Genomic DNA, 55,941 nt, shown 5'->3' on the forward strand with positions numbered 1-55,941 from the left:
GAGCGCCCGCGCCGCCGGGCTGCGCGGCCCCTCCGCCCGCCAGGCCAGCGCGATCCGCCCGGTCAGCCGCGGCCGGACGATCGGCATCGCGTGCAGGTCGTCCGGCAGGCCGCGGGCGGCGGACTCGGGGAGCATGGCGACACCGAGGCCGTGCGCGGCGATCTGCGCCAGAATGGGCGGTTCGCCGGCCTCGAACGCGACGCGCGGCCGGAGCCCGGCGTCCGCGAACGCCGAGTCCAGGACGGCCCGCAGCCCGGTCCCCTTCGGCAGGCAGATCAGCGCCTCCCCGGCGAGCGCCCGCAGCGTGATCGTGGACCGCCGCGCCAGCGGGTGATCGCGGCTGACGGCGGCGAAGAGGTCCTCCTCGATGACGACCCTGGTCGCGATGCCCGCGGGCGCTTCGGCGCCGAGGCTGAGGAACGCGAGGTCGATGCGCCCGCCGCGAAGCCCGTCGGCTAGGGTGTCGGCATCCTGCTGAATGACGGCGATCTCCACGTTCGGATGGTCCCGGTGGAATTCGGCCAGCATGCCGGGAAGGTCGAGTGCCCTGATCCAGTCGATGGTGCCGATCGTGACGTGCCCGCGCAGCAGCCCCGTCAGCTCGTCCACCGCCAGCCGCGCGCCTTCGACGGCCGCGAGCGCCGCCCGCGCGTAGGGCAGGACGGCGGCGCCGACCTCGGTCAGCCGGACCGTGCGCCCGGACCGGTCGAGCAGCGGTTGGCCCAGCTCCCGTTCCAGTTGCCGGATCTGCGCGCTGACGCCCGGCTGGGCGACGTGCAGCCGGGCCGCGGCCTTGGTGAAGCTCGCCTCTTCGGTCACCGCAACGAAGTACTCCAACTGGCGCAGCTCCATAACCGGACATGCTAATCCCGAGTTCGTCCAGCTCCTCGGCTTCTGCCGAGACGATGCCGGGCGCACCCGGGGCCGGTGCCGTCGGCAACCATTTCTTTTGCTGCTCTTGGGGGCGTTGCTGCTGTTCAGAGGACTGATTCCGGTCTGGGCGGTGAAGACCTCACCTGCGGGAGGTCGGGTGTACGGACTGCGCACATGGTCCATAAGGGTGCGGATGACCGTGATTGCCGGAATGGTCACCGCGGTGATCTGTGTCATCGTGACCGCCCTGATCCTCGCGGAGGTGCGTGACTCCGAGACCGACTCCAGGCGCAGCGAGACGACGGCCGCGGCGCTGCGGGTGGCCTATGAACTCCGGCGCGGTCCGGCCCGGACCGGTTTCGGCACCCCGGACGAGGTGGTCGTCCAGGTCACGGACGAGCACCGGACGGTGATCTCGGGGACGCCGGGCCCGACGCTGAACGGCCCGCCGATCGCCGATTTCCTGCCGTCGGCGAGCCGGGTCTACTCCACGCGGGAGGTGTGCTCGTCCGCGGGCGTGCCGGGCTGCGCGTGGGTGATCGGATTCCGCATCTACCGGCCGGGCGGGGACTGGTTCGTCTACGCCGCGGCCCCGACCGTCTCCTGGTACGTCAACCCCGGCCTGATCATGTTCCTGGTCAGCGTGTCGGTGCTGGCGACTCTGCTGGCGTGCCTGCGCGCCTGGGCGACGGTGGATCAGACCCTCACCCCGGTGGACGCGATCCGCGCCGAACTGGCGGAGATCACCGCGATGCAGTCGGGCCGCCGGGTGACGGTGCCGGAGAGCCGGGACGAGATCAGGTGGCTGGCGGAGGCCGCGAACGCGACCCTCGACCGGCTGGACAGCGCACTGGAGCGGCAGCGCAGCTTCACCTCCGACGCGTCGCACGACCTGCGCAGCCCGATCGCCGCCGCCCGCACGCAACTGGAGGAGGCGCTGCTCTTCCCCGACCAGGTCGACTGGCCGCGGACGGCGCGGGGCGTCCTGCTGAGCCTGGAACGGCTCCAGGCGATCGTGACGGACCTGCTGCAACTGGCCCGTCTGGACGCGGCGGCCTGGGAGGAGGTCGAGACGGTCGACCTCGGCGCCATGGTGACCATCGAGATCGCGAGGACGGAGCGGACGAAGCGGATCGTCCCGCACCTCCAGGAGGGCGTCACGGTCCAGGGGGACCGGCTCCGGCTCCTCCGCCTCTTCACGAACCTGCTGGACAACGCCGAGCGGCACGCTGACGCGCGGGTGGACGTCACGGTCCGCCGCAGCGACGAGCACGCCGTCCTGGAGGTTCTGGACGACGGGGCGGGCATCCCCGAGGAGCACCGTGATCTGGTCTTCCAGCGGTTCGCGCGGCTGGAGGACAGCAAGGCCCGCGATCCGGCCGGCACCGGCCTCGGGCTGCCCATCGCGCAGGAGATCGCCCGGCTGCACGGCGGAACCCTCACGATCGAGGACAGTCCCCGCGGTGCCCGGTTCGTCGTGCGCATACCTCGGAACGTTCCAGAACGTACCGATCCCTCCTCTTAGCCGGCCCTGGGCGGGATGTGGAAAACCCCACGGCATGGGTGCACGCGGGGTCGTGAGGGTGTGGGGCCCGCGCGGGGACGGGCCGGGACGTGTCAGATGACGGACCGTTCGGGCAGGCCGTGCAGGTAGACCCACCCTTCGATGTCCGTTTGCTTGACCCTGCAACTGATGGGCTCGTACTCGGCGGCGTTCACGTAGCCGGGGCTGTGGGCGATGACGGAGTCGTAGACGAAGCGCGACGCGATGACACCGAGGTCGGCGCCCGTCGCGACGAGCCTTTCCTTCAGCGGGGCGGCGTCGAGGAGCCGGGCCGCGGTGATGATCGTCCAGCCGGACACGCCGGGCGGATCGGGCATCACCGGCCCGACGTCGATCGCGACCCGCAACTGGATGCGGACCGGCTCGCCCGACCGGTGGTTGTGGCGGCGCAGCCGCATGCCGAGCGACGCGATCATGGGGTCGATGACGGTGGAGGTCGGCATCCCGGGCGGGACGACGATCAGCGCGCCGTCGCCGCGGTCCTCGAGGTGGCAGGCGTCCCAGGACACCCTCGACTCCTCGAAGGACTCCCGGAGGGCGGCGTACATGGCGTGCCGCACCTCGATCCGGTCGGTGTCGCTGCGGATGCGCGAGCTGAAACCGGCGATGTCGGTGTACACGATGGTGCAGTTCTGGCCCGCCCATGACGGACTGGCGGAACCGGACGCGGTGCCGGCGGTGGGCTGCGCCTGGGACGGGACAGGAACGGCCGTCCGGGGGCGCGCCTGCGGCGCGGACTGCTCGACCGGGGGGCGGGAGTGTTCCACTGTGTGCCGGCCGGGCATGGCGCCCTGGTCCGGCCGCGGCGCGGACAATGCGCACAAGCCGGGCGCGAGGCATCGGGTGATCGTCGCGCACGGGACGATATGGGGATCGGCCACCGCGTACGGGGGATGAGGGGGCCACTGCGGCGGTATAGACGTGTACCCCGTCGCGTAGGGCAGCGGGGGGCCGTACCGGACCGCGTACCCGTGCCGCGCATCGGGAACGGCGTACGGGACGACGTACGGCCGCTGCGGGAGACCGGGCTGCTGCGGGAGACCGGGCTGCTGCGGGAGACCGGGCTGCTCGGTGAGCCGGTCGTACATCTCGCGTTCCATGACGGTGAACACGCGCGGGTAGCGCTCCAGGTAGGCGGCGAACTCCTGCGTGGTCATGCACAGGGCGTGGAGGACGTCCAGGGCGATGACGGTGGCCGAGCGCCGGCGCAGTTCCAGCGCGGCGCGTTCGCCGATGATGTCGCCGGGGCCGCGGTGGGCGATGATCCGTTCGGTGCCGTCCCGCTCGACGCAGACCCGCACCATGCCGGACGTGATCACGAGCGTGCGGTCGGCGAGTTGCCCTTCGGACCACAGCACCGCGCCGGCCGGGTAGACCACCTCCCGGGCGGAGGCGAAGAACGCGACCTGCTCGATGTTCGTGAGGGATCGCCAGAACCGGAGCCGCTCGGTGGCCTCGGTCTGCCGGGCGGATACCGGACGCGCGGCCTGCCGCGGCTCAAGGCCGCGGTTCTCGGCCCCCGGCTCGCCGTACGCCGGTTCGTCGTGCGCCTGTTCGTCATATGCCGGTTCGTCGTACGCCGGCGAGGGGCCGGCGGTGCCCGTCCGGGGGCGGACGATCTGGTCCGGGTCGTGCCGGCGGGCGTGTTCGGCCATCAGCACACCCGCCTTGCGCCCGGCCGCGGGGAGAACGATGGAGTCGTGGTGTTCCTGGGGTGGACGTCAAAGATCGGGGGATGAATCTGCTCTCTTGACATGTCAAGGGCCCCATGCCTCGAAGCGCGACTCCGGGTCCCGTGGGTGGTGCCGGGGGCACCCGGTACCGGCCCACCGTGGCCGAAGTCACATCACCTATAGCCCGTACCGCATGATCGCGGTTAGACTGGGTGAGTCCGCAGAAAACGTTTCGGCAGGTCAGCCCCGATATTTCTGCGTTTCCGCAGGTGTCTGCGCAGGCCCGCCGGGGTGCTTTCGCGCGACTCAGGGAGTCGCTCTCCACTTTCCGCCGGTCGTCTTGGCTGCCAACCGGTGATCGGCGGAAGTGGCGGGCGACTCTGTCATGCCCGCCGCCGGCGTTCGCCGGCGATGCCGAAGTCTCGTGGCGTTATCGACCTCCCCGTTCGGCGCGTGCCCCCGTGTCCCTCGTGTACCGGCGGTGCCCCCGTGGCCCGTTCCTCCGGCGGGGAGAGCCCCGGCCGGGGGACACGCGCGTCCCGTCCAGAACTCTTCACCCTGTGTCAAGACCGTCGATGCCCGGATGTGGCATCAAGTCCCGTGGCAAGTCGGCGTCTGCTAGTCTGCTATGTAGCACATTACAACATAGTTCACCGGCATGCAGCAGCCTGAAAGCTTCTGCCGCGACTTTTGGGCGATATGACGGGGTCTGGCATGGGGGACGAAGATCTCATGGCCGAGACATGTAGCACAGTGGATGCAAGTGGGATGCCGCCTCTTTTTGTGCCATGTAGCATCCAGGCTGGTGGCATTAGCTACTTAGAGTGACGATCACTACTTAAAGCGAGCGAAACGATGACCAGTGACCAGGGACCGATAGTCCAAAGCGCGCTGCTGCGTACCGAACTCGTCCGCCTGCGCAAGGAGAAGAGGCTGACGCAGGAGCAGGTGGCGCGGCAGCTCGAATGGTCCCCGTCGAAGCTCATCAGGGTGGAGGGCGGCAAGAACGCCATCACCCGGACCGACCTGCAGGCTCTGCTCGCCGTGTACGACGTCACCTCGGAGGGACGCCAGGAGCGGTTGCAGGCGCTGGCTCGCGGCGCGCGGGAACCGGCCTGGTGGAACGCCTACCGCGGAGAGCTGGACCCGAGCTTCCTGAACTACGTGGGCTACTGCGCGGGCGCGGCCTTCATCCGGCAGTTCCACGGGACGGTCGTGCCGGGGCTGATCCAGACCCCCGAGTACGCCGAGGCGCTCAGCACCGGCAAGGTCTCCGAGCAGGCGAGAGCCCTCGCGGTGAAACTGCGCATCCAGCGGCAGCAGGAACTCGCCAAGCGGGAGAATCCGCCGCGGCAGCACTACATCATCGACGAGGCCGTCATCCGCCGCCACGTCGGCATCTCCATCGATCCCGGGATCATGCCGGCCCAGCTCAACTACATCGCCGACGCCGCCGAGCGCGACGACGTGCTGACGGTCAGGGTCGTCCCGTTCAAAGCGGGAGCGCACGTCGGGCTGGACGGGCCGTTCAGCGTCCTGGAATTCGACGGCGACCTCGACGACGTCCTGTATCTGGAGGGACGGTCGGGCGCCAGCGTGATGATCACCGGGGAGGACGACCGGATCGCCGAGTACCGCGACGCCTTCGAAATCCTGCTGGAGCAGGCGCTGCCGGCCGACCAGTCGATCGAGCTGATGCGCCAGGCCGCCGAAGACCTCATGGCTTGACTCTGAGACCCCGACTCGACTCCACCGGAGGTGACGGCCGCATCGAGCATCCCCAAGGCGAGTAGCCGCCATAGCGCACAAAGTGATCTTGTGTTCCCTTGTAGGCGGAATAACTGGAACCGTTTACACTCGTGATCGGGAAATTTTCCACAAGGTCGTGCTTTGTCGTGCCCTGCTTGGTGCTCGCCCGCCGGGTGTTCCCGCCCGATCGGTCCGGCGAGGCGGCACCTGCCGGCAATGGACGGAGGGTTGCTGGATGGTGGACCTGTCGACTAGGAGAGCCGTGCTGAACTGGCGCAAGAGCAGTGCGAGCCAGGCCGCCAACGAGTGTGTGGAGGTGGCGGCGTCCGGCCCGTCGGTGCTGGTCCGTGATTCCCACGACCACGCCGCCGGAGTCATCGCCCTGGCTTCCACGCAGTGGAGGGGCCTCCTGAATGCCATTCGAAACGGAGAGTTGGACCGGCGCTGAGTCACCCGACTCATTTCCCCGCTCCCACATGAATTGTCGTATATCGCGACTTCCTGATGGCTTTACTGGCGAGCTTTGACAGGACGGCGGGCGGCCCGGCTCGTATTCGGGGCACCCTGAGCGGACCCTGAGCGGACCCTGAACCGTCCCTGATCGCCCTGTTCCGGTGAAGGACCGGCCCCTAGCTTGATCGTCAGTGACCCGCCGAGGCGGGCCGATCTCCCCTCTGACGTCCCTTCACCGGAGGACACATGCTGCGCAGACACCGGGCCGCCGCCTGGGGCACGGCCGCCGTGACGGGCCTCGCGCTCGTCGTGGCGTCCATCCCCGCACGGGCGGGCGGGGCCGAGGCCGCACCCGCCACGTCCACGATCGGCTGGAGGGCGTGCGGGCCCGACGGCGGAGCCGAATGCGCGACCCTGCGGCTGCCGGTCGACTGGTCGCACCCGGGCGGGCCGACGTTCGGGCTGGCGATCGCGCGCCGCAAGGCCCTCGACCCGGCCGCCCGCATCGGCACCCTCGTGTTCGGCCCCGGCGGACCGGGCGACTCCGGCGTGGACCGTGTCACCCGACTCGAAGGCGGCATCGACCGGTTCAGCGACGAACTCCGCAAACGCTTCGACATCGTCAGCTTCGACCCGCGCGGGGTGGGCGCCAGCCAGCCGGTCACCTGCTCCGCCGCCCTCCTCGGCGCCCGCCCGTCCCCGATGATCAAGAGCTCGGAGCAGTTCGCCGCGGCCCTCGCCCACAACGCGCGCCTCCGCGCCGACTGCCGGGCCCGCACCGGACCGCTCTACGACCACGCCGACACGCTCAGCACCGTCCGCGACGTGGACGCCCTCCGCGCCGCGCTCGGCGAGTCGAAACTGACCTTCCATGGCAGCTCGTACGGGACGCTCCTGGGCGAGATGTACGCCGAGACGTTCCCGGAGCACGTCCGCGCGATGGTCCTGGAGAGCGTCGTCGACCACAGCGTCCGCAGCACCCGCCGGTTCCTGGTATCCGAACTGGCCGCGGCACAGGACTCCTTCGGCCAGTTCGTCGCCTGGTGCAAGCGCACGGAGAGCTGCGCCCTGCACGGCAAGGACGTCCGCGCCGTCTGGCGGGACCTGCGCGCCCGCGCGGCACGTGGCGAACTGTCCGACCCCACGGCCCCCGGGCGGCCGCTTCCGGAATTCCACCTGGTGCTGATGGCCTACAAGAAGTTCTACGGCCCCGACTGGGCGGAGCTGGCTTCGATCCTGGCCACGCTGAACGAGAGCAAGCCTCCCAAGGGAACGCCGCAGCCCGCGAAGACGCCCGCTGAGGCCACCGCCACGGACAACTTCACCGCGCAGTTCTGCTCGGACTGGAGCCTGCCCGTCCGCGACTACAAGCACTACGCCAAGCTGATGCGGCACACGGCCAAGGTCGCGCCCGACATGACGTACGCGCGTCCCGCCATGGCGGTTTCCACGTGCCTCGGCTGGCCGCAGCCCGTCCGCAACCCGCAGCATCGCCTCCGCGTCCACGGCAGCGCGCCCATCCTGCTGTCGAACGCCGTTCACGACCCGGCGACCCCGTACTCGTGGGCCCAGAACGTGGCCCGCCAGCTCGGCCGGACGGCGACACTCCTCACCTACGAGGGCGCCGGCCACGGCACCTACAACCGGGGTCCCTGCACGCGGGACACGATCGACCGCTACCTGATCTCCCTGCGACTCCCCGACCGGGCCACCACCTGCCCCGCGACCTGACCCCGCCGGCGGAGCCGAGGCCGCACCCGGACGGGACGCATGGTCAGTAGAGGAAGGGGATCTCTATGCCCTCGGCGCCGGTCAGGGCGGTGCCGGGGGAGCGGCCCAGGAGCCAGGCCAGCAGGGACGTTGCGGGGCCGGTGACGACGAGGTCGCCGTTGCCGTGCTCTTGGCCCGTGTCGGTGGCGTACAGGCGGAGGTTCGGGGCGTCGTCGCGGCGGGCGAAGGAGGCGGTGACGCTCACCAGCAGCCGGGCGGTGAAGCCGGCGGGCCAGTCGCCGGGCGTGAAACCGGCGTCCAGGTCGACATGGTGGATGAGCACCTCGGTGAGGCGTGCGTCGGCGGCTCGGGCGGCGGGGTGGCGGGCGCCCGTGGTCCATTGGACGGTGCGCTCCCACGCCTCGTCCGGCATGAGGGTGAATGCCTCGGCGAACCTGTCGGCGCTTTCCCGGACGTCCGCCAGGAGGGCGTCCGCCGGGCGGCCCGCGCCTTCCGCTATTTCGGCGGCGCGGGCCTCCAGGCCGGGGTACTCGTAGGACTCGACGCCGGTACGCGCCCAGGTGAGCAGGCGGGTGCCGCCGTCGGCGTTGCGGGCGAGGTGGGTGAGGACGTGGCCGCGCGTCCAGCCGGGGAGCAGGGACGGCGCGCGGACGCCGTCGTCATCGAGGCGGGCCGCGCTGGCCAGGAGGGCTTCGGTCGCGGCGGTGATCTCGGCGAGGGCGATCACGCGGTGATGTCCTCGGGGAGGAGGGTCGCGAGCTGTTCCGTCGTGAGTTCCGCGCCTTCTTCGGCGAGGCGTTCGGTGCGGCGCGCGTGCGCGGTGACGGCGGCCCTGAACAGCTTGTCGACCTCGCGTCCGTTGCCGTTCCGGAAGCGGTCGGCGCCGGCTTCGAAGTGCTCCGCCAGCGCCGCCCGGGTCGGGTCCGGGACGAGGTAGTCCGCCGCCTCCGCCTTGCCGAGGAAGATCGAGACGAGACCGTCCACGGCATAGGGACGGAAGGTCAGCGTCCGGGCGAAACGCGAGGCGAGGCCCGGATTGGCGGAGAGGAAACCGTCCATCTCGGCGGTGTATCCGGCCGCGATCACGATGACCTCGTCGCGGTGGTCCTCCATCAGCTTGACGAGGGTGTCGATGGCCTCCTGCCCGAAGTCGTGGCCCGTCCCCGCCGGCCGCGACAGCGTGTACGCCTCGTCGATGAACAGCACGCCGCCGCGTGCGCGGTCGAACACGTCCGCCGTCTTCCGCGCGGTGTGCCCGACGTACTGGCCGACCAGGTCGACGCGTGCCGCCTCGACGACCTGGCCCTGCGCGAGGACGCCGAGGGCCGCGAGCAGCTCCCCGTACAGCCGGGCCACGGTCGTCTTGCCCGTCCCCGGCGGCCCGGCGAAGACCAGGTGCCCGGTGAACGGCTCCGCCTCCAGCCCGGCCGCCCGGCGGCGCCGCGCCGACGCCAGCAGGTCCAGCAGGTCGCCGATCTCCCGTTTCACCTCGTCCAGCCCGGTCATCGCGGCGAGCCGGGCGAGGACGCCGGCCGCCTGGCCCGCGTCCCGTGCCTCGCCGAACCGCGCGGCGAGGCCGGTGCCGACGTCGAGATCCTCGGGCAGCAGCAGGCTCAGCTCGTCCCCGGACGGCAGGTCCGGCAGGTCGGCGAGGCGCTGCGCCTGCCGCTCCACCGCCGCCTCGAACACCCGGCGCGCCGCCCGGCCGTTGCCGAACCCCGTGTCCCGTTTGACGGACGCGAAGTGGGCGAGGACGGCGTCCCGCGCGTCGGCCGAGAAGCGGTACCCGTTCTTTTCGGCCTGCGACTCGGTGATCTGGAGCAGTTCGGCGGGGCTGTAGTGCTCGAAGTCGACCGTCCGGGAGAAACGGGACGACAGGCCCGGATTCACGGCCAGGAACTCGCGCATCTCCGCCGGGTACCCGGCCGCGATCACCACGACCTCGTCGCGGTGGTCGTCCATCAGCTTGACGAGGGTGTCGATCGCCTCCAGACCGAAATTGTGACCGGTGTCGGCCATGCGCGAGAGGGTGTACGCCTCGTCGACGAACAGCACGCCGCCGCGTGCGCGGTCGAACGCCTCCGTCGTCTTCAGCGCCGTCCCGCCGATGACCCGCGCCACCAGATCCGCCCGCGTCACCTCGATGACCTGGCCTTTCTCGACAACGCCGAGGGCGGCGAGAATCCGGCCGTAGAGCCGCGCGACGGTCGTCTTGCCGGTGCCGGGCGGGCCCGCGAAGATCATGTGGCGGCCGATCACCGGACCCGGCGGCAGCCCGGCGAGGCGGCGCCGTTCGGCGACCTTCTGCAGGTTCGTCAGCTTGCGGATCTCCTGCTTCACCGCGGCCAGGCCGATCATCGCGTCGAGTTCGGCGAGCAGGCCGTCGGCGGTGGCGCCGTCCGGCTCGGGCGCCCGCGGCGCCGCCGGGGACGCCTCCGCGGTGGCCTCCGCTGTGCTCTCTGCGGGGTCCTCTTCCTCGTAGCCCAGTTTGTCCGGCGCGGCGTTGCGTTCGCTCGTCACCCCGTCCATGTGGACGCGTGCCGTCGTCGAGGTGCACAGGCCCGGCCCGCCGGTCTCCACCACCGTGCAGTCGCGCAGGGTGAGGTCGGAACCGGGGTCCGCGCCCGCGCCGATGATCTTGCTGCCGGTGATGGTGGTGCCCTCGACCGTCCCGTGACCGCCGGCGCCCACGGCGATGCCGCCCTGCTCGGCGCGCTCCACCCGCCCCCGGACGACCGTGACGCGGCCCCGCTCGCCGACGGCGACGCCGTGCTCACCCGCGTCCAGGAGTGCGCAGTCCTCGAAGGTGCCGGTGCCGTCCTCGTCGGCGACGATCCCGTGGCGGTGCGGCGACTCCACCCGGAGCCGCCGGCCGGTCAGCCGCCCGCCGGCCGTGACCCACGCCGCATCGACCCCGGCGTCCTTGACCAGGCAGTCCTCGGCCAGCGCGGACGCGTTGTCCCGGACGACCAGCGAGCACTGCCGGGAGCCGTGCAGCGCCGTGTTCCGGACGGCGGCGTCCGCCCGGTCGTCCACCAGGATCGCGGCCGCCGCGGGGTCGCTGATCGTGCACTGCTCGATCAGCGGTTTCGAGCCCTCCGTCACCCAGATCCCGTGGCCGCCCGCGCCGTCCACCCGGCATGATCGGACGGTCACCGAGCTGCCCATGCGCAGCGCCACCGCGTTGCCGACGGTCCCGGCGACATCGGTGGACTCCATGATCCCGGACGCGCCGGAGTAGACGACCCCGGCGTCGCGGACCCGGCAGCCGCGCAGCGCCAGCCGGCCGCCCCGCCACACCCGGACGGCCGCCGTCTCCGACCGGGCGACGAACTCGCACTGCTCGGCGAGGACACTGCCCTCCATGACGTCCAGCGCGAGGCCCTCGGCGCTCCAGTTCCGGACGATGAGGCCCTGCAGCGTGACGTTCCCGGTCAGCTCGACCGTCGCGTCCGCCGCGCCGTCCAGGGTGACCGAACCCGGCCCGCCCGCCGCCGTCAGGACGACATCGCCCGGGGTGCGGAATCCGGTGTTCGGGTACTGCCCCGGCTCGATGACGATCTGCCGCCCGGCCGGACCGAACGGCGGCAGCGGCGCCCGCAGCGCGTCCAGTACCGTCCGATACGCCCGGGGGGAGGTCTGTGACACGACCAGACGCAGCAACGGGCCTCCTCACGAATCATGGTCATGGTGCCATGAGGCGGGGGCGGTGTTGATGATCAGCGGACGCCGCGCGGCCGGAACTGGACGCTGATCCTGGCGCCGGTCACGCGGACGCTCTTCGGGATGGCGTGATCCCACGTCCGCTGGCAGCTTCCGCCCATCACGATGAGGTCGCCATGGCCCAGGTCGTGGCGGATGATCCGCCCGCCGCCGCGTGGCCGGAGCGTCAGGCTCCGCGGGGTGCCGACCGACAGGATCGCCACCATCGTGTCGTGCGTGGCGCCGCGGCCGAGCCTGTCGCCGTGCCAGGCCACGCTGTCGCGTCCGTCCCGGTACAGGCAGAGGCCGGCGGTGCGGAACGGCTCGCCGAGTTCGGCGGCGTAGTGGGCGTCGAGCGCCGCCTTCGCCTCGTCCAGGACGGGGTCGGGGAGCGGTGCGCCCTCGTCGTAGAACGCCAGCAGGCGGGGGACGTCCACGACCCTCTCGTACATGCGGCGCCTCTCGGCCCGCCACGGCACGGACGTGAGCAGCCGCTCGAACAGCGCGTCCGCCCCCGGGATCCAGCCGGGGAGAACGTCCACCCAGGCGCCGTGGGCCAGCCGCGTCCGCCGCGCCGAACTCAGCGGACGCGGGCCGCTCTCGTCCGCGCGGTCCAGCAGCGACCCTTGGAACATGCCCCCACTGTACCCCTTCTGATCAAACGTATGTTCGATCGGGATCGGGGTGCGAATGGACCGTGGACGGGTCAGCGGCGACCGTCCGGAGCGGGGAGAACCGGGTGTCCAGGAGCCTCCGCGCGCCCGCCGCCATGACCCATGTGTTGACCGTCGTCCCGCGACGAACGCGACGACCGCCGCCGATGTGTTCACCCTGCCACCGCCCGCTTGATCGACATCTGCGGGCGACGCTATTGCGGCCTCCGCAGAGAGTGCCTCCCGCCGGAGAGGGGGATGCCTGGTCCCGGCGGGGGATCAGTAGTCGTTCAGCAGGTCCTTGAGGAAGGCGGTGGTGCGGGCGGGGCGGGCGGCGCGGATGACGAGCGTGTCCATGATCTTCTGGTAGCGGGCGGACTCCTGCCCCTCGGGGTAGCGGGCGCCGGTCAGGTGCTCCAGGTAGACCACGTCCTCCAGGTCGTGCGCGGCGAACCGGACGATCGTGATCGGCCCGCCGAGCGCCAGATGCCCGCCCGCGGCGAACGGCAGGACCTGCAGCCGCACGTTGGGCATCTCCTCCGACACCGTGATCAGGTGCTCGATCTGGGCGCGCATCGTGTCCCGCCCGCCGATCGGCCTGCGCAGCGCCGCCTCGTCGATCACCGCCCACAGCGTGGCCCGCCCGACCTGCCGGTGCAGGATCCGCTGCCTGGTCATCCGGACGGTGAGCCGCCGTTCGAGCCCGTCGTAGGCCGCGTCGTGGTGTTCGAGCCCGATCACGACCCGCGCGTAGTCGCGGGTCTGTAACAGGCCCGGGATGTACTGCACCTCATAGGTGCGGATCGTCGTCGCCGACTGCTCAAGCCCGAGATACTGCTCGAACCAACTGGGGATCGCGTCCCCGTAGCTCTGCCACCAGCCGGGTTTCTTCGCCGCCCGGACGAGTTCGAGGAAGCTCTCGCGTTCGTCCTCGTCGTGGACGCCGTAGAGGTCGAGCAGGTCGAGGACGTCGCGGACCTTGAACCCGTGCCGCCCGAGCTCCAGCCGGCTCATCTTGGACGCCGACGCGCGGATCGCCTCCCCCGCCTCCGCCTGCCCGATGCCGTTGTCCTCGCGCATCCGCCGTAGCCGCGCCCCGATCTGCATGCGCAACGCGGTCGGCCCCGCCTGCCGATTGACCAGCACAAGATCTCCAGCGTCCCGTACGTCCCGTACGCCCCGACAACCATCGGAGGGTCTCACGAACAATGATAGATGTGCAGGAAATTTACCGACATAGATATGTAACCGAGTCCCCGATTAGGGACCGTTCCATTCGGGGGTGTCACCGCTCCGGAACCAGCAGATCCAGATCGGCCCGCGTCACCCGGGCCCGCTCGGCGACGCGGTCCCGGTCGGTGCCGGCCTGGCCCACGATCTCGATCGCCCGGGTCAGCATCGTGGGCTGTTCCAGGGGCTTGCCCGGCCCGGGTTCGTGCCGTCGCCAGCCCCGCGAGCTCATCGCGCTCATCGCGTTCCGGTACGCGGTCTCCTGCATGATTCCGAGCGTGCGGGCCCGATAGAGCAGCGCCGCCATACTGACGCCCCACGTCGCCTTGAGCCGGGCCAGGTGGTCCCAGTCGGCGGTGCCGGGCAATTCACCGGCGATATCATGCTCCGGCATGAGGAATTCCGCCGCGAACCGATGCGCCTGGTCTTCGACGACCTTTTCGCCCGGCTCGGCGTCGGCGTGCATCACCAAATGTCCCAGCTCATGGGCCGCGTCGAACCGGTTACGCCAGTAATCGCCCTTGGCCGGGTTGAAGAAGACCATCGGCCTCGGGTGGACGCCCACGCTGAACGCGTCGACCCTTTCCGCGGCCTGCGGCAGTACGAGGACGATCACGCCGTGCTTTTCGAGCAGCCGGACGACATGCGGCACCGGGCCGGGCCGATCCAGCAGCGCCTTCCGGGTGAGCAGGGCCGCCTCCACGGGGCCGGGGCCGGCGATCTCGTCCGGCGACACCGGGTACTCGGGCAGGTCCACCTCGGGGAAGTCGACGAGGGCTTCGAGCGCGGCGACGACGTCGGTGGCGATGCGCCCGTAGGCGAGCGCCTGGTCCCGCTCGATCTGGCTGGTCGACCTGAGCGACCGGAAATGGGCCCCGTCCATCGAAACGGCGCTACGCCCGCCCTGGAAGAACTCGACCGGCACCCCCAGCGCGATGGCGAGCCGCTTCAGCACGGGCTCCTCGGGGATCTGGACGCCCGCCTCGTACCGTCCGATCGCTTTCGGCGTCGTCCCCACGGCGTCCGCGAGCTGGTTCTTCCGCAACCCCCTGAGCCGCCGGGCCAGCGTCAGCCGCTCGCAGTCGAACAGCACCCGAGCCACCCTTTGCTAGGCCGATTTCGTCTCCCCGCGGAGCCGCATCGGGACGTCTTCGTGGTCGTCCCACAGCGGCATCGTCCGCTCGACGAGCTTACGCCGTGGATCGGGCCCGATGGCGTCATCGACGGGCTTCACCCAGTGCCAGGCCGCCCCGCCGTCAGCGTTCCACCTGGGTCGCCCCAGGAAGAGTTCCATCTCCAGAGGTTCGTCGGTGGCGCTGTGCGCGAGAACCAAGGTCACGACGCCGGGCGTGTCGCGCGCCTCAAGGCCCAGCGGCAGCGCCAGCTGCGGGTCTTCCCGGTAGCTCTGCCGCGCCACGGCCTGCTTGGTGGGGCTGGCGCGATCCCACCGGATGCCCCGGACGTTCCCGAACTCGTGCCGCTTGAGCAGGACGCGGTACGGGCCGTACCGCCACCCGGGCGACCCGTTCAGATCGTCCCGGACGACCTGCTTCGGCAGATCCCTGCGGAAAACGCGGTCGAGGTGGCTTTCCAGGAGCTCGAACGCGCCGACGCCGTACGTCCGCTCCTTGAACCCCGCCGCGCGGCTCAGGCCCCCGAACAGGGCAAGCGTTGCCTCACGGTGAGCCTCCCGCGCCCCATGCAGGAACCCCACCGCCAAGAGTTCGTCCCAAGCAACACGGTCCTCAGCCACGCGTCCACTGTAGGCAGACCCACCGACATTACGAGCCGGGTCATCTCTCGACGCCGAAGAGCCGGATATCCCGCAGCCGCGGCTCCGGCCCGGCCCGGCCTTCCCGTACCCACAGGGCATGGACGGTCAGCAGCACCAGCCGCCGAGCCCCGAAGAAGAACACCACGGCCAGCGGCAACTCCACGACAAGCGCGGTGACGACGCTCAGAACGAACTCTCTCGACCCCCACGAGAGCCACACGTCGAACCAGGCATCGCACAGGAGCAGCGTCCCGCTGATGAGCTGCCCGAAAACGGCGATCTGCAGCCGCTTCCAGACCGCGAACGCCGTAGCCGCGATCGCCACCGTCAACCCGACATCGAACCCGATCCAGGCCACCGCCCACTGCCCGGCGGTGAAATGCTGCGGCAGCGTGAAACCCAGTACCACCGTCCAAGGCACGAGCCAGGCACAACACGCCACCAGCAACACCAGCACGACCCCGCGCCGCCGCCGGTACCGGGGCTCCTCCAGCGGGTCCACCTCCCTGGCCGCGAGCAGAGCCCGCAACAACTCGGCCCGCTCCTGCGCCGAAAGCCCCCGCACCTGCTCAGGCGTCAGCACCCGTCACCACCTCCTCACACTTGCCACCATAAGGAGCCGTCGCGGCTACCAGGTGCCGGGGAACTTGAGGATGAGGTCGATCTGCTCGGCGGCCGACTCCGCGTCCCCGCAGGGCCAGAGGTAGCCCTGCCTCCCGCGCAGCGTTTCGTAGTAGCCCCACGTCCCGCCCGGGGTGGCCCGGACAGAGACCATAAGGCCGACTTCGTTCGTGGCACTGGCGCGCACCCACAGCATGGGCAGCGGGCTCGGGAATTCTTCGGGACGGTAGAACTTGACGAAGCGCCACCCTTTCGCCTGGAGGGCGGAGGCCAGCGCGTCCAGATGGTACGTAGCGGTCCGCCTGCCCATCCGGGTGCGCAGGCGGAGCACCTGCCGCTCGGCCCGGACGCTCAGAGCCCGCACTTGGCCCACGTGATCTTCCCTTTCATGAGCAGCGGACGCGTGCCCCACTCCTCCGCGAGACCGGCGACCATGAGGAGCCCGCGCCCGTTGACGGCGGTGTCGCTCTCCGGCTGGACGACCGGGAGCCCGTCCCCGCCGTCCCAGACTTCGAGGACGGGCATGCCGTCGCGCTCGTCCCGCAACACCCGCACGACGATCGGCCCCTGCCCGTGCAGGAGCGCGTTAGTGACCAGTTCGGATGCGATGAGCTGCGCGGTGTAGGCGTCCCCGAGACCCCACTCCTGGAACTGCTCGCCAACAAACCGCCGCGCCACCCCGGGCGCCCGCTCGTCCGCGTCCAGAACAAGCGTCGGCACCTCCCCCGCCCGAACGACCGCCCCGCCACTCTCCCCGTGCCTGCTCAATGCACTCCACCTTCCGTGTCCGTTATGGCTTCAGGCGCGTCTAGACCCACATGCCCTCGGCCAGGTCGAGACGACGGCCGCACTCGGCGGCGAGCGCGGTGATGATGGGCAGGGCTCACCTGCCGTTGCCGCCCCGGCTCTCCGTCAGGACGGTCGTTCTGGGACGGGAAAACCTCAACGCCGCGTATCGCGATGACCGCATCCGCGAGCCCGGCCGGGGTGGCGGCCTCAACGAGACGGCCCTCGGCCAGCGCCCACCACCGACGGGTGTGGAACCCGAACCACGCCACCACGCCGAAACGGCACTCCAGGTCACGGATCTCGGCGCGGAGGATCGGCCCGGTGCTTATGGGGACGGTCGCGTCGGAAAACACGATCACGCCTCCGCCTCAGACAGCAGCGCGTCCAGTTCCTCCACCGTTCGCGCGCGCAGCCGCCGGTACGAGGGCGCGCCGGGCAAGGTGTGGGCCACCCAGTCGCCATGCCGCCCGCCCGGCAGGACTTCACGCCAGATCTCCCACGCGTGTCCGTGCTTGGCGTGCAGCTCCTCGGCTGGTGAGGGACGAGGGGTTTCCACAGTGACGCTCTTCTCGGCTTCCTGGCTGCTGGAATGCCGGAGACGCTACGCACAGTAATAGTATCGGTACAGTTACGCTACGCAGTCATTTCTCATTACCTGCACCGGAAGGGATATGGAGCGTAGTCGTTTGGATACTGACCCCCACAGGGCGGGGTTCCGCGACTTACGCTGAGGTCGTCGAGACGCTCAAGGAAGGGCAGGGGCTATGCAGGACGCCAGCATCAGCGACCGCGTCCGGGAGCTACGACGCCGGCGCGGAATGACACAGGAGGAACTCGCCGAACGGGCCGGCCTGTCGCTCGCGGTCATCAAGAAGTTAGAGCAGGGCGGCACCTGCCGCATGGAGACCTACCACCAGCTCGCCCGCGCCCTCGGCGTCACGACCGTGTGGTTCGCCTTCGCAGGATCCCCCGAACCAACCGAGGCCACCGTCGATGATGTGGTGCTCGCGGACATGCGCTCGGCGATCAACCCGCCGATCGGCATGACCGGGCGCCCCCTGTACGGCACCGCTGACGGCGATCACCCCGACCTCGCGCGCCTTGGCGGCGCTGTCACCACGGTCGCCGCCAAGTACCACGCCGACGCCTACGATGATCTCGCGCGCTTCATGCCCGCCCTGGTGCGGTCCGCGCACCACCATGTCAATGTTCATGACACCGGAGACGAACACCGGAAAGCGCTGCGGCTCCGCGCCGACATTCTCTGCCTGGCGGGGCGGTACCTCATCCAGGTCCGCGCGCATGACCTGGCGCTGATCGCGCTGCACGCGTCGCTGCGGGACGCGGTGGAGATCGGCGACATCCCCCTCGCCGCCGCATCCGTCAGCTCGCAGGCGTGGGCGATGCTGCGTCAAGGACGCTTCGCCGAGGTCGAGCGCCTGTGCGTCGACACTGCCGGGCAGATCGAACCGAAGATGAGCAAGGCGTCGCCGGACGAGCTGTCCGGCTGGGGCTACTTGTTGTTGCGGGCCGCGGCGGCCGCGGCCCGCAACAATCGTGTTGAAGAAGCCCGGGAGTACGTTCGCGCCGCCGGGGCGGCTGGTGCCCGCCTTGGCCGCCAGCACGAAGATCTCGCCGGGCACGTGGCGTTCGGTCCTCTCACCACAGCACTGTTGGGCCCAGAGATCGAGCTGCTGGACGGCCATCCCGACCGCGCGCTCGAACTGGCGCGAGACATCCCGCGAGACGTCGGCGCCGGAAACACCTCCGGCTGGGACCGCCACCGCCTGGACCTCGCACGCGCGAAGATGCAAACCGGCGACCCAGAAAAAGCAACGGAAATCATGCAGACCATCCGCGCGGAGCACCCGTCATGGCTGCGCTACCAGCAGTACGGCCGCGACATCACCCGTGAGCTACTGGAGACGCGACCTCGTGTGCCCTCACAAGCGATGCTCGACCTAGCAGACTTCATGGACATAGAGCCCTAACCCAGCGCGCCCGGTCATGCACCCCCAAAGCCGTCGTCGCTAGGTCATCCCGTACTGACCTTGGCGTAGTGAAAGACCTCTGCGGGCAGCGGGTGTGCGAGTTCCCAGAGGATGCGCATCGGTCGTTCGCCCTCGTGCGAGACATACTTCATGGGGCCGGCATAGTCGTACGGGTCCTCCTGCTGCTCGCGAATAAACAGGTGGACTGTGGAGCCGCGAGCGGCGTGATTGATGTAGCGCTGACCTGTTTTTGAATCCTCGCGAGTACGCCCCTGCGACTCCCATTGAAACAGAGTCTGGCTAATGGCTCGGTCGTTGTACATGGTGCTCGGAGAGAAATGCTTCGTGTTTTTGTTAATTGTTACAAGGAACACGTCCACTTGTAGGTCAGGGAACCATTGAACGCCTGCAACCATTGATCCCGAAACCTCCATGCCGAAGGCTGCCAAAGCCTCCCCTCTGCTGTAACGAGCGTGCAGTCGAAGAGGGCGATTGGGTATCTCCGGGACGGCGGGTGTCAAACGATGGATCTTCTTGTAGAGGACCTCAATCACCTCGAGCAGTTCCTCGTGTCGCGCCGAGTTCACCCACAGATGTGCAAGATGCTGTTCTACAGCGCTCACGCCCTTACGGGTGTCGAAGGCAGTGTTCAGCATCGACAGCAGGAGTCGGTTACGGAAGGAGGCCTCGGCCACGCTAGGTGGCTTCGGCTGCTTCAGGAGTTCGCGAAGAAAACCGAGACGTTCAGGATCATTGAGGTGAAGTAGTCTGCTGATGGCCTTGCGCAGCTGGGCGTCGGCATCTGCGGACGGGACCGGCCGATGCTCGAGGCCAGCGTCCCGACGCAACGCTGTCCACCCTCCTCGGCTTCCTCGGTATAGGTCATCGAGCTCCAACCCAGTCTCCTTGAGGAACCGGCTCAAAGAGATATCCCTTTGCTGAAGAAGTTCAGAAGAAAGGTCTTTCCACCGGAAGCTTAGAGCTTGCTTTATGTTTGCTATGACTATCTTGCTGACTTCGCGATCCAGGTCAATGGCACAGCCGGGTGGCAGGGTGGGAAACCCGGCCTCTATTTCGTCTGCTAGTTGCCCGCGACGTATTCCAGTGAGGGCGGTGAAACGTCTATCGAAGCGAAAATTCTTATGCTGATGGCCAACAAAATCAAGAACCGTAAGCACGGGCTTGTCCTTGGTTAGCCTGAGTCCACGGCCCAACTGCTGGAGGAAGATCGTAGCGCTTTCAGTTGGGCGGAGGAACATGATGGTGTTGATATCAGGGACGTCCACCCCCTCATTGAAGAGGTCGACAGTGAAGACAGCTTTGATGTCTCCACTGCGAAGCTGTTCCAACGCGGCTGCGCGTTCCTGAGATTTCATTTCTGATGTAATCGCCACAGCAGGAATGCCTTTGCGGCAGAACCTATCGGCCATGAACTTTGCATGGTCGATACTCACGCAGAAGCCAACGGCCCTCATGTTCCCGAGGTTCGCTAGTTTATCCTTGAGCGCTTGGACAACCATGGTGACGCGGGTGTCTTGACCCGTGTACAGGTTGGTGAGTTCTTGGACGTCGTATCCCTGGCCTCGGCGCCAAGTGACGGCAGACAGGTCAACGCCATCATGGATCCCGAAGTAATGGAATGGAACCAGCATCCCGCGTTCGAGAGCTTCCCATAGACGCAGTTCAGCCGTAGGGCGCTTTTCATCGAACCAGTGAAGGATGTCTTCGCCATCCGTGCGTTCAGGGGTTGCGGTTAGCCCAAGCAAAACAACAGGCTCGATATGATCGAGCAACTGACTGTATGTATTTGCGGCGGCATGATGGAATTCGTCGACAATGACCATGTCGAAGTGATCCGGCGCGAGATTTGGAAGTTGGCGTAGCGACTGAATTGAGGCAAAGACATGCTTCCAGTTCTTGGGGCGGTTCCCGTCGACGAGTAGTTCGCCGAATGTGCCGTTTTTTAGAACAACCCGGAAGGTGCTGAGACTCTGTGCAAGGATCTCCTTGCGATGGGCGACAAAAAGTAGTGAGTCAACCTTGCCCTGTTTTTGAAGACGCTTGTAGTCGAGAGCAGCGACGATGGTCTTACCGGTACCGGTAGCCATCACTACGAGATTGCGCCAGTATCCATTGTTTTCTCGTGCTGCCTGGAGGGTGTCAAGCACCTCCTGTTGATATGGCCTTGGTGTGACGTCGATGTTGGCAACATGGAGGGGAAGGTCGCTGGGCCCTTTCTGCTCAGTCGCAAGAGCTTCGGCCAACCGATTGTGATCCCGAGCAGGATTGTACTTCTCGAATGCTGGGTCATTCCAGTATTCTTCAAAGGTGGCTGCAAAGGTGTCGACTAGATGCGGCTGTTCTGCGCGAGCTAGACGCACGTTCCATTCGACTCCATCGAGCATGGCTGTGCGTGAGAGGTTCGATGAACCCACATAGGCAGTATCGAGACCAGAAGTACGATGAAACAGCCACGCCTTGGCGTGCAGGCGAGTTCGGTGAGTGTCGTAAGAGATGGCTACCTCGGCACCCATGGCTACAAGGCGATCGACGGCGCGAACCTCGGTAGCTCCCATATACGTGGTAGTGATAATGCGTAGATGCCCACCCCGGGTGAGGAAATCACGCAATGCGTCTTCGACCAGGCGTAGCCCGTGCCACTTGACGAATGCAATTAGTAGATCGACGTGATCGGCAGAGGCGAGCTCCTTGATTACCTCATGTCCGATCTGTGGCTGGTCACGGCCATTGACGAGCAATGCACTGGAACTGAGCGGGACGCTAGGACGTGCTGGGAATGGGACTTTTCCGTCTGGCAAGCGATCTTTAGCTATAGCCAGAAGGACATCATTGCTCTCGTCGATTAGGTCGCCGGGGTCCGCAGCGTCCGGAGCAATCGATGCTACTGCCTTGCTGATCTGATTGACTATTTTGACCTGGTCGGCGATGCTTTTCGTTCCTGCGACCCTCAGTGCACGCCGAGTCAGCGCGGCAACATGGCGTACGAGCAACTCCTCTGCGTCCACGCCGTCGTCCAGATCAGCACGGTGGACGAGGTCGCCCTCGATCACTTGCAACTGTCGCTGCAGCGCGGTGGTGATGGCCTTCTCGTAGATGCCAGGGGAAAGCTCAGACATGCCCTCACCGTAGGGGGTGGCTACGACAGAAGGGAGATGTTCCTACTGATTGATGCCGAGATCGACTGGCTATTTCGTGAGGTTGGCTGAACGGTCATCCGAATCTGAGAACACGAGGACCTGCCCGAGATCGCGTCAAGGATCGCCGATGCGGTCAGGTGCGGGAGTGGCGGCGATCTGTAGTGGCCGTTGGTGCGGGGAGGCGGGGTTGGGGTGTCGGGCGGGGTGGGCCTGGAGGGGAGAAGTTCCTGGCCAGGGGGTCCGTGGGGCTCACGGGTGCGGGCATGGAACGGTCCCTCGTCTTCTTGCGAACCTGGTTACCGAGCTTCTGGTCTATCCGGGATCGGTGTCCCGACAGTGTCCGGTGGTCCAGGACGGGGGTCCTTTGGTCACGTCGATGGCGCGTGGGAGGACCTGGAGTGAAGAAGCGGAGCGGGATGCTCGTCGGAGCGAGCAGCAAGTCGGCGTCAGGCAAGGACTTCGCGGGACTGGACGCGGCGGCCGGGCCGTTCACGGTTCGCCGGTCGTATGAGAAGAAGCTCCCCAAGAGCTGGGCCGCGTCGGTCGCGGGCATCGACGTGGGGAAGCGCGCGTCGGTGTGGTCGTGCAAACCCGACCTGGAGGAGCTCTCGGACAAGGCGCTCGACAAGAGGCTGCGCGGGTTCGTGCAGTCCATCCCCGACTCGCATGTGGCGTTCCTGACCTGCTGGCACGAGCCGGACGCCAAGATCCGCGGGGGGAAGTTCGCGCTTGAGGAGTATCTTCCGGCGTTCCGGCGCTTCTGCAAGATCGTCAAGTCCGTGGGGAAGCCCCGGGTGTACACGGCGCAGATCGTGGAGGCGTGGTCCGGGCAGCACCCGAAGAAGGGCAGCACCTACGCGGAGCTGTGGCCCGGTGACGGCTACGTGGACGTCTACGTTGTGGACGGCTACTCCAACACCGGCAGCGGCAAGAAACTGTGGGGCCCCGCGGTGAAGTTCGCCGCCTCGAAGGACATTCCGTGGGGGATCGCCGAGCTCGGCTGCGTCCAGAAAATCGACACTTCGTGGATGAGGACGCAGGCGGCCTATGCCGCCGAGACGCCTGCGGGCGGAGCGCATGATCGGTGCGCTTTCCTGTGCTGGTTCTCCAACTCGGTCGGGGGCGTGGTGGCGACACCGGGAACGGACCCGGCGGCACGGGCGACCGCGAAGAAGATCTCCAAGAAGTACTACACCGCTCCCGGCTCTTTCAGGCTCTGATCGTTCGGGAGGAGGAAGCGACCGCCGGTTCGCCCGTCGCGGCGGGGCGAACCGGGCGGCCCGGGGGCATCGCCGGAACCGTGGCGTTCCCCGCGTCCGGCGACGCCCCCGGGTGACCGGCGGTGCCGGGGCGTGACGACCTGAGTAGAACTTGTTCTTGTCTTTGCCGGCGGGAGCGGTCAGTCTTGGGCGCATGGATCTGGTTGCCCTGGAAGAGATTCGGCGGTTGAAGCACCGGTATCTGCGGTGCGTCGACCTGAAGTTGTGGGACGAGTTCGCCGGAGTGTTCGCGGCGGACGCGGTCGCGGAGTACGACACCCCGGTGCTCGGGAGGACGCTGCGGCTGGAGGGGCGGGACGCGATCATCCAGTACATGCGGGAGAACCTCGACGACGGGAAGATCAGCACGCATACGGCCGGCTGTCCCGAGATCGACGTGGACGGGGACCGGGCCACCGGGGTGTGGTCGCTGGACGACACGATCATCATTCCCGAGCATCGGCTGCTCATCCGCGGGGCCGCCTTCTACCACGACGTCTACCGGCGTGACGGGGAGGGGCGATGGGTCGTCGAGAAGACCGGCCATCGGCGGACGTACGAGTACATGGTGTCGCTGGACGACGTCCCCAGCCTGAAATTCACCACCTCCCATTGACCGGGACTGAGGCATTGACCTGGGCTTAGAACGGGTTCTAGTGTCCGGTCTCTCGCGATTCCGACGGCGTTCGCGCCCGCGTCCCGAGGAGAGCACGGTGCCCACCGACTCAGCCGAAGGCAAGACCGACCCTCTCGACGCGGCGACGCGTTCGTTCGCCGACGCGATCGTCGAGGCCGAGCGGATCATCCGTAACGCGCCGCACGCCAAGACCGACCAGGACCTCGCCGAGGGGCTCGACTACCTCGCCGGCAGCATCAAGGCGTCCCTGCACATGGTCGGCGCCTACCAGCACGACTATCCGTTCTTCGCGTCGTCCACCGGCCCGTACACGAAGCTGGGGCTCGACAACCCCGACACCTTGTACTTCCACGCCTACATCCGGGACGACGCCGAGTATGTGGTGACCGGACGGCGGGGGACCACGGCCGATCTCAGCTTCCAGGTCATGAACGGTGACTACTCGCCCACACAGTCACCCGACAGCCTCACCGCGTTCGATGATCGCGAGCTCGACATCGCCGAGGACGGGACGTTCCAGCTCCGCTTCGGCCCGCCCAGGGCTGACGCGGGCCCCGGCTACGTCACGCTCCCTTCCGGGGCCGCGATGCTCATCGTCCGGGAGGTGTTCAGCGACTGGGAGAACGAACGGCCCGGGGAGATCCGCATTCACCGGGCCGAGACGCTCGGGACGTCCCCGCCGTCCGTGCCCGCCGAGCGGATGGCGCGGCGTTACCAGGTGGCCGGGAAGATGCTGGTGTCCAGGATTCGCACTTTCCTGGCCTTCCCCGAATGGCACTACCTGCGGTTGCCGGTCAACACGCTGACCGAGCCCCGTCCGACGCCCGGCGGGCTTGCCACGCAGTTCTCGTCCGTCGGCCACTACGACCTGGACGATGACGAGGTCATGGTCATCACCGCGCCGGCCGCCGACCGGGAAGTGGCGCCCTACCAGGGATTCCAGCTCGGCAGCATGTGGTACGTCTCGCTCGACTACATCAACCACCAGACCAGCCTCACCGCCGACCAGGCCCGTGTGGACGAGGACGGCATGATCCGGTACGTCGTCAGCGAGCGTGATCCCGGCCTCGCCAACTGGATCGAGCGGACCGGGCATCGGCGGGGATACCTGCAGTTCCGCTGGCAGCGGCTCTCGCGTGATCTCGCTCCCGAGGACGGTCCGAGCGCCGAGGTCGTGAAGTTCGACGAGCTGCCGAAACGCCTCCCCTTCTATGAGCGGCAGCGTGTCACCGAGCAGGAATGGACGGAGCGGATCGCGGCCCGTCAGGTCGCCGTCGCGAAAAGGATGCTCGGCTGATGACCGGACTTCTGGAAGGCAAGGCCGTCGTCATTTCCGGTGCCGGGCCTGGGCTGGGACGTGGGCTCGCCGTGCAGTGCGCCAAGGCCGGGGCCGATGTGGTGCTCGCGGCGCGTAATGAGCAGCGGCTTGCCGAGGTCGCGAAAACGGTCGAGGAGATGGGGCGTCGCGCCGTCACCGTCCCGACCGATATCAACGACCCGGCTGCCTGTGAGCACCTTGTGGAGACGGCCCGTGAGTCGTTCGGACGGGTGGACGGTCTCGTCAACAACGCCTTCGCGACGCCGCCGCTGACCGACCTGACCAAGGTCGATCTCGATGCGGTGCGGGCCGGGTTCGAGACGAACGTGCTGGCCGCGCTGCGGTTGACCAGGCTGTTCGTCCCCGCGCTGGAAGAGCGCGGCGGATCGGTCGTGATGATCAACTCGGCGGTCCTGCGGCACTCCCGGCGGACGTTCGGCGCCTACAAGATGGCCAAGGCGGCGCTTCTCGCGATGGCGCAGAACCTGGCGACCGAGCTCGGGCCGCGCGGCATCCGGGTCAACACGATCGCGCCGGGTTACATCTGGGCCGAGAACCTCCAGTGGTATTTCAACCATCTCGCCGAGAAGCGCGGTGTCACGGCGCAGCAGGTGTACGACGAGAACGCCGCCACGACCGATCTGCGGAAACTACCGGAACCCGACGAGGTCGCCGACGCCGTGGTGTTCATGCTGTCGCCGCTGGCCCGCGCGGTCACCGGGCAATGCCTGGACGTCAACTCCGGCGAGTGGCACCACTAGGGAAAGGCTCATCGATGACCCGGGACAGTGTCGGGACGGTCGAGGACCTCCACGCGTCCGCCCGCAAGATCACCGGCATGGACGACTTCGGCGGCGACGAGTACCTGGACGGCCTGAAGGTGCTCCTGGAGTCCTATGCCGGGGAGGCCGGGCTGACCCCGCTCGGGAACAGGGCGCAGCGGGCGATGCTGCGCGGCGCCCTGGCCGCCCGGCAGTTCTCCGAAGCGGCATGGCGGCGGCATCCCGACCACGCGAACGTCTCGATCGAGCGGCCCATCTTCGTCACCGGCCTGCCGAGGACCGGCACCACCGCGCTGCACCGGCTGCTCACCGCCGACCCCGCCCACCAGGGCCTCGACCTGTGGCTCGCCGAGGTGCCGCAGCCGCGCCCGCCGCGGGGGACATGGGCGGACGACCCGGTCTTCCAGGCGATCGACGCCGGATACCGGCGCCACCACGTCGAGAACCCGGAGTTCATGGGCGTCCACTACATTTCCGCGGACTCGGTCGAGGAGTGCTGGCAGCTCCTGCGGCAGAGCATGCTGTCGATCTCCTTCGAATGCCTGGCGCACCTGCCGGCCTACTCGTCCTGGCTCGCCGGACAGGACTGGACGCCCGCCTACCGCAGGCACCGCCGCAACCTCCAGCTCATCGGCCTGAACGACGCCGGCCGGCGATGGGTGCTGAAGAACCCCAGCCACCTTTTCGCGCTGGACGCGCTCCTCGACGTCTACCCCGACGCGCTCATCGTCCAGACGCACCGGGCGCCCCGCACCGCGATGGCGTCCATGTGCAGCCTCGCCGCGCACGCCACCGCCGGATGGTCGGACGTGTTCACCGGCGCGACGGTCGGCCGCGACCAGCTCGACCTGTGGAGCCGCGGCCTGGAGCGGTTCCGCGCCGAGCGGGCCCGGCACGATCCCGCCCGGTTCGCGGACGTCCACTACGACGATTTCGTCCGCGACCCGATCGGCACGGTCGAGAGCGTCTACCGCCGTTTCGGCCTGCCGTTCACCGGCGAGGCCCGGACGGCGATGACGCGGCTGCACAACGAGAGCTCCACGGGCGCCGCCAAGCCGGCCCACCGGTACTCGCTCGAAGACTTCGGCCTCACCCCCGACCAGGTGGACGAACGGTTCGCCGACTACACGGCGAGCCTGCGGTAGGCGGGGGCATCTGACCCGCCTCGTGGAGCAGGCCGCGGGCCGTCCCGCGCTCCTGGACGCCGGCGTGTTTCCGCAGAGTGAGTACCGGGAAGCTGAATGTAGTCGGATGTGTCGTCGCGTCCGCCGAGGCGTCCTGCCCGGCCCGGTCTCCGCGGAGGCCGGTGCGCCGATGGCGGGCGGGAGCGGGGGAGTGCATCCGCCGGACGCCACACGTCGAAGCGAGCATGGGGGACGAGTCCGATGACGAAACCGCCGCCGACGCGGAGGAACCGCGCGAGTCTCGCCTACAAAGTGCGGTACGCGGCACAGCATCCGGACAAGATCAGAACGTATCTGTCCCGGATGGCGCGTGATCTGAAGTTCCGCGTGGCCAGCCGGGATCACGTGGCCTACTACCGGGCCGTGATGAGGTCCGACACCGCCAAGAACCCGGAGGCCGCCGTCGGGAGCCCCACGCATGAACGGTGGCTGGCGCTCGGCCAGATGCAGTTCGACTACCTGCTCAAACACGGTCTCAAGCCGGGCGACCGGGTGCTGGAGATCGGCTGCGGCAATCTCCGGGCCGGGTGGCGCCTCATCGACCATCTCGACCCCGGAAACTACTACGGCATCGACATCTCGCCCGACATCCTGCTCGCCGCGCAGCACACCCTCGTCCGGCAGAACCTGCAGGACAAGCTTCCGAATCTCACGCTCGTCGACGACCTGAAGCTGCGGTTCCTGCCGTCGCGCCACTTCACCGTCGTGCACGCGCACAGCGTGTTCAGCCATTCGCCCATCGAGGTCATCGACGAATGCCTCGCGAACGTCGGCCGCGTCCTCGCCCCCGACGGCTTCTTCGACTTCACGTTCGACCGCACCGAAGGGGCCGAGCACCACGTCCTGCGCGAGGACTTCTACTACCGCACCGAGACGCTGACCGGGCTCGCCGAACGCCACGGCCTCGCCGCCCACTTCATGGACGACTGGGAGCGGCTCCCGCACGGCCAATCCAAGATCCGCGTCACCCATCCCGAGACCTGACACCTCGGGACCCGCGCCGCCGAACTGGCGGCAGGCCCGGCGGGACGGCGGGAGCCGCTCGCGAACGCGTTCCGGCCGACCCGTCCCAGCAGGTCAGGACCCGGGGGGTGCCGAGGTCCCGGCCTCTTGCGCGGCGGCCTTCGCCGGGGCCGGGCGCGCCGCCTGGACGCGGCGGCGGAGGTTGCCGAACTGCCGGAGCTGCATGATGAAGTGCGCGGGCTCGCCGAGCAGCCGTCCCACGGAGCGGTCGAGCAGCGCCGGCTTGACGCGGCCGCGCGTCCGGATGACCAGCCGCGTCTCGCCGTCCGGCAGCGGCCGCAGGTGGAACGCCCAGATGCCGTCGGAGTACGCCTTGGGCATCGGGCCGCGCGGGTCGAACGGCTTGCCGGACGGGATCTCCAGGTCGGCGCGCAGCACGAGCGTCCTGGGCGGGTCGAGCATCGCCACCACGAAGTAGGACGCGCCGCCGGGCGTCGTGGGCACCCGGTCGCCGACCGCTGTGTCCTGCCATTCCGGGACGATGCGGTCCGCGCTCGGGTATCCCAGGTTGTCGAGCGTGTCCCAGCTGTACCAGCCGCCCCGTTCGTGCCCCATCTGGACCAGCCACTTCCAGACGTCCTCCGGCGGCGCGGGCAGCGTCGTCGCCATCGTCGACTGGGCGGTCGCAAGCTCGATCAGCTCGTCGCCCGGATACGTGGCGTCGGCCTCTTCCGATGTCGCTCCCCAGCGCAGCATGCGGGAATGGAACAGGGCGTACGCTCCGGCGGCCAGCACCGGCAGCGCGGCCCAGCGTACGGTTCTGGTGTTCATCTCTCCTCCTCAAAGCGACCGGCCGCCGAAGCGCCCGGGTTCCGGAAAGGTCAGGACGGGCCGACGACGGCCACCGGGCATTCCGCGTGATGGATCGCGCCGTGGCTGACCGACCCGAGCCGGGGCATTCCCCGGGGCCGGTCGTGCGTCCCGACGACCAGCAGGTCGGCCGTCCGCGACACCCGGGTCAGCGCGGCGACCGGATGCCCTCGCAGCACCTCGTCCACCACCTCGACCATCGGGTACCGCTCGCGCAGCGGGGCGTAGGTCTCGATGACCCGGGCCCGCTGCTCGTCGTTCATCCGTTCCTCGTCCACGCTGTAGCCGGACTGGGCGAGCGCGGCGGAGATCTGCCAGGCGTACACCACGCGCAGCCGCGCGCCGCGGACGGCGGCGGCGTCGAACGCGTAGTGCAGCGCGCCATCGGGCTCCGCGTCGAGGTCATGGCCCACCGCGACCTCGCCGTGGACGCCGTCTCCGCCGCGCACGATCACCAGGGGCACCGCCGACCGTCCGGCGAGGCGCAGGCACACCGAGCCGAGCGGCAGCCCGGCGAACCCGCCGTGCCCGCGATGCCCGAGGACCAGTTCGAACGCCTTCTCCGACTCGTCGCGCAGGGCCGTCACCGTCGAGTTGACGACGAGGGAGGTGGTCACCCGCACCTTGGGGTGGCGTTTGCGGACGCGTTCCTCGGTCTCGGCGAGGATGGCGCGTCCGGCCCGTGACACGGGTCCGGACCCCTCGGTGAAGCGGCGGACCTGGTACGGCCAGATCTCCGCCGCGTGGACGATGTGCAGGGGCCGGTGCCGCAGCCCCGCCTCCCCCGCGGCCCAGTCGACGGCGTCACCGGCGGGATCGGATCCGTCCGTTCCCACGACGATCGGTGCGGCCATGCTCCACCTCCCGCGTTCCACGGCTCCTTCCAGCCTCGGGAGGACGGGCCACCGGGTGCCAGGGCCGAAGGTCCATACCTCGCTGAACCCCAGGTCAGGGGGTGCGGCGGATGGCGACCACGGTGCCGCCGGGGAGGGAGCGCACGGTGAAGTGCGCGGCGGCGAACTGGGCGGGACGGAAGCGGATGTCCCGCCACGTCCACGCGTTCGGCCCGGCACGCAGGACGAACACGTCGATGCGGCCGTACCGGGTCCTGCCCGCGGCTCGGGCGAAGGTGTTCGGGTCGGAAACGGCGGCCAGCGCGGCCAGGGCGGCATGACGATCGTCCCAATGGCTCGTGCTGGACGCGGCCGTGCGGTCGACGGCGATGTAGCCGGGCCACGGCAGGTAGGCGAACAGCCGTTCGTCATAGGAGAGGGTGCGGGGCGCGGCGTCACGGCCGAGGACGGAGGTCACCGCCCGCCGGACCGGCTCGACGGGGAACCAGCGGACGGCGGGCTCGTCCGGCGCGTACCGCGGAAGGGTCCCGCCGGGACGCGGTTCGGTGTGCGCGAGTGTGGCGTAGCGGCGGGTCCCGCTCACGGCGGCGGTGCCGCCGGCCGGGGGCGTCCAGGCATCCCAGTAGGTGAACGCGGACCAGCCGATCAGCGCGGCGAGGGCGGTGGCGGCCACACCGGACGGAAGCGTGTCACGGGCCGCGAGCCGGCGCAGCAGGCCGGGCGCCGCCTGCACGACGGTGAGGACGCCGGCGATGGCGAGCAGCACCGTGATCATGCGGGCGGTGTGGTAGAAGAGGCCGGTGTGCCCGGTGAGGATGTACCGGGCGGCACCGAGCACCCGGTACAGGTACGCGCCGGCGACCAGCCAGAGCAGCGGCATGGCCCACCACATGGTGCGCCGGTACCAGACGAGGCCCAGCAGCCCGATCGTCTGGAGGACGCCCAGCGGGGTCGCGACCAGGAACGGGAACGGGTCGCCGGTGATGGCGGGGGCGGGGAACATGTCCGAGACCATCTGCCCGCCCTCGCTGACCAGCGTCCAGCCGTACGGCACCAGATACCAGGCCGCGGTCACGGCGGCGACCGCGACCACCTTGGCCAGGTACGTCAGGTAGCGGCGGCGGTCGCCGGACGTCCGCCAGGTCAGCCAGGCCAGGACGAGGATGCCCGCCGCGCCCCACAGCACGAAGCCCAGGTAGGTCGCCACGACGAGGCCGCCGAGGATCCCGGCGGGCAGCCAGTGCGGCCGCCCGCGCGGCGGGCGGCCGAACGTCGCCGCGACCCACGGGATGAACACGGCCAGCGCGACGACCTCGTGCGCCTTGCGCGGATCACCGAAGGCGACCAGCGCGACGGCGGCGATGGCGAGCGCGGCGGGCGCGGGCACCAGCCGGGTCCACAGCAGGAACGTCACCAGGACGGCCCCGGAGACCGTCAGGATCTGCGCGTCGCCGAGCACCCGCCAGGCATCGGCGCCGAGCAGCGCCGCCGCCCGTCCGGCCGCCCAGGGGAACAGCGGCGGATACTCGGTCGGCACCCCCGCGACGATGCCGTCCGAGGGGACCGCGGTGGCGCTGTAGCGGGTGACCATCGCGCTCATCCGGCCCTCGTCCCCGGTCAGCCCCGCGAACCCGAACGGGGTGCCGTGCAGGGAGTTGCGCAGGGCGAGCGCCACCCACGCGGCCAGCAGCCCGGCGGCCACCCCGGTGAGCGGCTCGGTCCGGGACGGGCCGAGCCACCGGTCGATCCGGACCGTGGCGAGCGCCAGCCCGGCGGCGAGCAGCAGCCCGCCGGCGGCGATCGGCAGCATCGCGCCCCGGGGACTGAACGGGCTCCGGTCGGCCAGCGCGGGCAGCAGCATCGCCACCGGGGTGGCCACCACCCACGTCACCAGCGCCACAACAGCGGGATGCCGCGCCGCCCGCACGCCGTATCGCCTCATGCCGGGCGGCTCGTCAACCGGTCTGGAGGATGCGGTCGGCGACCCGGCGGGCGGCCTTGCCGTCGTCCAGCTCGCAGAAGCGCCGGATGAACCGCTTGTACGGGACGGCGTACGCGCGTTCGACCTCGTCGATCGAACGGAGGGCCCCGATCACCTCGTCGGAGTTCTTCAGCAGCGGTCCGGGCGCCTCACGTTCGAAGTGGAAGTAGAAGCCCCGCAGCTCGTCGCGGTAATGCTCCAGGTCATAGGTGAAGAACAGCATGGGGCGTCCGGTGTTGGCGTAGTCGAACATGAGCGACGAATAGTCGGTCAGCAGGACGTCCGCGACCAGGAACAGTTCCGCGATGTCGGGATAGGCCGACACGTCGCGGACGAAGCCGCCCGCGACCTCCGGGACGGTATCGACCACATTGGGGTGCCGCCGGATCAGCAGCACGTGGTCGTCGCCGAGTTCGGCCGCCGCCCGCTCCAGGTCCAGTTGCAGGTCGAGCCGGTACTTGCCGGGGCCGTAGTAGCTGTCGTCCCGCCAGGTGGGCGCGTACAGGACGGCGCGCTTGCCCGGCGGCAGGCCGAGCCGCTCGCGGATCCGCTCCGCCTGCATGTCCCGGTCCGGGGAGGCGAGCATGTCGTTGCGCGGATACCCGGTCTCGATGATCTCGCCCTCGTAGCGGAACGCCCGGCGCAGGATCGGGGTGCTGAAGGCGTTCGGGGAGACCAGGCAGCTCCAGTTGCGGACCTCCTTGGCGACTTTCTCCAGATAGCGGGGGTTGGCGAACTGGACGTCCTCGATGTCGAACCCGATGCGCTTGAGCGGGGTGCCGTGCCAGGTCTGGACGACGACCTGACCGGGGCGGCGGACGAACCACTCGGGCAGATGCGCGTTCGTCACGATGTAGCGGCTGCGGGCCATGGCCTCGTACCATTCGGCCCCCCACAGCCGCACCGGACGCGCTGTCTCGGGCACTTCCACCTGCGCGTCGCGGACCAGCCACAGATGCTCCACCTCGGCGCCCCGCCGCACGAGTTCCTCGTGGATGGCGCGGGGGCTGTCGGAGTACTGCTTGCCGGAGTAGCTGTCGTAGAGCACCGCCGGGCGCAGGGACCGCAGCCGGCGCGGCGCCCGGTAGTGCCGGACGCGCGTCCGCAGCTGGCGGTACGCCCCGCGTTCGCCGGGCCGCAGGTCGGAGTGGGCCTCCACGATCGGCACGTCGTACCCCTGCTCCCGGAACACGTAGCGGCGGCCGTTCACCGTCGTCTCGACCGGCAGCCGGTCCAGTGCCGCGTGGTCCAGGGGGACGGCCAGGCTCTCCCCGGCCGGGACTGCCGGGGTCGCCGGCCGCCGGACGCGCACGTCCCACCTGCCCGCCGCCAGGGGCAGGACGCCGCCGAGCGAGACCAGCCGGCTCAACGGGAGTTCGGCGTGGAACCGCCCGTCCCGGCGGGACAGGGCGAACGCGCGCTCCTCGTTCCGGTCGCGGCTGCGCAGCACCAGTTCGGCCGGGTCCGGTGCGCCGGGCGGATACTCCCCGGCCAGCACCAGCGTCCCGTCCTGCTTCCAGGCCGCTTCGGTGATGACCGGCCGGGGCGTGCGGGCCTTCAGCCAGGCGTACCCGTGCGGAGATCGGTAGACGACGAACTCCTTGCCGGTGAAGGCGTACAGCCCTTCGGCGACGTCGTTGTCCAGTACCAGCCGGATCTCCTCCGGCTCGGTGGATCCCTCCGCGGCCGGATCGTCCGCCGCCGCGGCGTCGTCCGCCGCGGGATCGTCCACCCCTCCGGATGCGTCCCCCGCCATGGGGTCGCCCGCGACCTCGGTGATGTCCGCGGCTGCGAGATCGTCCGTGCCCGCGGAGGCTAGCGTGGCCGGGGACGGGTTCTCCGTGGGGGCTTGCCGGAGGCTCAGGTCGAGACGCCAGCCGAAGCCCTGGTCGGGTTCGGGGTCCGGGAGACGGTCGGCGACCTCGGCGTGGGCGGGCATGTCGTCGATCAGGTCGCGGAGCGGTATCCGCGCGCGGAAGCCTCCGGCGGACGCGGTGTCCGGGGTCACCGGGTAGCGGTCCAGCACCGTCCCGGCCCGTCTGCGCAGCACCAGCGCGGCGCCGTCCGGGACGCCGCCGCGGAGCGTGCCGCGGACCTCCAGGCAATCGCCGGCCATCCGGTGACCGGTGAGGCGCGCCCGCACCGTCTCCACCCGCAGCCGCAGCGTGCCGCCGTGAGTGACCAGCGGGACCACGCGCACGTCCTCGGTGACGTAGTGCCAGGGCGGGTGGGCGCCGCTGCCCGAGGACGCCGCGGTCGGCGCGGCGCGCCGCAGCACGCCGCGGTCGTACACCCCGGCCGCGAACAGCCAGGTCCCGTCGACGTACCGGCCGTCGCGCCGCAGCCGCTTCGGGTCGATCGTTCCGGAGAACCCCGACCACCGGTGGCTGCGGTGCGGGTCGCGTGAGACCTCGTCGGCGTCCGGGCAGCGCCGGGTCCATGCCGGGGCGACCCTGGTCGCGCCGCTACCCGGCTCCCGCATGGCGAGGACCTTGACCGACGACCAGGGGAACCGCGTCCCCATGTTGGCGATGTAGGCGTGGCCGGTGATGTGGAGTTTGCCCCGCCGCCACGTCACCGTGTGCACCTGGGCGCGGGCGGCCAGTTCCTCGCCGAGCCGGAACACCCGGCGGGGAACGCGCAGCCGGCGGTCCCCCCAAAAGGGATATTTCGCGTAATGGTGCCACAGCCGGCGGGTCACCGGAATTTTCGGCCTGCGGCGGTCGTACTCCAGTACCTGCAGCAGTTCCGGCACCATCCCGCGCTCGGCCAGATGCCATTTCAGACGCAACATGGCCGGCAGGCCGTCCAGTGCCGTACGGTCCGCCCCGGCGAGAAAACTCCGCGCCAGTTCGATGAAACGGGCCCGGAACTCGTCGTCGGCCTCGTCCAGCACGTTGATGAAGATCCGCAGATCGCTGCGCAGCGCCACCTCGTCGTATTTCCGCTTGCACGCGCGCACCTTCGGCTCCGGCCGCGAGCCCAGGAACCGGCTGACGGACTCCACCGCGGCGAACCGGTCGGTGACCGCGGCGAGCTCGGTGCGGCGCTGGGTGATCGACAGGGCGCCGCCGGCGCGCTGCCGCCAGTAGTAGACCGGCTCGCTCACCACATCGACGGACGAGGCGAGGAAATGCGCCGGCAGGGTCACCGGGATGTCCTCGTACAGGACGCCCTCGGGGAAGCGGAACCCGTGCTCGTCCCAGAACCGGCGGCGGAACACCTTGTTGGGCACCAGCCGGTCGTACAGCAGCAGGTGGTCGCGGGTGATGTGCGTGCGCAGCCGCGTCGTCCCCATCGGGCGGCGATGCATCGGCGACTGGACGAGCCCTTCTTCGGTCAGCAGCCGCACATTGCCCGAGACGATGTCGGAACCCGTCCGCTCCAGCGTTGCGGTGAGAAGCTCCAGCGCGTGGCCGGGCAGCACGTCATCGCTGTCGACGAACGCCAGGAACCGTCCGCGCACCGCGTCCGCCCCCACGTTGCGCGCCTGGCCGAGACCGCCGTTGGGCTGGCTGATCAGCCGGAACCGCGGATCCTCGCGGGAGAACGCCTCGGCTATCTCCGCGCTCGCGTCGGTGGAGCCGTCGTCGACCATCACGACGTCCAATTCCCGGATCGACTGCCGGGCGATCGAGGTCAGGCATTCCTCCAGGTACGGCTCGACATCGTGAATGGGCACGACGACACCGATATACGGCTCCTGCTCGGACGTCATCAACCCCGCCCTCCATCCGTTTCATGGTTCACCCGCCACGGATGCGGGCGCAGATAAACGAGTTGCTCCGAAGATCGTCTTATAGCGTCCGAGCCCACGTTAACCTGGCGCCTGCCAAAATTTGGGTGTGGATCGATGCTGGATTAGTCCATATTCGGTTCGGAATCGTCCATCCCGCCCGCCTCTCACGACGTGCCCGGCCTCGCCGCGCGTGATCGCCGGACCTGGAGACCCGGGTCTGCGGGCCGGGGGACCTTCGACTCTGTGGGCGCGCGACCCGGGAGGCGCACCATGGAGGTGTCGGGAGGTGCCGCCATGAACATCGCGAACGCCCTGGTACTCGCCCACCCCGGTTCCGGCTGGGGGCACATGGGGGGCAACGACTGGTCGGGCTGGATGTGGCTCTGGGGAACGATCATGATGCTGCTGTGGATCGCCGTGATCGGCGTGGCGGTGTGGCTCGTCATCCGGTTCGCGGGCCCGCGCCGCGACGACTCGCGGCGCGATGAGACGCGGCCCCAGGACGTGGCGGGAACGGAGAGCGCCCGCCGCATCCTCGCCGAGCGCTACGCACGCGGCGAGATCAGCAGCGAGGAGTACGACGAGCGCCTCGCCAAACTGCGCTGACACCCGGCCGCGTTCTGCCGGACGGGGGCCGTCGCCCGTCAGAGCGGGGTGCGGGCGACGCGGGCGGTGAGTTCCGCGCGGAGCCGGTCCCGGCACTCCCGGAGCCGCGCGCTGAGCCGGACGCTCCCGGTCTCCGGGGCGCGCAGCCTGGTGATCTCGCAGGGCAGGACGGCCTGGTCGGCGGCGCACCGCTCGCGTGCCACCCCGATCGGCTCGGCGGGGCCGACGCGGCGTCCGGCCTTCATGGCGGGGACGAGCAGCGGCTCCGTCCCGGCGGGCGCGGGCTCGTCGCGCAGCGCGACGAGATCCCCGTCCGGGCCGCGATGCACCTGTTTGGCGCCGGGCGCGCTGACCTTTCCCGTGGACAGCTTCATCACCGGCCGGTCCCCGTAGGCCACCAGCTTGTAGGCGCTGTCGGGGTAGGGGGCGTCGGCGGACACGCCCATCCTGGTTCCCACCCCGTAGACGTCGATCGGCGCCCCGGCGCGGGTCAGGTCCGCGATGCGGTGCTCGTCGAGCCCGCCGCTGGCCACGATGCGCGTCCGGGTCATGCCCGCCTCGTCCAGCATCCGGCGGGCCTGGACGGCGAGGGCGCCGAGGTCCCCCGAGTCGAGGCGGATCCCGGCCAGGTGCGGCAGCCCGGCCCGGCGTGCCGCGCGGATCGCGGCCTCGACGCCGGCGGGCGTGTCGTAGGTGTCGACCAGCAGCGTGCTCCGGTCGGGGAAGTCGGCGGTGAACGCGGCGAAGGCCGCGTCCTCGTCGGGGAACGCCTCGATGTAGGAGTGGGCCATGGTGCCGACCGCCGGGATGCCGTACCGCCGGGCGCCCTCGACGTTGCTGGTGCCGGCGAACCCGGCGATGTAGGAGGCGCGGGCGGCCGACAGCCCCGCCTCGATGCCCTGCGTCCGGCGGAAGGCGAAGTCGATCAGCTGGGCCCCGGCCGCCGCGCGCACGCACCGCGCGGCCTTGGTGGCGACCGTGGACTGGAAGGAGATGTGGTTCAGCAGGACGGTCTCCACGAGCTGGGCCTCCGCGATGGGCGCGGTGACCTCCAGGATCGGCTCGCCCGCGTACACGACGCGGCCCTCGGGCACCGCCAGCACGTCACCGGTGAACCGGAGCCGTTCCAGGGCCCGGAGCGTGTCGTCGTCGAATCCCTGCTCGTCCGCCAGATAGCCGAGATCGTCCGGGGCGAAGCGGTAGTCCTCCAGGAACGACAGGCAGTCGGCCAGCCCGCAGGAGATCAGGTAACCCCGGTCGGGCGGCATCTTCCGGACGAAGAGGCTGAAGGTCGCCGGCCCGCTCATCCCGCGCCGCAGGTAGCTCGCCGCCATCGTCAGCTCGTACAGGTCGGTCAGGAGTCCGCCGGCCATGTGCTCCTTCCCCCTTCGCCTCGGAGAGACAGGGACTGCGCCCCTCGCGGGCCGCCCGGGGTGCCGGGGCGAATCGGCCCCGCTGGAACGACCTTCCCGCTGCCCGCCGGTCGTATCGGGCAGAGCCCAAGGTTCCGGAAGACCGCGCCGCCGGCCCGGATGAAGCCGGCCCGCAACCGCCCGGCCGGGCCGCCGTCCGGCCGTGAGACCACCGCGCGTCTCCCGGTAAATGTCTGGACATCATCGGCAGGAGCCAGCGATATGCCTGGTGGGAACGGTTTTACGGCTTGAAGATCGCATCATCCTCGCCCTTGCCATGACCCCCGAAATGTACGTACATTCGACGGGTCAAGCCAATCTCCCCCGTGGAGGACGCGGCCATGATCGAAGTCGTGCCGATCCCGACGCCGTCGCTGGGCGACCGCAGCTATCTGGTCCATGACGGGGAGGCGGCCCTGGTCGTCGACCCGCAGCGGGACATCGACCGCGTACTCTCGCTGGCCGGTGAGCGGGGCGTGCGCATCACCCACGTCGCCGAGACCCACATGCACAACGACTACGTCACCGGGGGACTGGCGCTCGCACGGGCCACGGGGGCCGGCTATCTGGTGAACGCCGCCGAACCCGTGCGTTTCGAGCGCACGCCCGTCGGGGACGGTGACACCGTGCAGGTCGGCGCCATGCTGGTGCGGGTCGTCGCGACGCCCGGTCACACGTTCGGGCACCTCTCGTACGTACTGGAGGACGCGGGCGAGGCGCGCGGTGTCTTCACCGGCGGATCCCTGCTGTACGGGACCACCGGCCGGACCGACCTGCTCGGCCCCGACCACACCGGCGCCCTGGCACACGCGCAATGGGCGTCCGCCCACCGGCTGGCCGCGGAACTGCCCGACGATGCCGCGATCTACCCCACGCACGGCTTCGGCAGCTTCTGCTCCGCCACCCAGGCCGCGGCGGACTCCTCCACCATCGGCCGGGAGAGGCGGTTCAACCCCGCGCTGACGCTCGACGAGCGGGACTACGTCGAGCTGCTGCTCGCCGGGCTGGACGCCTGGCCCGCCTACTACGCCCACATGGGTCCGTCCAACCTGGCCGGTCCGTCCGGCCCCGACCTGTCGCCGCCCCGGCGGGCCGACGCGGCCGAGCTGCGGCGGCGGATCGACGCCGGGGAATGGGTGGTCGACCTGCGTGACCGGGTGGCCTTCTCCGCCGGTCACGTGCCCGGGTCGTTCTGCTTCACCCTGGGCGACAGCTTCGCCACCTATCTCGGCTGGCTGATCCCCTGGGGCACGCCGGTGACCCTGCTGGGCGAGACACCGGACCAGGTGGCGCGGGCACAGCGGCAACTGGTCCGCATCGGCATCGACCGTCCCGCCGCCGCGGCCACCGGACGCGCCGAGGACTGGGCGGACGGCCGGCCGCTCGCGGCACTGCCCCTGGCCGCCTTCGCCGACCTCGCCGCGGCCCTGCGCGCCCCCGGCGGCGACCGGCCCGTGGTGCTGGACGTCCGGCGGAACGCGGAGTGGGCGGACGGCCATGTCGCCGGCGCCGTGCACATCCCGCTGCACGACCTGCCGGACCGCGCCGACGAGATCCCTCCAGGACACGTCTGGGTCTACTGCCGGACGGGCTACCGGTCCACGGTGGCGGCCTCCCTGCTGGCCGCCCGCGGACGGCTCGTGACCGGCATCGACGACCTGTTCGACAACGCGGAGTCCGCCGGGCTGTCTTTGACCCGGCCCGCACAGAAAGAGGTTCCACAGTGAGCGCACCGAAACCGTCTTCCCGTCACCATGAAGTGATCATCGTCGGCGGCGGGACCGCCGGCATCACCGTGGCCGCCCGCCTGCGCCGTGCCGGTGTGGACGACATCGCCGTCGTGGAGCCCTCGGCCAACCACTACTACCAGCCGCTGTGGACGCTGGTCGGCGGCGGCAGGGCCACGGCGTCCGCGTCCATGCGGCCGGAGGCCAAGGTCATTCCCGGTGGAGTGACGTGGGTACGCGAGGCCGCGGCCGAGGTCGATCCCGACGCGCAGACCGTGACCACGGCCTCCGGTGAGGTGCTGCACTACGGCCATCTGGTGATGGCGCCCGGAAACCAGCTCGACTTCGACAAGGTGGCCGGGCTCACCGAGACGCTGGGCCGCAACGGCGTCTCCAGCAACTACCGCTACGACCTCGCCCCGCGCACCTGGGACTTCATCCGCGACCTGAGCGGCGGCACCGCGCTGTTCACCATGCCCGCCGGGCCGGTCAAGTGCGCGGGCGCCCCGCAGAAGATCGCCTATCTGGCCGCCGACTGGTGGCGCACCCGGCATGTCCTGGACGACATCAGGATCATTCTCGTCCTGCCCACCGCCGCCATGTTCAGCCAGCCCGACTGGGCGAAGGTGCTGGTGGGCATCGCAGCCGACTACGGCATCGAGGTCCGCAGGGAGTCCCAGCTCGTCGAGGTGGACGGGGACGCGAAGCGCGCGGTGATCTCCGACGCGGCCACCGGCACGAAGGACACCATCGACTACGACGTCCTGCACGCCACGCCGCCCCAGAGCGCCCCGGACTGGGTCAAGGGCTCCCCGCTCGCCGACCCGGCGAGCCCCTTCGGCTACGTGCAGGTGGACCAGTACACGCTGCAGAGCCCGAACTGGCCCAACGTGTTCGCGCTCGGCGACGTCGCGAACCTGCCCACCTCCAAGACGGGGGCGGCCATCCGCAAGCAGGCGCCCGTCGTCGTGGCCAACCTGCTCGCGGCCATGCGCGGCGGGACGCCCGAAGGCCGCTACGACGGATACACCTCGTGCCCGCTGGTCACCGCCCGCAACAGGATGCTGCTCGCCGAGTTCGACTACGACCTCAAGCCGGCGCCGAGCATCCCGTTCATCGACACCATGAAGCCGCGCTACGACATGTGGCTGCTCAAGCGCTACGGCCTCCCGGCCATGTACTGGCACCTCATGCTGCACGGCCGGATGTGACCGGCGTGGCACGCGAGGCCCTTGAGGGGGAGACCTGTGGCCGACGATGAGACGAGTGGGGCGGACGCCCCGCTGATCCAGACCGGGGCCGTGGACGGTGAGCCGCGCCGGTGGCTCAAACTCATCGACCAGACCCGCTGCATCGGCTGCCACGCCTGCACGACGGCGTGCAAGTCGGAGAACGAGGTGCCGCTGTCGGTCACCCGCACCTACGTCAAGAACGTCGACGTGGGGACGTTCCCGCAGGCGCGGCGGGCGTTCCAGGTGACGCGCTGCAACCAGTGCGAGGACGCCCCATGCGTGGCGGCCTGTCCCACCAGCGCGATGTACACCCGTCCCGACGGCATCGTCGACTTCGACAAGGACGCCTGCATCGGCTGCAAGGCGTGCATGGCCGCGTGCCCGTACGACGCGATCTTCATCAATCCCGAGGACAACTCGGCGGAGAAGTGCAACCTGTGCTCCCACCGCATCGACTCCGGGCTGGAGCCCGCCTGCGTCGTGGTCTGCCCGACACAGGCGATCCTCGTGGGCCAGTTCGACGATCCGGGGTCGGAGGCCGCCCGGATGGTCGCGCGGGAGCCGGTCGCCGTGCGCCGCCCGGAGAAGGGCACCCGGCCGAAGCTGTTCTACCGGGGCGCGACACAGGCGACCCTCGACCCGCTGGCGGCGCGACGCCCGGACGGTGACACGTTCGCGTGGAGCGAGATCCAGGACGGGCCCGGACAGGTCGCCTCCGGCCACCCCGGCACCGGCAACAGCAGCGCGGCGGCCCTGCTGTCCTACGACATCGGCCACCGGATGCCGTGGGACTGGCGGGTCAGCCTCTACACCTGGACGAAGGGCGTCGCCGCGGGCTCCTATCTCGTCGCGACGCTGCTCGCGGCGACCGGGCGGCTGCCCTGGGACGGCACCCTGACGGCCTGGGCGGCCCCGCTGCTCGCGGCGGTGTTCCTCGCGCTCACCGCCGGGCTGCTGATCTGGGACCTGGAGCACCCGGCACGGTTCGTCTACATCCTGACCCGCCCGCAGTGGCGGAGCTGGCTCGTCCGCGGCGGGATCATCCTGACCGGGTACGCGGGCGCCCTCGGACTGCACCTGCTCGCGGGGCCGCTCGGCGGCGGCGATGCGATGCGGGTGGCGGTCGCGGTGCCCGGCGTCCCGCTGGCCGTGCTCGCCGCCGTGTACACCGCCTACCTGTTCGCGCAGGCCAAGGCGCGCGACCTGTGGCAGAACCCGCTGCTGCCCGCGCACCTGCTCGTCCAGGCGGGCGTGGCCGGGGCGGCGGCGCTGCTGCCGGTTGCCGCGTGGACGCAGCCGGACGCGGTGCCCCCGCTCGGCTGGACGCTGGCCGCCACCGCCGGGGCGCACGCGCTCATGGCCGCCGGCGAGGTGACGCTCGCCCACCCCACCGAACACGCCCGGCTCGCCGTCAAGGCCATGACACGTGGCCGCTACGCGCGGCCGTTCTGGATCGGTCTGGCCCTGACCACCGCCGGCCTGGCCGCTCCCGTGGCCGGCGCCTGGGTGGCACCGCTGGCCCTGGCGGGGCTCGTCGCCTACGAGCACGCCTACGTCCAGGCCGGCCAGTCCGTACCGCTCGCATGAGGCCACGTGAATGAAGATCGCGGGGCGAGGAGGACCGATGCCGGGACTTGAAGAGATCGCCGCTCGCGTCAGTGCGGCGCGGCAGGACACGGCGGCGCGCGGGGAGACGTTCTATCCGGGCGCCAGCCGGGTGCACCTGGCCGCGTTCCCGCCGAAGGAGCGCTGGGACGACTGGGTCGAGCTGGACGCGCGGCGCCGCGAGCACCGGTCCATGCTCGTGCCCACGACCTGTTTCAACTGCGAGTCCGCCTGCGGCCTGCTGGCCTATGTCGACCGCGAGACGCTGACCGTCCGCAAGTTCGAGGGCAACCCGGAGCACCCCGGGTCGCGGGGCCGCAACTGCGCCAAGGGGCCCGCGACGCTCAACCAGGTCACCGACCCCGACCGCATCCTCGCCCCGCTCAAGCGCGCCGGCGCCCGCGGCGAGGGCCGCTGGACGCAGGTGAGCTGGGACGAGGCGCTGGACGACATCGCCGCCCGGATCCGCGCAGCGATCACCGGGGGGCGGCCCAACGAGGTCATGTACCACGTCGGCCGGCCGGGCGAGGACGGCTTCACCGAGCGGGTCCTGGCGAGCTGGGGCGTGGACGGCCACAACTCCCACACCAACGTGTGCTCGTCCGGTGCCCGCGCCGGCTACCACTTCTGGACGGGCATCGACCGGCCCAGCCCCGACCACGCGGGCGCCGACGTCATCCTGCTGATCAGCTCGCATCTGGAGGCCGGGCACTACTTCAACCCGCACGCGCAGCGCGTCATGGACGCCAAGGCCCGCGGCGCGACCCTCATCGTCTTCGACACCCGCCTGTCCAACACCGCCACCCACGCCGACCACTGGATCGCGCCGCAGCCGGGCTCGGAGGCGGCGATCCTGCTGGCGATCGCGCGCCATCTCATCGCGACCGGCCGCCACGACCGGGAGTTCGTGCGGCGCTGGTGGAACTGGCGCGAGTACCTGGCCGCCGAGCACCCGGGGGAGGAGGCGACGTTCGAGCGGTTCGAGCGGATCCTGGGCGAGCTGTACGCGGAGTACACCTTCGAGTTCGCCGCCGCGGAGTCGGGTGTGGCCGCGTCCGTCATCGCCCGGATCGCCGAGGCCGTCGCGGGCGCGGGCACGCGGCTGTCCACCCACAACTGGCGGTCGGCGGCGGCCGGGAACCTCGGCGGCTGGCAGGTCTCGCGGTGCCTGTTCCTGCTCAACTGCCTGCTCGGCGCGGTCGCCACCGAAGGCGGAACCCACCCCAACGCCTGGAACAAGTTCGTGCCCCGCCCGATCCACATGCCGGGGCACCCCACCACGTGGAACGAGCTGACCTGGCCGGTGGAGTACCCGCTGGCGCTGAACGAACTGTCGTTCCTGCTGCCCCACTTCCTCAAGGAGGGCCGCGGCCGGCTGGAGGTGTACTTCAGCCGCGTCTACAACCCGGTGTGGACCAACCCCGACGGGCTGAGCTGGGTGGAGGCGCTGACCGACACCGACCTGGTCGGCCTGCACGCCGCCCTCACCCCGACCTGGAACGAGACAGCCTACTTCGCCGACTACATCCTTCCCATGGGCGTCGGCTCCGAGCGCCACGACGTCCACTCCTACGAGCAGTACGACGGCCAGTGGATCGGCTTCCGGCAGCCGGTGCTGCGCGCCGCCCGCGCCCGGCTCGGCGAGACGGTCACCGACACCCGCGACGTCAACCCCGGGCAGGTGTGGGAGGAGAACGAGTTCTGGACGGAGCTGTCCTGGCGGATCGACCCGGACGGCTCCCTCGGCATCCGGCGGCACCACGAGTCCGCCGCCCGTCCCGGCGAGAAGCTGACGGTCGACGAGTACTACGGCCACATGTTCGAGCACTCGGTGCCCGGCCTGCCCGAGGCCGCGGCGGCCGAGGGCCGCACCCCGCTGGAGTACATGCGCCGGTACGGCGCGTTCGAGATCCGCTCCGGCGTGGGGCCGGTACACGAGGAGGAGGTCCCCGCCGGCGTCCTCGACGGTGCCGTGGACGACGCGTTCGGCCGCGTGTACTCGCCGGTGCCGCCGGTGCCCGGACCCAACATCGTCCCGGTCGCCACACCCGAGCCCGACGCCGAGGGCCGCCGGCCGGTGGGGGTTCGCGTGGACGGCGTCGTCCGGCGCGGCTTCCCGACGCCCAGCGGCCGGCTCGAGTTCTACTCCCGGACGCTGGCCGAGTGGGGCTGGCCGGAGCACGCGCTGCCCGGCTACATCCGCAGCCACGTCCACCCGTCGGCGCTGGAACCCGGGCAGAAGGTGCTCATCTCCACGTTCCGGCTGCCGACGCAGATCCACACGCGCGGCGCCAACGCCAAGTGGCTGAACGAACTGGCGCACACCAACCCGCTGTGGATCCATCCGGACGACGCCGCGCCGCTCGGTGTCGCGATGGGCGACCTGGTCCGCGTCGAGACCGAGATCGGTCACTTCGTGCTCAAGGCGTGGGTCACCGAGGGCATCCGGCCGGGCGTCGTCGCCTGCAGCCACCACATGGGGCGCTGGAAGCCCGCCGGCCACACCGACGGCGGGCCACGCCAGGTCGCCGCCACCGTCGACCTCGCCAAGGCCGGGGACCGGTGGTCGATGCACCGGCGCCGGGGAGTGGAGCCGTACGGGTCGGCCGACCCCGACACCCGCCGCATCTGGTGGGGGGACGTCGGCGTGCACCAGAACCTGACCTTCCCCGTCCAGCCCGACCCGATCTCCGGCCAGCACTGCTGGCACCAGGCCGTCCGTGTTCGCCCGGCCGGACCCGGCGACGCCTACGGCGACATCGCCGTCGACACCGCCAAGGCCCACGCCGCCTACCGCAGATGGCTGGCCAGGACGCGGGACGCCACCGCCCACTCACCCGACGGCACCCGGCGCCCCTACTGGCTGATGCGCCCGCTCAAACCGTCCCGGGACGCCTACCTGCTCGCGGAGGAGCCCGCCGATGGCCCTCTCACCTGAGCTGTTCCGCGCGCTCGGCGCGCTGTGCGAGCCCCCCGACCCGGCACACGCCCGGCTCACCGAGGCGCTCGGCCTGCCCGGCGGCGCCGACGCGGAGGCCCACACCGCGGTTTTCGTCCTCCAGCTCGTCCCCTACGCCTCCGTCTACCTCGGGCCGGACGGGATGCTCGGCGGCCGGGCCGCGGAGCGGATCGCCGGGTTCTGGCGGGCCCTGCGGCTGCGGCCGCCCGCCGAACCCGACCATCTGGCGGCGCTGCTCGGCCTGTACGCCTCGCTCGCCGAACACGAATACGCCGAGGCCGAGCCCGCCCGGCGCCTGATGTGGCGGCACGCGCGCCGGACGCTGCTGGCGGAGCACCTGCTGACCTGGGTCCCGCCGTACGCCCAGGCGGTGGCCGCCACCGCGCCCGGCTTCCACGCCGCCTGGGCCCGGCTGCTGACCGGCGCGCTGGCGGCCGAGGCGCAGGAACTGGCCGCGCCGCCTTCCGCCGCGCACCTGCGGGACGTCCCCGGCCCGCCCCGCCCCGGAGACGAGACGTTCGTGCGCGCGCTCCTGGCCCCGGCGCGCAGCGGCCTGATCCTCACCCGCGCCGACCTGGCGCGGGGGGCGCGGGAGACCGGGCTCGGACCGCGGGCCGGAGAGCGCGCGTTCGTCCTGCGCTCGCTCATCGACCAGGATCCCGCCGCCGCGTTCGGCTGGCTCGCGGCCGAGGCCGCCGGCTGGCGGAAACGGCATGACTCGGCCCCGCCCGGCGTTCCCGCCGGGCACTGGGCCGACCGCGCGGAGTCCACCCGCCGCGCCCTGACCGACCTCCACCACGCAGCGATGGAGATGACCCATGTCTCATGAGACCGACACAGCCCACCTGCCCGTCACCGAGGACGACGTCCGGCGGATCGTCCGCGAGGAGGTCCAGCGGGCGTTCAAGGAGGATCCGTCCACCCGCAAGGCCGCCTTCGCGGCCTCCAAGGGGACGCTCGACTGGGCCTACCCGCCGCTGATCCTGGGCAGTTCCGCGGCCGCCGTCGGCATGGACACCACGATCTTCTTCACTCTCTACGGGCTCAACATCGTCCACCGGGACTTCGCCCGCAAGCTCAAGATCGACCCGGTCGGCAACCCCGCCATGCCGATGCCGGTGCGGATCCCCGACATCGTCTCCGCGCTCCCGGGCATGGTGCCCATGGCGTCGGCCATGATGCGCGCCAAGTTCGCGAAGAACAACATCGCCGCCATCGGCGAACTGCTGGACACCGCCCGGGAGGCCGGCGTCCGGCTGGTCGCCTGCCAGATGAGCGCCGACGTCTTCGGGTACACCCAGGACGACTTCGTCGACGGAGTCGAGTTCGCCGGGGCCACCGCCTTCATGGCGGAGGCCCGCCGCGCCCACGTGACCATGTTCATCTAGGAGGGACCATGGACGTCATAGAAGACCGGCTCGTCGACGCCCGCGACCTCATGTGCCCCATGCCGGTGATGGCGGCGACCAAGGCCATGCGCGGGCTCCGGCCCGGCCAGGTCGTCAAGGTCCTGGCCACCGACCGGGGCTCGCTCGGCGACATCCCCGCCTGGGCCGAGGCCAACGACGACGAGGTCCTGGAGTCGGGGGAGGAGGACGGCGTGTTCTACTTCTACGTGCGGAAGGCCGAGTGAGCGCCGACCCGTCCGGCCGTTCGGAGGCCGAGGACGCGGCGTCCCAGGAGCCGCCCGAAGGCGAACCGGACGCCCGGTTCACCTTCGCCAACGAGCGGACCTTCCTCGCCTGGAACCGCACGGCGCTCGCGCTGATCGTCGCCGGGCTCGCCATCGTCCAGCTGCTGCCGCCGTTCACCGGGGTGCCCGCGGGACGGCACATGCTCGCCGTCCCGCTCATCGTCTTCGGCGCCCTGGTGTCCATCGGCAGCTTCGTCGAATGGGGCCGCAACCAGCGGGCCCTGCGCCGGGGCGAGCCGCTGCCGCGCTCCCCGCTGCCCCGCGTCCTGTCGATCACCGTGGCGGTGCTGGCCTTCGTGGCGGTGGTGGTCGTCCTGCTGTCGGCGGTGCTGGAATGACACGGGAGGACATGGAGGACCTCGATCCCGGCCTGGCCCGGGAGCGCACCGAGCTGGCCTGGATCCGCACCGCCATCTCGTTCGGGGCGCTGGGCGGGGTCGTGCTCAAGTGGTCCCCCGTCGCCGGGGCGGTCATCCTGGGCATGAGCGCACTGGTCTACCTTCTCGGCCGCCTGGTGCGCCCGGCCGGCCGCGAGGGCACGGCCGAGCACCGCGGCGCCCTCCTGCTGATGACCATCGCCGTGACCGTGGTGGCCCTGACCGCCCTCACCACGATCTTCGTCACCCCGGGCGGCCGGCTCCCCCTGCCGTAGACCGGATAAATCCCACTTCCCTGGTCAAGCTCATAGGCCCCACTCGCCACCTTTCGGGTGCCGTTAGGAAAGCGTTAAAAATGGCGGTACAGGTGCTAAGAGCTCGTCAAGTTCGGCCGAATCTCCCCGAATAGGCGCTTTACTCCATGGAGTCCTGGAAGGAGCCGGGGCGTGAGATGCGCTGGGAGGCGGCGTTGGAGCGGCTGGAGTCGGCTGCCTGGTCGCTGGCGGGGGGTGCGTTGTGCGCGTTCGTGATCGCGGTCGTGCTCAAGAACATGCCCTGGCCGGTGGGGTTCGTGATCGCGGCGGCGTCCGTGGTCGGCTGGTCACTGGCCGCCCCACCCGTCGTCGGCGCGGTTCTCGGCGTTGTGGCCTGGGCGTTCGTGACCGGTTTCGACGTCGTCGGGTCCGGTGACCTGGTGGTCCGCGGGCCGTGGGACCTCGCCCGGCTGCTGGCCCTGGTCGGCGCCGGTACGGTCGCCGGGGCGGTGGGTACACGGATGCGCCGCACATCGGCCCCATGAAGATCGCCTCCACGGCCTCGCCACGGACGGACGTGACCGACCGGGCGCCCTTTCCGGAGAGTTCACTCGTACGCGCATTGTCGAGAAAGAAGTGTCATACCCATGAGTGCGTCCCGTCAGGGTGCCGTCATTCCGGACCGGGCCGGCGCCGCGAAAGAGGAGCTGTTCTTCCTGGCGGTGCGGGGACTGGCCGAGGGGGAGAGCCTCACCTCGGCCACCGACCGGCGGTTCGCCGACCTGGCCGCCCACCTGGCGCTGGCGGACGCCGCCTGGTCGTGCCGGTTGATCGGCTGGCTGGCGGCACGCGAGCCGCTCGGATCGGCGGCGATCGTCGCCGCGGTCGAATGGGTCCGCGCCGGGCTGCGGGCAGGTCTCACCGCCTCCGGTGGCAACCGCCAGTTGATCAGCGGCATCCTGCGCAGCGCGGATCAGCCCGGAGAACTGCTCGGCTACTGGTTCCGCCGGTACGGCCACCCCGTCCCGAAGCCGATCAAACGAGGGGTGGCCGATGCCGCCCTCGTGCTCTACGACGAGCGGGCAGTGGCCGTCCACGACCGGCCGGGCGGGGAAGTGCGCTTCGCCGATGTCATCAAGATGACGCATCCGAGGCCCGCCGCCGGCGTCCAGAGCGACCTGTTCCACCACCTTCTCGCGTCTCACGGCGGCTCGCCGCACGAGGTTCCGGTGTCGCTGCCCAGGCTGCACGCCCGCGCCGCGTTGCACCGGCTTTCGCGGGAGGAGCGGCGCGACATCCTGCGGCGCGCCGATGCGTCCGACATCCTCGTCCAAGCCGCGATGACCGCGGACATGATCCCGGGCTGGCTCGGTGAACCGCTGGACGCACGGGCATGGCGCGCCGTCCTGCCGCTCATGGGTTACCGCGACCGTCTGCGCGCTCTACGCGCCTTCGACGAGGCGGGCCTGGACGACCAGACGGCCGGGGAGGTCGCCGCGATGCTGGCCGACGCGGACCAGGTGGCCCTGGCCGGTGTGCGGCCGCTGGAGATCCTCGCCGCCGGAGAGGCCACGCCCGCCCGCCGCTGGGGCCGGGCGCTGGAACGCGCCGCCGAGGCCGCGCTGGCCGCCGTTCCCGTCCTGCCGGGCCGTACGCTCATCCTCCTCGACCATCCGGCACCGATGTTCACCGAGGCGACCGGGAACACCGCGCAGACCGTCGCCGGCCGAGCCGCCACGTTCGCCCGTGCTCTCGCCCTCCGCGCCGAGCAGGCGGACCTGGTGCAGTTCGGCGGCACGCATGCTCGGGTACCGCTCCAGAGCGGCGCCGGCCTGAGAACCGTGACCGAACGGTTCCGCGAGATGGCCGACGGCGACGCCGCGGCGGCGGTCCGGGACTGCTTCGACCGGCATGACCGGGTCGTCATCGTCACCGGCGAACCCCGCGGATTCGCCCGGGGCCAGGACGATCCTGTGGCCGCCCTCCCGGCCGGCGTCCCGTCCTACATCTGGGATGCGGCCGGCGCCATGCGGATGCCGTCGCTTCCCGGCCGGTATGTCTTCCGCGGGCTCACCGACGCCGCCTTCGAGGTCATTCCGCTCATCGAATCCGCCCGCGTTTCCTGGCCTTTCTGAATATCCACGGGGAGCCCCCGCCCCGATGGATGCAGGTGGGCGCCACCGCCCCTTTGCCAGGCGCCCACCGCCGATGTGCGGTTCCGGCAGCCACGCGGCTGCCGGAACCGCACTCGTTCTTCCTGCTGCGCACCCGCCTTGCGAAGGCCCGGCGACGCAGTGCTGCCACTTTGTTCACCTGAACGCGGACTCTGCCGCGGACGGCCCCGCGTCAGGATGGTGTCCAGATTCCCGGCGAAGACGTCAATAATGTGTAGCCGACCTCGCTGTGGAATGGTTCGGTCATTAACGTGGCCCTGTAGATGTCACCCGCTGAAAGATATGCATCAGTCAAACGTGAACGCGCCGCTAAGGAGGGGCACCATGGATCGCCTGGAATTAGCGCCTGGCCGCTGGCCGGCGACGCGGTCAGCGCTTTCGTGCTCGCGGCCGGGTGAGGGATGAGCGGCCATGACGTGCGTACTGGTGGTGGACGACTCGCCGCAGATCCTGGCGACACTGCGGCTCAATCTGCGGGCCCGTGACTACGAGGTGCGGGTCGCCGCGAACGGGATGCAGGCCCTCATCGGGGCCGCGGAGTGGCATCCGGACCTGGTCATCCTCGATCTCGGGCTGCCGGACCTGGACGGCGTCGACGTCATCCGCGGACTGCGCGGATGGTCGCAGGTTCCGATCATCGTGCTGTCGGGCCGGACCGGCAGCGGCGACAAGGTCGACGCGCTGGACGCGGGCGCCGACGACTACGTCACCAAGCCGTTCGGCATCGAGGAACTGCTGGCCCGGATCCGCGCGATCACCCGCCGGGTGCCCGCGGGCGACGCCGTGTCCGTGGTGAATGTGGGCCGGTACTCCGTCGACCTCACCGGCAAGATCGTCCACGGTCCGGACGAGGTGCGGGTCCACCTCACCCCCACCGAGTGGAGGCTGCTGGAGATCCTGCTGCGCAACCCGGGCAAGCTGATAGCGCAGCGCCGGCTCCTCACCGAGGTCTGGAGCCCGAACCACGTCGGCGAGACCAACTACCTGCGCGTCTACCTGTCCTCGCTTCGCCGGAAGCTGGAGGACGATCCGGCGCGCCCGCGGCATCTCCTCACCGAGCCCGGAATGGGCTACCGGTTCGAACCGTGACAGCCGATTCCGAATCCGTCTCCCTTCAATCGCCACCTGACCTCGGCCCTGCGCCACTCCCGAGGCCGGCCCGGCAGGCCCGCACGCGCCGACCGGTGACGACATGACGAACCGCAAGGAGGAAGCGTGAACGAACTCCTCGGCCTGCTCCTCGTCGTCACGGGCAGCATCGTCGCCAAGGCCGTTCCTCGCCTGCTGGCGGCTGGGCGAACGGAGGGAGCCGAGCGGGACGAGGCGGGACCGTGGCTGTTCGCGGCGGGCCTCGGCCTGGTGCTCACCGGCCTGGCGGCACTCAACATCGAACCCCGCGCCATCCTGCTCTCCCTGGTGGTGATGGGCACGCTCCTGAGCGGGATCCTCATCGCGATCGGATGTGTACTCGACCGCACCGGAAGACGACGCGACTCCTCCTGACAGGCGTTCACGGGGGCGCCGACGAGAAACCGCGCCGGCCCCCTGCGGAGAGGCCCAACCGGCTCCCGCGGCCCCCGGCACCCGCCTGACAATCTGTCCCGCTTCCCGGTCCCATGACCCTGCGGCCGGACGGGTGTCACGTCCGGCCGCCGGGGCGGGGTCAGCGGTCGGCGAGGTCGGCGCGCAGGCGCTTGCGGTCGAGCTTGCCGACGGCGGTCTTGGGGACGGCGTCGCGGAAGACGATCCTGCGGGGCTTCTTGTAGGAGGCGATCTGGGCGGTGACGTGCGCGGTGAGCTCGGCGCGCAGCGCGTCGTCGCCGGTCGCGCCGCCGGCCGGGACGATCACGGCGGTGACGGCCTCGACCCAGCGGGGGTCGGGGGTGCCGACGACGGCGGCCTCGCGGACGGCGGGGTGGGTGAGCAGGGCGTCCTCGACCTCGCGTGGGTAGACGTTGTACCCGCCGCTGATGATCATGTCGGAGGTGCGGTCCTTGAGGAACAGGAAGCCGTGCTCGTCCAGGACGCCGACGTCGCGGGTGTGGATCCAGCCGTCGCGGTAGGTCTGCGCGGTCAGCTCGGGGGCGTTGAAGTAGCCGGCGGTGGCCGACGGGCCGCGCACCACGATCTCGCCCGCCTCGCCGTCGGCCACCTCACGGCCCTGGTCGTCCAGCAGGCGCAGTTCGATGTCGGCGGCGAGCTGCCCGCAGGCGGCGAGCCGGTCGCCCGCGTGGTCCTCGGGCCGCAGCACGGCGATGCACAGCGGGATCTCGGTCTGCCCGTAGTACTGCCAGAACCTTTCGCGGCCCCAGAGGTCCATGGCGCGTTCGATCACGGGCCGCGGCATCGGGGATGCGCCGTAGATGACCCGCTGGAGGGTGGAGACGTCGGTGGTGGTGAAGGAGGGCTCCTCGACCAGCATCTGGATCATGGTCGGGACGAGGTTGATCGCGGTCGCGCCGTGCGCGGCGATCGCCCGCAGGAACGGGTCGGGGGAGAAACCGGGCAGGATGACGGTCCGGCCGCCGCGCAGCCACAGCGGCAGGACGAAGACGCCGCTGGCGTGGATGAGGCTGGCGGCGTGCAGCATCACGTCCTCGCGGGTGGCGGGCAGCAGGTTGAGCAGCACGTTGCGGCAGATCCCGGCGTAGGACGCCTGCGTGTGCTGGGCCGCTTTGAGCGTGCCGGTGGTGCCGGAGGTGAACAGCGTCAAGATGACGTCGTCCGGCTCGACCGCCACCTCCGGCAGCGTCGCCGGGGCCTTGGCCGCCCGTTCCATGAGCGTCGGCTCGGTGCCGAGCGAGGTCTCCAGGCCGACGAACGCGACGCCCGGGAGCGCTGCGGCCAGTTCGCGGGCCCGGTCGGTCAGGTCGGCGCCGAACACCACGACCTCGCAGGCGGTGTCGGTGAGCATCGCGGTGTGCTCCGCGGCCGACAGCCGCGCGTTCAGCGGGACCCGGTTGATCCCGGCCTTCACGCACGCGAAGTCGACGGGAACGCTCAGCAGGCTGTTGTTCACCAGCAGGCCGACCCTGCGGCGGTGGGTGCCGCCGACCTCGGCCAGAGCGCGGGCCAGGCGGTTGCTGAGCTCGTCGACCTGCGCGAAGGTCAGCTGCCGGTCGCCGAACACCACGGCGATCCGGTCTGCGTGCTGGCGCGCGCCGCGGACGATGAGTTCACGGGTGGTGGGGCTCATTGCTGGTCTCCTGTCGGGGTGATGCCGGTGCGGGTGAAGACTCCGTGGCGGCCTTCGCCGGCGGCGAAGCGGGCGGCGCCGGCGACGCCCTCGGCCGCGACGATCGGGACACCGGCCGCTCCTTCGGCGCGCAGCGCCTCGGCCAGGGGGAGGTCCAGGCCCGCGTAGGTGGAGGCCCGGTCCGCCAGGACGCAGCCGAACGGGAAGGCCGCGATCTGCTCGGCCAGCTCACGGGCCGCCGCGACGGCCTGTCCGGGCTCGACGACCCGGTTGGCCAGGCCCATCGCCAGGGCCTCGTCGGCGTGCACGGGACGGCCGGTGAGGATGAGGTCGAGCGCGCGGCCGAGCCCGACGATGCGGGGCAGCCGGACCGTCCCGCCGTCGATGAGCGGCACGCCCCAGCGGCGGCAGAACACGCCCATCACCGCCTCGCGCTCCACGACCCGCAGGTCGGCCAGCAGCGCCAGTTCAAGGCCGCCCGCGACGGCGTGCCCGCTGATCGCGGCGATGAGCGGCTTGCTCAGCCCCATCCGGGTCGGCCCCATCGGGCCGGTTCCGCCTCCCTGCGGGTCGAGTTCGTGACTGCGTTCGGGGTCGCCGACCGCGGTGAGGTCGGCGCCTGCGCAGAACGTGCCACCGGCTCCCGCCAGGATCGCCACCCGCCGGCCGGGGTCGGCCTCGAATTCCTCGAACGCCGCCCGCAACTGCGCCGCCATGGCCCGGTCGACGGCGTTGCGCCGCTCGGGCCGGTCCATCCAGATCGTGGTGATCGATCCCTCGACCTCCACCCGCACGTCGCCCATCGCTACCTCCGGCCTATCGCCGCCCGCGCGGCTCTACAGTGGGGACCGGAACCAGGTTGTAACGTGCCTTGGAAGATCCTGTCTAGGAGCTGTTACAAATGACCGAGCTGACGGCCCGCAAACTCCTGCTCGACCTGGCCACAGCCCGGCCCCGCACCCGCTACTCCATCGCCGCGCTGTGCCGGGCCGGACAGATCGTGGGGCTCAGCGCCCCCAGCATCCGCATGGCCGCCACGCGCCTGCACGACGAAGGCGTCCTGGACCGCGACGGCCGCGGCAGCTACACCCTGCACCCCGAGGCCCTGCTCACCTACCCCCACGTCCGGGACTGGGCCGCCCGCCACACCACCCGCACCCCCTGGACCGGCACCTGGGCCGCCGTCGACAACTCCACCACCGCCCGCACCGACCGCGCCGTCCTGCGCCACCACGACCGCGCCGTGGACCTCCTCGGTTTCCGGCCCTGGCGCGGTGCCCTCCACATCCGGCCCGACAACCTCACCGGCGGCATCACCGCCCTGCGCGACACCCTTCAAGCCACCGGCATGGCCCCCGGCGCCGCCGTCTTCGGCGTCCACGACCTCGACCCCGCCCACGACACCGAACTACGCGGCCTGTGGGACACCGCCGCACTCACCACCCGCCTCGACCAGACCACCGCCGCCCTCACCGCCAGCCTCGACCGCCTGCCCACCCTCACCGCCGAGGAGTTCGCCCACGAATCACTCCTGCTGGGCAGCCAGGCCATCGCCACGATCCTCCATGACCCCCTCCTGCCCGACGACCTGTGCGACCCCGAACCCCACCGCCGCCTCACCACCCTCGCCCAGACCTACCAAGACACCGCCCAAGCCATCTGGGCCCAACTCCTCAACCTCGAACCCGAGCGGCCCTGAAGCCGTTCCACTCTGCCGGGGGTGTCGACGCGGCGAGTGGGCAAGCCGGTGACCACGGCCGTCGGCCCGTGCATGAACAGCCGGGCTATCCGCCCACCCTCAACGCGGCGCCCAGCCGGCGGATCGTCTCGACCTCGTCAGGATTTCCGGCATCATCGGCGGGCGCGTGCTCGGTGATGGCGGCTCCGACCACGTTGTCCAGCTGGGAGACCAGGTCAATGAGCCGCTGCGGCCTGACCCCGTCCGGTTCGGGATAGCAGGTCGCACCGAACTCCGGCGGATCGAGAACATCGAGATCGATGTGCACGTAGAGCGGCCCGCTGAGGCCGTCAAGGACCTTCTCGAAGTCACTGACGCCGTGGCGACGGATGCCCGCCCGCTCGATGTAGTCCTCGATCTGCTCACGGACGTCGGGCTCGAACGCCCTCAGGCCCGCGAGGATCACCTGCTCCGGCGCCAGCGGCCGGTCGGGGACGAGCGGTGCCGGGCCCTCGCCGAGCAGCGTGCGCAGGATCATCCCGTGGAAGGAACCGGACGGCAGAGTTCGCGGGGTGTACAGGTCCGGGTGCGCGTCGATCCACAGGACCGTCAGCCGGTCGCCGTACCGGGCCCGTGCGGCCGACAGCGGCGCCAGGTCCACCGCGCATTCGCCGCCCACGGTGATCACCGCGTCGTCGATGCCGGCCAGGGCTTCCCTGGTGCGGCGCAGGTTCTCTGTGAGCACGTCCAGCCCGCGCACCCCGGCCTCGCGCCTGCCCTCGGTGTCGAGCACCGGCACCGTCACCAGCGCATCGGCCTGAATCGATTCTGCGGCACTTCGGGCACCGGGTATCAGCCGCCGGGCGTTCGGTGAGCCTGAACCTTGCCATTGCGGTACGCAAAGCACTGTCGCCATGGCCGCGACCCTAGGGCATGTTTCGAAGCCCGGCGCTTGGAACCACACGCGGCAGCGTGGGGGCTCACGTCCGCGGTGCCGGGCAGGCCGGGGCGCATAGCCGTCACCACGGCGATGCGCGGCGCTGGACGACGGCCAGTTCGACGCGCTGGTGGCGCACGAGCGGGCGCATCCGGAGGCCAGGCATACACGGCTGTTGTCGGTGTACCCGGCCGTGTCCGTCCACCGTGGACGGACACGCGTACGATCGCAGCTTGAGCGGGTCAGGTGGCCTCTGGGGGACGTATGGCGATCGTGTTCGAGCTTGTCGTCAACTACGGGCAGGATCACGCAGCCGTTGAGAACGCCGGCCGCATCGTTGCCGCGCACCCTCCGCTGACCGCCGGGCCGCACCTCATCCGGCTGCACGAGCCACTGGTCACCACCGTGCACGATGCCGCCGGCCGGCCCTACCTTGAGATGTCCGTCATCCCTGCCCAGGTGGGATGCAAGGTAGCGCTTGACGGGAATCGGCCTCAGCTGCGGCTGACGTCCGAAGAACTGAGCGAGCTGGGCGCCGGCCTC

At 70.3% G+C, this 55,941-nt stretch carries 48 protein-coding genes; 27 read left to right on the forward strand and 21 right to left on the reverse strand.

The window, feature by feature from the left end:
* A partial coding sequence (locus AF1_RS11595; protein ID WP_067796482.1) for a LysR family transcriptional regulator occupies window positions 1-852 on the reverse strand: 852 nt, incomplete at its 3' end.
* Window positions 853-1,066: 214 nt separating this feature from the next.
* Between AF1_RS11595 and AF1_RS11600 the strand changes: the two genes are divergently transcribed.
* Window positions 1,067-2,398: a sensor histidine kinase gene (locus AF1_RS11600; protein WP_067796485.1), complete on the forward strand. Its 1,332-nt coding sequence runs from the start codon at window positions 1,067-1,069 to the stop codon at window positions 2,396-2,398.
* A 92-nt stretch (window positions 2,399-2,490) separates the two neighbouring features.
* Here AF1_RS11600 and AF1_RS11605 read toward each other — a convergent pair whose 3' ends face one another.
* Window positions 2,491-4,092 (reverse strand): cyclic nucleotide-binding domain-containing protein, encoded by a 1,602-nt coding sequence (locus AF1_RS11605; RefSeq protein ID WP_067796487.1) that lies wholly within the window; start codon window positions 4,090-4,092, stop codon window positions 2,491-2,493.
* An 873-nt stretch (window positions 4,093-4,965) separates the two neighbouring features.
* On the opposite strand from AF1_RS11605, the gene AF1_RS11610 reads away from it, so the two are divergent.
* From AF1_RS11610 to AF1_RS11620, 3 genes are all read left to right on the forward strand, one after another.
* Entirely contained in the window at window positions 4,966-5,838 is an 873-nt protein-coding gene (locus tag AF1_RS11610) for a helix-turn-helix domain-containing protein (protein ID WP_067796490.1), read from the forward strand.
* 256 nt (window positions 5,839-6,094) lie between these two features.
* Window positions 6,095-6,307: a DUF397 domain-containing protein gene (locus AF1_RS37015; RefSeq protein ID WP_067796494.1), complete on the forward strand. Its 213-nt coding sequence runs from the start codon at window positions 6,095-6,097 to the stop codon at window positions 6,305-6,307.
* A gap of 251 nt (window positions 6,308-6,558) precedes the next feature.
* Complete coding sequence (locus AF1_RS11620; protein WP_067796497.1) at window positions 6,559-8,043, forward strand: alpha/beta hydrolase; 1,485 nt, start codon at window positions 6,559-6,561, stop codon at window positions 8,041-8,043.
* Window positions 8,044-8,086: 43 nt separating this feature from the next.
* Here AF1_RS11620 and AF1_RS11625 read toward each other — a convergent pair whose 3' ends face one another.
* The 10 genes from AF1_RS11625 to AF1_RS11670 form a co-directional block, all read right to left on the reverse strand.
* Window positions 8,087-8,770 (reverse strand): maleylpyruvate isomerase family mycothiol-dependent enzyme, encoded by a 684-nt coding sequence (locus AF1_RS11625; protein ID WP_067796501.1) that lies wholly within the window; start codon window positions 8,768-8,770, stop codon window positions 8,087-8,089.
* Entirely contained in the window at window positions 8,767-11,706 is a 2,940-nt protein-coding gene (locus AF1_RS11630) for an AAA family ATPase (RefSeq protein WP_067796504.1), read from the reverse strand. Before AF1_RS11630 ends, AF1_RS11625 begins: the two co-directional genes overlap by 4 nt.
* Window positions 11,707-11,762: 56 nt before the next feature.
* Window positions 11,763-12,380, reverse strand: a complete 618-nt coding sequence (locus tag AF1_RS11635) for an alpha-ketoglutarate-dependent dioxygenase AlkB (RefSeq protein WP_067796507.1) — start codon at window positions 12,378-12,380, stop codon at window positions 11,763-11,765.
* 297 nt (window positions 12,381-12,677) lie between these two features.
* Window positions 12,678-13,544: a helix-turn-helix domain-containing protein gene (locus tag AF1_RS11640; RefSeq protein ID WP_242608754.1), complete on the reverse strand. Its 867-nt coding sequence runs from the start codon at window positions 13,542-13,544 to the stop codon at window positions 12,678-12,680.
* 139 nt (window positions 13,545-13,683) lie between these two features.
* Entirely contained in the window at window positions 13,684-14,721 is a 1,038-nt protein-coding gene (locus AF1_RS11645; protein ID WP_242608753.1) for an XRE family transcriptional regulator, read from the reverse strand.
* A 15-nt stretch (window positions 14,722-14,736) separates the two neighbouring features.
* Window positions 14,737-15,381: a hypothetical protein gene (locus AF1_RS11650; RefSeq protein ID WP_067796513.1), complete on the reverse strand. Its 645-nt coding sequence runs from the start codon at window positions 15,379-15,381 to the stop codon at window positions 14,737-14,739.
* A gap of 40 nt (window positions 15,382-15,421) precedes the next feature.
* Entirely contained in the window at window positions 15,422-15,985 is a 564-nt protein-coding gene (locus AF1_RS11655) for a hypothetical protein (protein WP_067796516.1), read from the reverse strand.
* 45 nt (window positions 15,986-16,030) lie between these two features.
* A complete protein-coding gene (locus tag AF1_RS11660; protein WP_131732557.1) occupies window positions 16,031-16,387 on the reverse strand; it encodes a hypothetical protein in 357 nt (118 codons plus the stop codon).
* On the reverse strand, window positions 16,375-16,743 hold the full coding sequence (locus tag AF1_RS11665) for an ATP-binding protein (RefSeq protein WP_131732556.1): 369 nt from the start codon (window positions 16,741-16,743) through the stop codon (window positions 16,375-16,377). The genes AF1_RS11660 and AF1_RS11665 overlap by 13 nt, the downstream gene beginning before the upstream one ends.
* Window positions 16,744-17,167: 424 nt before the next feature.
* On the reverse strand, window positions 17,168-17,368 hold the full coding sequence (locus AF1_RS11670) for a hypothetical protein (protein WP_067796524.1): 201 nt from the start codon (window positions 17,366-17,368) through the stop codon (window positions 17,168-17,170).
* Window positions 17,369-17,576: 208 nt separating this feature from the next.
* Between AF1_RS11670 and AF1_RS11675 the strand changes: the two genes are divergently transcribed.
* Window positions 17,577-18,803, forward strand: a complete 1,227-nt coding sequence (locus tag AF1_RS11675; RefSeq protein WP_084262791.1) for a helix-turn-helix domain-containing protein — start codon at window positions 17,577-17,579, stop codon at window positions 18,801-18,803.
* A gap of 44 nt (window positions 18,804-18,847) precedes the next feature.
* Here the strand turns inward: AF1_RS11675 and AF1_RS11680 are convergent, their stop codons facing one another.
* The gene (locus tag AF1_RS11680; RefSeq protein ID WP_067796527.1) at window positions 18,848-21,940 is read right to left on the reverse strand and encodes a DUF3427 domain-containing protein; all 3,093 of its coding nucleotides are present in this window, start codon (window positions 21,938-21,940) and stop codon (window positions 18,848-18,850) included.
* 419 nt (window positions 21,941-22,359) lie between these two features.
* On the opposite strand from AF1_RS11680, the gene AF1_RS11685 reads away from it, so the two are divergent.
* The 6 genes from AF1_RS11685 to AF1_RS11710 all read left to right on the forward strand — a co-directional run bounded on the left by AF1_RS11685 (window position 22,360) and on the right by AF1_RS11710 (window position 28,125).
* Entirely contained in the window at window positions 22,360-23,181 is an 822-nt protein-coding gene (locus AF1_RS11685; protein WP_067796530.1) for a glycoside hydrolase family 26 protein, read from the forward strand.
* A 193-nt stretch (window positions 23,182-23,374) separates the two neighbouring features.
* Complete coding sequence (locus tag AF1_RS11690) at window positions 23,375-23,836, forward strand: nuclear transport factor 2 family protein (protein WP_067796532.1); 462 nt, start codon at window positions 23,375-23,377, stop codon at window positions 23,834-23,836.
* Window positions 23,837-23,933: 97 nt separating this feature from the next.
* On the forward strand, window positions 23,934-25,154 hold the full coding sequence (locus tag AF1_RS11695; RefSeq protein WP_067796536.1) for a hypothetical protein: 1,221 nt from the start codon (window positions 23,934-23,936) through the stop codon (window positions 25,152-25,154).
* On the forward strand, window positions 25,154-25,936 hold the full coding sequence (locus AF1_RS11700; RefSeq protein WP_067796539.1) for an SDR family oxidoreductase: 783 nt from the start codon (window positions 25,154-25,156) through the stop codon (window positions 25,934-25,936). The genes AF1_RS11695 and AF1_RS11700 overlap by 1 nt, the downstream gene beginning before the upstream one ends.
* 14 nt (window positions 25,937-25,950) lie before the next feature.
* Window positions 25,951-27,102, forward strand: a complete 1,152-nt coding sequence (locus AF1_RS11705; protein WP_067796542.1) for a sulfotransferase family protein — start codon at window positions 25,951-25,953, stop codon at window positions 27,100-27,102.
* A 240-nt stretch (window positions 27,103-27,342) separates the two neighbouring features.
* Window positions 27,343-28,125 carry a class I SAM-dependent methyltransferase gene (locus AF1_RS11710; protein WP_067796545.1) on the forward strand — a complete coding sequence of 261 codons (783 nt, stop codon included), beginning with the start codon at window positions 27,343-27,345 and terminating at the stop codon, window positions 28,123-28,125.
* A gap of 93 nt (window positions 28,126-28,218) precedes the next feature.
* On the opposite strand, the gene AF1_RS11715 is transcribed toward AF1_RS11710, so the two are convergent.
* The 4 genes from AF1_RS11715 to AF1_RS36790 all read right to left on the reverse strand — a co-directional run bounded on the left by AF1_RS11715 (window position 28,219) and on the right by AF1_RS36790 (window position 35,527).
* Window positions 28,219-28,935 (reverse strand): SRPBCC family protein, encoded by a 717-nt coding sequence (locus tag AF1_RS11715; protein WP_131732555.1) that lies wholly within the window; start codon window positions 28,933-28,935, stop codon window positions 28,219-28,221.
* Window positions 28,936-28,985: 50 nt separating this feature from the next.
* Complete coding sequence (locus AF1_RS11720) at window positions 28,986-29,828, reverse strand: universal stress protein (protein WP_067796548.1); 843 nt, start codon at window positions 29,826-29,828, stop codon at window positions 28,986-28,988.
* 94 nt (window positions 29,829-29,922) lie between these two features.
* A complete protein-coding gene (locus tag AF1_RS11725) occupies window positions 29,923-31,770 on the reverse strand; it encodes an arabinofuranosyltransferase (protein ID WP_084262792.1) in 1,848 nt (615 codons plus the stop codon).
* 13 nt (window positions 31,771-31,783) lie between these two features.
* Window positions 31,784-35,527, reverse strand: coding sequence for a bifunctional glycosyltransferase/CDP-glycerol:glycerophosphate glycerophosphotransferase (locus AF1_RS36790; RefSeq protein WP_067796554.1), 3,744 nt, complete (start codon window positions 35,525-35,527; stop codon window positions 31,784-31,786).
* 315 nt (window positions 35,528-35,842) lie between these two features.
* Between AF1_RS36790 and AF1_RS11735 the strand changes: the two genes are divergently transcribed.
* Complete coding sequence (locus AF1_RS11735) at window positions 35,843-36,154, forward strand: SHOCT domain-containing protein (RefSeq protein WP_067796558.1); 312 nt, start codon at window positions 35,843-35,845, stop codon at window positions 36,152-36,154.
* A 38-nt stretch (window positions 36,155-36,192) separates the two neighbouring features.
* Here AF1_RS11735 and AF1_RS11740 read toward each other — a convergent pair whose 3' ends face one another.
* Window positions 36,193-37,527 carry a nicotinate phosphoribosyltransferase gene (locus tag AF1_RS11740; protein ID WP_067796561.1) on the reverse strand — a complete coding sequence of 445 codons (1,335 nt, stop codon included), beginning with the start codon at window positions 37,525-37,527 and terminating at the stop codon, window positions 36,193-36,195.
* Between the two features lie 380 nt (window positions 37,528-37,907).
* Here AF1_RS11740 and AF1_RS11745 point away from each other — a divergent pair, with 380 nt between their 5' ends.
* From AF1_RS11745 to AF1_RS11805, 13 genes are all read left to right on the forward strand, one after another.
* A complete protein-coding gene (locus tag AF1_RS11745) occupies window positions 37,908-39,293 on the forward strand; it encodes an MBL fold metallo-hydrolase (RefSeq protein ID WP_067796605.1) in 1,386 nt (461 codons plus the stop codon).
* Window positions 39,290-40,504 carry an NAD(P)/FAD-dependent oxidoreductase gene (locus AF1_RS11750; protein WP_067796564.1) on the forward strand — a complete coding sequence of 405 codons (1,215 nt, stop codon included), beginning with the start codon at window positions 39,290-39,292 and terminating at the stop codon, window positions 40,502-40,504. The genes AF1_RS11745 and AF1_RS11750 overlap by 4 nt, the downstream gene beginning before the upstream one ends.
* Before the next feature lie 36 nt (window positions 40,505-40,540).
* Complete coding sequence (locus AF1_RS11755) at window positions 40,541-42,112, forward strand: 4Fe-4S dicluster domain-containing protein (protein WP_067796567.1); 1,572 nt, start codon at window positions 40,541-40,543, stop codon at window positions 42,110-42,112.
* 37 nt (window positions 42,113-42,149) lie between these two features.
* Window positions 42,150-45,068: a molybdopterin dinucleotide binding domain-containing protein gene (locus tag AF1_RS36795; RefSeq protein ID WP_131732554.1), complete on the forward strand. Its 2,919-nt coding sequence runs from the start codon at window positions 42,150-42,152 to the stop codon at window positions 45,066-45,068.
* Window positions 45,052-45,918, forward strand: coding sequence for a TorD/DmsD family molecular chaperone (locus tag AF1_RS36800; RefSeq protein ID WP_067796570.1), 867 nt, complete (start codon window positions 45,052-45,054; stop codon window positions 45,916-45,918). The genes AF1_RS36795 and AF1_RS36800 overlap by 17 nt, the downstream gene beginning before the upstream one ends.
* The gene (locus AF1_RS11770) at window positions 45,908-46,477 is read left to right on the forward strand and encodes a DsrE/DsrF/DrsH-like family protein (protein ID WP_084262794.1); all 570 of its coding nucleotides are present in this window, start codon (window positions 45,908-45,910) and stop codon (window positions 46,475-46,477) included. Before AF1_RS36800 ends, AF1_RS11770 begins: the two co-directional genes overlap by 11 nt.
* 8 nt (window positions 46,478-46,485) lie before the next feature.
* The gene (locus AF1_RS11775) at window positions 46,486-46,722 is read left to right on the forward strand and encodes a sulfurtransferase TusA family protein (RefSeq protein WP_067796573.1); all 237 of its coding nucleotides are present in this window, start codon (window positions 46,486-46,488) and stop codon (window positions 46,720-46,722) included.
* Complete coding sequence (locus tag AF1_RS11780) at window positions 46,719-47,120, forward strand: YidH family protein (RefSeq protein WP_084262795.1); 402 nt, start codon at window positions 46,719-46,721, stop codon at window positions 47,118-47,120. Before AF1_RS11775 ends, AF1_RS11780 begins: the two co-directional genes overlap by 4 nt.
* Window positions 47,117-47,434, forward strand: coding sequence for a DUF202 domain-containing protein (locus AF1_RS11785; RefSeq protein ID WP_084262796.1), 318 nt, complete (start codon window positions 47,117-47,119; stop codon window positions 47,432-47,434). Before AF1_RS11780 ends, AF1_RS11785 begins: the two co-directional genes overlap by 4 nt.
* Before the next feature lie 146 nt (window positions 47,435-47,580).
* Window positions 47,581-47,958: a hypothetical protein gene (locus AF1_RS34245; RefSeq protein WP_131732553.1), complete on the forward strand. Its 378-nt coding sequence runs from the start codon at window positions 47,581-47,583 to the stop codon at window positions 47,956-47,958.
* Between the two features lie 102 nt (window positions 47,959-48,060).
* Window positions 48,061-49,548 carry a hypothetical protein gene (locus tag AF1_RS11795; protein WP_067796581.1) on the forward strand — a complete coding sequence of 496 codons (1,488 nt, stop codon included), beginning with the start codon at window positions 48,061-48,063 and terminating at the stop codon, window positions 49,546-49,548.
* A 450-nt stretch (window positions 49,549-49,998) separates the two neighbouring features.
* Window positions 49,999-50,676, forward strand: a complete 678-nt coding sequence (locus AF1_RS11800) for a response regulator (RefSeq protein WP_067796584.1) — start codon at window positions 49,999-50,001, stop codon at window positions 50,674-50,676.
* Between the two features lie 126 nt (window positions 50,677-50,802).
* The gene (locus tag AF1_RS11805; RefSeq protein WP_067796588.1) at window positions 50,803-51,090 is read left to right on the forward strand and encodes a hypothetical protein; all 288 of its coding nucleotides are present in this window, start codon (window positions 50,803-50,805) and stop codon (window positions 51,088-51,090) included.
* A gap of 160 nt (window positions 51,091-51,250) precedes the next feature.
* Here the strand turns inward: AF1_RS11805 and AF1_RS11810 are convergent, their stop codons facing one another.
* Both AF1_RS11810 and AF1_RS11815 read right to left on the reverse strand, forming a co-directional pair.
* A complete protein-coding gene (locus tag AF1_RS11810; RefSeq protein WP_067796591.1) occupies window positions 51,251-52,783 on the reverse strand; it encodes a class I adenylate-forming enzyme family protein in 1,533 nt (510 codons plus the stop codon).
* Window positions 52,780-53,586, reverse strand: a complete 807-nt coding sequence (locus AF1_RS11815) for a crotonase/enoyl-CoA hydratase family protein (RefSeq protein ID WP_067796594.1) — start codon at window positions 53,584-53,586, stop codon at window positions 52,780-52,782. The genes AF1_RS11810 and AF1_RS11815 overlap by 4 nt, the downstream gene beginning before the upstream one ends.
* A gap of 98 nt (window positions 53,587-53,684) precedes the next feature.
* Here AF1_RS11815 and AF1_RS11820 point away from each other — a divergent pair, with 98 nt between their 5' ends.
* On the forward strand, window positions 53,685-54,482 hold the full coding sequence (locus AF1_RS11820) for a hypothetical protein (protein WP_067796597.1): 798 nt from the start codon (window positions 53,685-53,687) through the stop codon (window positions 54,480-54,482).
* Window positions 54,483-54,567: 85 nt separating this feature from the next.
* On the opposite strand, the gene AF1_RS11825 is transcribed toward AF1_RS11820, so the two are convergent.
* The gene (locus AF1_RS11825; RefSeq protein WP_207394007.1) at window positions 54,568-55,266 is read right to left on the reverse strand and encodes an arginase family protein; all 699 of its coding nucleotides are present in this window, start codon (window positions 55,264-55,266) and stop codon (window positions 54,568-54,570) included.
* A 396-nt stretch (window positions 55,267-55,662) separates the two neighbouring features.
* Here AF1_RS11825 and AF1_RS11830 point away from each other — a divergent pair.
* Window positions 55,663-55,941, forward strand: a 279-nt coding sequence (locus tag AF1_RS11830) for a hypothetical protein (RefSeq protein WP_157419170.1), incomplete at its 3' end; no start/stop codon positions are given.

Origin of the sequence: Actinomadura formosensis NBRC 14204 (genome assembly GCF_001552155.1) — a bacterium.
Lineage (GTDB): Bacteria > Actinomycetota > Actinomycetes > Streptosporangiales > Streptosporangiaceae > Spirillospora > Spirillospora formosensis.

Excerpts from the sequence above, each read along its gene's own strand:
- AF1_RS11680 (WP_067796527.1), bottom strand. The coding sequence starts at position 21,940 with ATGTCTGAGCTTTCCCCTGGCATCTACGAGAAGGCCATCACCACCGCG.
- AF1_RS11675 (WP_084262791.1), top strand. The coding sequence starts at position 17,577 with ATGCAGGACGCCAGCATCAGCGACCGCGTCCGGGAGCTACGACGCCGG.
- AF1_RS11715 (WP_131732555.1), bottom strand. The coding sequence starts at position 28,935 with ATGAACACCAGAACCGTACGCTGGGCCGCGCTGCCGGTGCTGGCCGCC.
- AF1_RS11785 (WP_084262796.1), top strand. The coding sequence starts at position 47,117 with ATGACACGGGAGGACATGGAGGACCTCGATCCCGGCCTGGCCCGGGAG.
- AF1_RS11610 (WP_067796490.1), top strand. The coding sequence starts at position 4,966 with ATGACCAGTGACCAGGGACCGATAGTCCAAAGCGCGCTGCTGCGTACC.
- AF1_RS11775 (WP_067796573.1), top strand. The coding sequence starts at position 46,486 with ATGGACGTCATAGAAGACCGGCTCGTCGACGCCCGCGACCTCATGTGC.
- AF1_RS36800 (WP_067796570.1), top strand. The coding sequence starts at position 45,052 with ATGGCCCTCTCACCTGAGCTGTTCCGCGCGCTCGGCGCGCTGTGCGAG.
- AF1_RS11745 (WP_067796605.1), top strand. The coding sequence starts at position 37,908 with ATGATCGAAGTCGTGCCGATCCCGACGCCGTCGCTGGGCGACCGCAGC.
- AF1_RS11815 (WP_067796594.1), bottom strand. The coding sequence starts at position 53,586 with ATGGGCGACGTGCGGGTGGAGGTCGAGGGATCGATCACCACGATCTGG.
- AF1_RS11600 (WP_067796485.1), top strand. The coding sequence starts at position 1,067 with ATGACCGTGATTGCCGGAATGGTCACCGCGGTGATCTGTGTCATCGTG.
- AF1_RS11720 (WP_067796548.1), bottom strand. The coding sequence starts at position 29,828 with ATGGCCGCACCGATCGTCGTGGGAACGGACGGATCCGATCCCGCCGGT.
- AF1_RS11725 (WP_084262792.1), bottom strand. The coding sequence starts at position 31,770 with ATGAGGCGATACGGCGTGCGGGCGGCGCGGCATCCCGCTGTTGTGGCG.
- AF1_RS11810 (WP_067796591.1), bottom strand. The coding sequence starts at position 52,783 with ATGAGCCCCACCACCCGTGAACTCATCGTCCGCGGCGCGCGCCAGCAC.
- AF1_RS34245 (WP_131732553.1), top strand. The coding sequence starts at position 47,581 with ATGGAGTCCTGGAAGGAGCCGGGGCGTGAGATGCGCTGGGAGGCGGCG.
- AF1_RS11620 (WP_067796497.1), top strand. The coding sequence starts at position 6,559 with ATGCTGCGCAGACACCGGGCCGCCGCCTGGGGCACGGCCGCCGTGACG.
- AF1_RS11795 (WP_067796581.1), top strand. The coding sequence starts at position 48,061 with ATGAGTGCGTCCCGTCAGGGTGCCGTCATTCCGGACCGGGCCGGCGCC.
- AF1_RS37015 (WP_067796494.1), top strand. The coding sequence starts at position 6,095 with ATGGTGGACCTGTCGACTAGGAGAGCCGTGCTGAACTGGCGCAAGAGC.
- AF1_RS36795 (WP_131732554.1), top strand. The coding sequence starts at position 42,150 with ATGCCGGGACTTGAAGAGATCGCCGCTCGCGTCAGTGCGGCGCGGCAG.
- AF1_RS11700 (WP_067796539.1), top strand. The coding sequence starts at position 25,154 with ATGACCGGACTTCTGGAAGGCAAGGCCGTCGTCATTTCCGGTGCCGGG.
- AF1_RS11710 (WP_067796545.1), top strand. The coding sequence starts at position 27,343 with ATGACGAAACCGCCGCCGACGCGGAGGAACCGCGCGAGTCTCGCCTAC.
- AF1_RS11705 (WP_067796542.1), top strand. The coding sequence starts at position 25,951 with ATGACCCGGGACAGTGTCGGGACGGTCGAGGACCTCCACGCGTCCGCC.
- AF1_RS11605 (WP_067796487.1), bottom strand. The coding sequence starts at position 4,092 with ATGGCCGAACACGCCCGCCGGCACGACCCGGACCAGATCGTCCGCCCC.
- AF1_RS11690 (WP_067796532.1), top strand. The coding sequence starts at position 23,375 with ATGGATCTGGTTGCCCTGGAAGAGATTCGGCGGTTGAAGCACCGGTAT.
- AF1_RS11800 (WP_067796584.1), top strand. The coding sequence starts at position 49,999 with ATGACGTGCGTACTGGTGGTGGACGACTCGCCGCAGATCCTGGCGACA.
- AF1_RS11770 (WP_084262794.1), top strand. The coding sequence starts at position 45,908 with ATGTCTCATGAGACCGACACAGCCCACCTGCCCGTCACCGAGGACGAC.
- AF1_RS11735 (WP_067796558.1), top strand. The coding sequence starts at position 35,843 with ATGAACATCGCGAACGCCCTGGTACTCGCCCACCCCGGTTCCGGCTGG.
- AF1_RS11635 (WP_067796507.1), bottom strand. The coding sequence starts at position 12,380 with ATGTTCCAAGGGTCGCTGCTGGACCGCGCGGACGAGAGCGGCCCGCGT.
- AF1_RS36790 (WP_067796554.1), bottom strand. The coding sequence starts at position 35,527 with ATGACGTCCGAGCAGGAGCCGTATATCGGTGTCGTCGTGCCCATTCAC.
- AF1_RS11740 (WP_067796561.1), bottom strand. The coding sequence starts at position 37,527 with ATGGCCGGCGGACTCCTGACCGACCTGTACGAGCTGACGATGGCGGCG.
- AF1_RS11820 (WP_067796597.1), top strand. The coding sequence starts at position 53,685 with ATGACCGAGCTGACGGCCCGCAAACTCCTGCTCGACCTGGCCACAGCC.